The following is a 55,060-nucleotide window of genomic DNA, read 5'->3' on the forward strand; positions in this document are numbered from 1 at the left end:
GGCCCGTCGCACCCAAAGTCACGAACCCACGCCAGCTGATGGACCATCAGCCGAGCACACTCCAAAACAGAGCTCTGACCAGCAGCGATAGCGAACTGCGGCTGGAGTACTAAGCCCTACCGTGCTGGCTCGGAACTGCGAGGTGTAGCTGCTGGAGGCCGTACAGAGCAGCGTGGAACGCAGCAGCGAGCTCCCGCGCCTTCTCCTCGCTCTCGATCTTCCACAGGGAGATGTAGTCATCCTCAACGTTTGCCTGCGTCACCGTGCCAGCAATCACCAACGCTTCAGCCGCAGACCGCAGGGCCGTCATCGCCTGCTCTGGGACAAAGGGCTTGCTGCTGGCCATGGCGTCGAGTTCCACCTTCCAATGCCGCCCCTGACGAGCGATGCACACAAAGATCGCGTCGTTGGTCTGGGCACTTCTATAGGCCGCATGGTGGGCTTCCGGCTTGGTGCAGTCGGGGATGAGGGCGGCTTGGAGAGGCATTCCAGGTGTCGGCATGCCCCCATGGTTGCAGGCGCTCACTCCGTTATTCAGGCGAACGCCCGTCTCGTCACTGCCAACCCCGCATCGCCTGCCAGAGCAGGTCCCCGAAATGAGGCTCGAGCAGGATCGGGGCCGACGTGAATGGTGCCCACACAGGTCAAGGTGGTCGGGGTGGGGCTGTGTTGGTCTGGTTGAGCGAGGTCATGGGGCCGCGCTGTCGCGTTTCGCGGGCTCCGCCGCGGCGAGGCGTGCGGGCAGAAGTGGACCGACACCAATCTGGACGCCGGTCTCCTCACCGTCGCCAAGCAACTCGTCGTGGATGGCTGGGAGGTCTACGAGGACGACCCCAAAACCGACGCCGGCGCGCGCACCATCGCGCTCGACGCCGACACGGTCCAGGCCCTCAAGCGGCACCGTGCCCAGCAGGACAAGGGCCGTGAGGAGTGGGGGAGCGCCTGGGTGGAGACCGGCCGCGTCTTCACCCGCGAGAGCGGCGAGATGCTCCACCCGGCCAACGCCGGTTCATCGAGCTGTACGAGGAGATCGGCCTGCCGCCTGTCCGGCTCCACGACCTCCGCCATGACGCCGCCACACTGGCCCACGCCGCCGGTGCCGACCTGAAGGACATCCAGGAGATGCTCGGCCACTCATCGATCACCATCACGGCCGACACGTACACGAGCCTGCTCCCCGAGGCGGATCTGGCGATCGCCGAGGCCGCCGCTCGGCTCGTGCCACGGGCCCGTGCCGTCTCCGAAGTCGCGGCTTCCGCAGCGGCGCCCGAGCCCGACAAGGCGCGGGATGCCGTGCCGGTTGATGCTGATCCGTCGGGCGATGTTCGGGAGGCCAGCTCCCCGTCCGCTCACGCATCGCTCACGCAAGCGGCCCCGGACGAGAAGTCCGAGGCCGAGTAGGGCCCCTTCCTGGGGGAGAAGCCCCAGGTCAGGGCGGTAATGCCTGGTGCCCCCGGCAGGATTCGAACCTGCGACACCCGCTTTAGGAGAGCGGTGCTCTATCCCCTGAGCTACGGAGGCGGGGGCCTGTAGGAATACTTGAAGAAAACCCGGAGAGTGGATCTTCCGCTAGGAGTACAAGCCCGCTGGTCGGACGAGGTGTGGCACCTTCCGTGTTCTTGCCTGGACGGGTGGTGCGGCGTACCAGTGGCCAACCAGGGACAGCCTAGCGGATACGGGTTGAGGGGGAGGTCCTGTATCGGGTTGGTTGGGCGGGGCGCTCCCGGCAGGCTTCTGACCTGCTGATTCTTTGGTGTGCGGGTGGCCGGAGGGGAAAGGATGCGTGATCGGCGCCGGCGATTTATCCGTTCCGGGTGTTCTGTCGGTTGCCGGCGAGGGGCGGTGAGTGCGGTGCGCGACCGTGTCCCGCCATGAGTCGAACGGGAGTATGGGCGCGAACGGGATGCCGCGACGGCTCGCTTGCTGCTTCCTGGGGCCCATGGGCCAGGTTTCGCCAAGGGGCGCCCGGATTGCCCGGGTGTCCCTCAGGTGCGGAGGCACGGAGCATTTGTCAGTAGGAGTTGCCGGTGGAGACCGCCTTCGCCATTACTCCTTCTTGTCCTCGGCCCCGGCCTCTTCGTCAGGTTCGGTCGGGGGCGAGGGCACTTCGGGTTCGTCAGCCGGTGTGCTGCCATCGGGCGTGACGCGGTTGGCGAGGGTGATGGTCATTGGCCGGCCTGCCGCGGACAGTCCGGTCAGGCTTTCCTTGACGTGGTCGTGGAGAACGGTGGCCAGGTGTCCTGGTCGCCGTCTCCCTCGGATGCGGTTTCCTTGACCGGTGCAGGGTGATCAGGAGCGCGATCGAGGAACGTCCGGACAGCGCAGCGCGGACCCGCTTTTCGCCCTGGCCGAGGACCTGGGCCGGTACCCGGAAGTGCGGCTGCCGCCCGGCGTGGGCCGTGCTGAACTCCCAGGCGTCCCGGTGGCACAGCACCGTCGAGGATGAGGCCCAGGCCGCTTCCCGCAGCATCGCGCCGTGCCCCTCGCTCACCTCCACCGCGGTCTTCGCGGCGGCGGCCTGTTCCGTCCCGGCCCGCAAGGAGGCGGTCTCCTTGCGCAGGGCGGTCAGCTTGGCGTGCAGTTCCTCCCTTGCGTTGTCCGCCTGCTCGCGTAATCCGCCGAGCACCTAGGCCATGCGCGCCAGCCGGCATCGCGGGCGCTTCTTGCCCAGCCACCCATGGTCGGCCCTGAAGCCGACGAGAACATGCAGGGGTTCAACGAACACCCTGTCCTCGTCCTGGGGAGATACCCAGACGCCGTCGTCGCGGCGGCCGGCGATGTCGAACTTGCTGTCGTCGGTGGTGTTGGCGAAGAAACGCGGATGGTTGTCGGCAGGCCATTTGCCGGCCTGCTTTCCGTGTCTGAACGCTTGGAGCAGCCGTTGTCGTTCCGATCTTGAGGGGCGTGTCTCGAAGGGGAGTCTCGATGGGGTGGTTGTCGCCGGCTGCGGGCATGAAGGCAGGGTCTCTTGGCGGCTCGGAGGTGCGAAGCCGACCGAGATCCAGGAGGCCCTGTTGCCGCGGTTGTCCGTGCTCGTGCCGGTGGAGTTCAACTCGGCTGCTCCGGCGTGTGATTGTGTCGCTCACCGGTTCGGGAATGCGGTCGATCGCCCGGAGCGTGTCCGGCGGTATCCCCAGGACATGACGGGCGCGGAGTGAGCCGTGGTCCGGTCGCTGCTGCCGGGGCCTGGGATCCGGGCGCGGACAGAGCGGCGCGGCTCGGTCGCCCGGGGCTCCCGGCCAGGTCCGAGGGAGGCGTACATCTGGCGTGCCGGTGTCCGCCCTGCGTGCTGGTCAGCACCTGAACATTTCCACGGGACGGGGCCGGGGCCGCCGGTACGCGTCGGCGACCCCGCGGGCCGTCTTCCCGCCTGTCTCTGCCTGGATCAGCGGCACAGCGCCGTGTCGACGGCGGCCTCCACCCGCCGGGAGGCCGCACCCGTCGGGGTGGTGGTTACCGTGATGGCGGCGGCGCGCCCGTCCTCCGTGACGCCTCCTCGTGTCCGGTATCCCAGGGCGGTTCCGCCGTGGCCCCAGTAGACGCCGCCGCATGACAGTGGCGTGCTGGTCAGGCCCAGTCCGTAGCGGACGCCGGGGCCGCGCTCCTCCGCGGGGACGGTGGTGCGCATCTGGGCGAGCTGGGCCGGGGGCAGGAGCCTGCCGCCGAGGAGGGCGGCGTAGAAGCGGTTGAGGTCGCCGTTGGTGGAAACCACCTCACCCGCGGCCCACGCCATGGACATGTCCATGGTGGTGTAGTCGATCAGAGGTCCGTCGTCCGTTTCCCGTTCGTAGCCCTTGGGGTGGGGCTCGTGGAGCGTCGTCTCTCCGGGGGTGGGGAAGTAGGTGTGGCGCAGTCCGATGCGGTCGATGATGCGCCGGTTGATCTCCTCGCCCAGCGGGCGGCCGGTGACCTTCTGGATGATCAGGCCGGCGACCAGGTAGTTCGTGTTGCTGTACTCCCACTTCGCGCCCGGGGCGAAATGGGCCTTCTGCGCGAGTGCGCCGTCGAGGAGCTCGCGCGGCTCGTAGTACCGCTGCGGATCCTTGAGGATCGCGCGCTTGTCCAGGTAATCGGGCAGGCCGCTGGTGTGCTGGAGGAGTTGGCGGACGGTGATGTGGTGTCCGTCGATTCCCTCACCGCGCAGCAGGCCGGGCAGGTAGGTGTCGACGGGGGAGTCCAGGGCGAGTTTCTTCTCGGCGACCAGTTGCAGTGCGACCACGGCTGTGAATGCCTTGGTGTTGCTGCCCGCGCGCACCTGTCCGTCCTTGGGTACCTTCGCCCCGGTCTTGAGGTCGCCGACACCCGCGGTGTAGTTGTGCGTCCGGCCCTGACGGTCCGTGACGCTTGCCAGTGCTGCGGGCATCCGGTCGTCGGTCACCAAGGCGTTCAGGCTGCTTTGAACGGTGTCCGGCCTAGCGGCGGAGGCCGTGGACGGGAACAGCGCACCGGTGGTCATGACGGCCCCGGTGAGCACGGTCACGGCCAGCAATGCCTTACGCCGGCCACCTCGCGAAAGAGCGGGACGAAACCTCGGCGATACACGTGCGTGCATGGAACAACTCCTGTCGGTAGGGAAACAACATCAGTGGGTCAGGGAGAGGTGGTCGTGGTGCGACGGGCCTGCCGGTGGCTCGGCCTGTGATGGTCGCGGCGCATGAAGGAACGGCCCTCCCCTCGTGCCCCCGCCCGAGGACGGGGAGTTGGGTGAGGCGGGACCTGGTTCCGCTACGTGATGCGAGGAGACCTGCGGCGGCGCAGCAGCCGGCGGGCGGGCAGCATGACGGCCGCCGTGCCCGACAGGAACACCGTGCCGAGTACGGCCGCGCAGACCGAGGGCGACACCGACAGCGCGGACAGACCGGTCACCGCGCCGCCGAAGGTCAGCAGCGTCACCGCCGCGACCAGGGAGCCGACGGCGGCCCCCGTGCCGAGTACGAGGCAGGTCTCCAGCCGCAGCATCGCCAGAACCTGGCCGCGGGTCGCGCCGATGAGCCGGAGCAGCGCCAGTTCACGACGGCGGGACGCGGTGGCGACGGCCAGCGTGGTCACCACGCCGATCAGGGTGAACAGGGAGATCGCCGCGACTGCGAGCAGTCCGGGCAGGCCCTCCTGGCGTGCCTTCTCGGTGAGGGCGGCGCTGTACTGTCCGGCGGACGTGGCACGGGTCCCGGGGAAACGGTCGAGCACCGGCCGCAGGTCGGCCGCTCCCTTCACCAGGAGGTAGTCGTCGTGGCCCGCGTCGGTGACGTGGGCGGCGACCACGTCGTGAGGCAGCAGGACATCCCCGAAGCCCTGTCCCCGGTCGTAGACGGCCACCACCTCGGGGCGGATCACGGTGCCGTCCCCGAGCCAGAGAGACGCGGTCGAACCGACCTCGGCCGCGCTGGCCACGTTCGAACTGAGCGCGACCGTGTTCTTGCCGCGCAGACCCTTCAGCGAGCCTGCCCTCACGCCCGGGTCCAGATTGGACAGTGCGCCCTTCACACCTTGGGTGGGCAGGGACTGGAGCTGGGCCGCGACCGACATCACCACGGTGGTGCGTTTCACCGCGGTCACGGTCCCCGGCCCGGCCGTCCTTTCCGCCGTCCGGTACATGGCCCGGGGCACGCCCGGCCCGTTCGAGACGAGGACCTGGTCCGCGTGCAGCCCCGCGGCTGCCTGCGTCCGGGTGGCGTTGACCGCGGTGGTCTGCACGAACAGCTGGCTGGCGCCGAAGGAGAGCGCGAGCGCGATCGGCGTGATCACCGATGCGAGTCGCACGGCCGCGGCGGTGGCCGTGTCGGTGGCGAGCCGGCCCGGGACCGGGAACAGGAGGCGTATGACGGGGCTGAGGACGACGATTCCCCCTCGGGCGATCGAGGGACCCAGGAGGGCCGCCGCCCAGATGAGGGAGAGCACGAGTCCGCCCATGGCCGCGGTCGCCACCTGCCCGCCGAACGCGAACGCGGTGGCGGCCGAAGCGAGACCGACGACCAGGAGCACCAGGCCGGTGATCACGCGCCAGCGCGGTAGCCGAGTCGGTTCGGCGGAGGTCTCGCTCACGGCCTGGGCCGGCCGGATCCGGGATACGCGTCGTGCCGCGAGCCAGGCGGAACCGACCGTGGTGAGCACCGTGAGCGCCAGGGCACCGACGACGGGAAACGGTCCCAGAGCGAGCCCCAGCCCCTGTGGCAGGACCCCCTGCTCGGCCATGAAGCGGTGCAGCAGGGTGCCGAGCCCGAGCGACAGCAGACCGCCCAGGAGCGACGCCGGGACCGCGACCTTGAGCGTCTCGCGGACGATCACCCTGCGGACCTGCCGGGGGGTGGCACCGATGGCGCGCAGGACGGCGAGCTCGCGGGTCCGGTCCCGCACGGACGTGTCCAGGAGACCGGTCACGATCAGCAGCACCACCAGGAGGGCGACACCGCCGATCGACGCACAGACGCCGATCAGGTCGAGTCGTGCCGCCGCCACCTCCGGGTTCTCGACGTCGCCACGGCCCGCGCCGGTCGCGACGACGAGACCGGGGGCGGCTGCCCGCAGCGACTGGGCGGACGTCTCCTTCGTGCCGAGCACGACCAGCGCGTCCGCGCGCTCGGGACGGCCGCTGAGGACCTGTGCCGTGTGCTGGCCGAACCAGACATCGCGGCCTGCGCCGGACCCGTCGGCCACCAGACCGGTGACGCGGTAGGTTTCCGGCGCCTTGCCGCCGACCTGGAGACGGACGGTGTCCCCGACGGCCCGGCCGCTGCCGGAGTCCACCGCGACTTCGTGTTCCGCCTGCGGGGCCCGGCCGGCACGCAGTTCGACCTCGGTGAGCGCGGTCGCGTCCCAGCCGCGGCCGGTCCGCACGGCCCCGTCCGCGGTGACCACCGGCAGGGAGACGTCCGCGACCACCTCGGTGACCCCCGGTGCCGTGCGTACCCGGTCCGCCACCGATACCGGTACCCGGGCCCGTTCCACCAGCGGCCGGACATCGGTCTGGTCGTCCTTGACGACCTCGACGCGCTGGCTCGCGGCGACGACGGCCACGGCGTGCTCATAGCGGTCGGCCGATCCGTGCGCCCGTAGTGCGGACTCCAGCAGGACCCCGAACGCGCCCGTCAACATGGCCGCGCACACCAGTGCCACCGCCACTCCGGCGGCGATACCGCGCCTCACAGCGTCCCCCAGTGGGCCAGGACGGTTGCGGCGGAGGGAGCCGTCAGCTCGTCGACGATCCTGCCCTCGCTCAGGAAGACGACACTGTCGGCCCAGGCCGCGGCCACCGGGTCGTGGGTGACCAGCACGACCGTCTGCCCCATCTCGTCGACCGCGTCACGCAGCAGCTTCAGGACGTGCTCGGCCGACCTCGGATCCAGCGCGGCCGTCGGCTCGTCGGCGAAGACGATCTCCGGGCGGGTGACGAGCGCTCGGGCGACCGCCACACGCTGCTGCTGGCCGCCGGACAGACGTGCCGGGAGCCGGTCCAGGTGGCCGGCCATCCCCACGCGGTGGACGACTTCGTCCAGCCAGCGCCTGTCCGCCCGGCGGCCGCCGAGGGACAGCGGGAGGGTGATGTTGCGCTCGACGTCCATCGAGGGCATGAGGTTGTAGCCCTGGAAGACGAACCCGATCCGTTCGCGGCGCAGCCGGGTCAGCTCCGTCTCGCTGAGCCCTCCCATGTCCAGATCACCGAGCCGTACCGTTCCGCCGCTGGGCCGGTCGAGACCGGAGGCGCAGTGCAGGAAGGTGCTCTTGCCCGATCCGGACGGACCCATGATCGCGGTGAGACTGCCCTTGCGGAACTCCCGGCTGACCCCGTCCAACGCGGTCACCTCGCCATAGGACTGGGAGACCTCCTCCAGGGACACGGCGAACGGCGTGGCCCGGGTCGTCATCGGTTGCATGATGGGTCCTTCGGTTCCTCGATCGGTCAGAACGGGTACCGAACGTAATCGCGCAAGCCGAGCGGACGGCAGCGGTCCCTCTCCCGAACCGGGGGTGTAGCGGGCTCCACCTGCCAGGTGTAGCGCGCACTTATGACAGAGGAACACCCGTGACGTACCGTCCTTATCCATGGACCTGAAGGCAAGGGCACTCCACAGCCTGCGATCCGCGAGGTATCTGCTGGGTGGGCTCACCACCGCTCTGCCTTCGCTGGCCGGTTACGTTCTGTTGCCGCTTGTCTGCTTCTCGTTGATCTTCGCCCCGGTCCTGCCGTGGGCGGTGCGGCCGTTGCGCGCCTTGACCGATGCCGAACGCCGCCGCGCCGAACGCGTTCTCGGCCGCCCCGTGCGCCGGCCCTACCCGACGCCCGAAGGCAACGCCTACCAGCGGACGCTGCAACTGCTGCGGTTTCCGGGTACCCGCAAGGACGTGGCATGGATGCTGGTTCACGGCACCGTGGGGCTCGTCCTTCCCGTCCTCGTCCTGGGAGTGCTGCTCAGTCTGCTGCTGACACTCTCCATCCCGCTGTGGTGGTGGACCGTTCCCGGCGGAACCCTCACCCTCCTCGCGGCCCCCCTCACCACCTGGATGCAGGCGATCGTCCTGTCCGCGGTGTGTGTCTGGCTCTTCGCCGCCCTCTTCTTGTGGCTGGCCCCCGCCGCGGTGAAGCTGGAGACGCGGATCGCCGAGATCATGCTCGGCACGTGGACCGGCGCCGGCCGGCGGATCGAGGAACTGACCGCCTCGCGCGCGGGAGCCCTCCAGGCCCACGAGGCGGAACTCCGACGGATCGAACGCGACCTCCACGACGGCACCCAGGCGCAACTGGTGGCGGTGGCCATGCGCCTGGCCCTGGCCGAGCGCCGGTTCGACAAGGACCCGCAGAGTTCCAGGAGAATGGTGCTCGACGCCAGGACCACCGTGGACGAAGCACTTGTCCAGCTGCGCACCGTCATCCGAGGTATCCACCCGCCGATCCTTTCCGACCGGGGACTGAACGGAGCCATCCGCTCCCTGGCCGCAGGCCGGCCGATCCCCACCACCCTGGATCTGCCCGAGACCGACCACCGCCCCCCGGCCGCCGTCGAGGCAGCCGCCTACTTCGTGGTCGCCGAGGCGCTGACCAACATCGCCCGGCACAGCGACGCGAGCCGTGCCCAGGTGTCGCTCCGGTACGACGGGCCCACGCTGCGCGTCGTCGTGCGGGACGACGGGTGCGGCGGGGCCGCACCCGGCTCCGCCTCCGGCAGCGGACTCGCCGGGGTACGCCGACGGGTCGCCGCCCTGGACGGTACGACGAGGATCGACAGCCCCGTCGGTTCCGGAACGACGATTGAGGTGGTGCTGCCGTGCGGATCGTGATCGCGGAGGACAACGTCCTTCTCCGCGAGGGCCTGATTCTGCTCCTGGAGGATGTCGGGCACGAGATCGTGGCCGTCGTGGGAAGCGGGCCCGAGATTGTCCCCACCCTGCTCGAACACCGGCCGGACGTGGCCGTCCTGGACGTCCGGCTGCCACCCGGCTTCCGCGACGAGGGGCTGCGAGCCGCCATCGAGGCCCGGAAAATCATTCCTGGCCAGCCGCTCCTGGTGCTCTCCCAGTACGTCGAGGAGAGCTACGCCGCCGAACTGCTCGGACAGGGCGCCTCGGGGATCGGCTACCTGCTCAAGGACCGTGTGGGGCACATCGAGGAATTCCAGGACGCGCTGGAACGCGTCGCTGCGGGCGGAACGGCACTGGACCCCGAGGTCGTCTCCCAGCTGATGAGCCGCCGGGACCCGCTCGACGCACTGTCCCCCCGGGAACGTGAGGTTCTCGGGCTGATGGCGCAGGGCCTGGACAATCCCACGATCGCCACGACCCTGTTCATCACCGAACGTTCCGTCAGCAAGCACATCGGCAGCATCCTCGCCAAGCTGAACCTGCCGCCGAGCGACAGCGGCCACCGCCGGGTCCTCGCGGTGCTCGCCTACCTGAACGCCTGACCTGCGTACCGCACGGGTGTAGCGGGCTACACCTCCGGTTCGGGGGAACGGTCCGATGTGCCGACCGGGGGCACGGGGAGAAGGTGGACGATGTAAGAGATCCCGCCCCTGCCGCCCACCGGGCCGCCGGGGGCGCACAACAGGAGGAACCCCTGATGAAGCCCGTGCTCTGGCTGCTGCTCTTCGTCTCCACGGTGGCGGCGGTCTACGTCAGCACCTTCGCCCACTACACCGGCACCATGAGGGTCCTGGCCGGAGTCGGCACCGGCGTCGTCTTCGTCGGATCGGCGCTGGGACTGTGGCTGACCAGCGGCAAGAAGTGACCCTTAGCGGCGAGAGCACCTGAGGAGGGGGTGTCCGGCAGCGAGCCGGACACCCCCTCTTCCTGCGTGCTGCGGAAACCGGACACCACCTCAGGAGGTGTGGTCCGCACCCCTCCCGAACGGGGAGCCATCCCTGTCGTTCGGAAAAGACGCCGTTCATCGGCTCTTTTGTGCGGACGCGGGGGCTTCCTTCCCGCGCCGCTATGGAGTGCCACTGGCGGCCAGATCCGTAACCCTTACGTACTCGACCGGAGCCCCTGCGGATCGTCCAGCGGCTGCGCAGTCGCCGCCGCAGCCGTCCTGGCCGCTGCGACCATCGGCTCCGAGACCGACGGCTCGTCGCAGATGAGGGTGAGGGAGCCGGTGAAGCCCTCCTCCCGCAGCGTCCCGGCGGCCCGCGGGCCGGCCAGGGACGCGCCCACCGCCTCGTCCGCTCCCGTACAGGACAGGCCCCCGCTCCCGCCTCAGGACAGGAGTTTGTCCTTGGCCTTCTGGTACTCCTCCTCGCTGATCGCGCCGCCGGCCTTGAGGTCGGCGAGTTTGGCCAGTTCGTCGGCGTGGGAGACCGGGCCGCCCGCGGACGGTGCGACGGCCTCGCGGATGTACTGCTTGACGGCCGCGTCGGCTTGCCGTGCCTGTTCCCGCTCGCGTGCGGCCATCGACTTCCCGCGGAAGATCACGTAGAGCAGGACGCCCACGAGGGGCAGCACGATGACCAGGATGATCCACCCGGCTTTGGCCCACCCGTTCATGTCGTGGCTGCGGAAGAGATCGCTGAGGACCTTGAAGAGGAGGAAGAACCAGAGGATCAGCAGGAAGAACTCCAGCAGGGTCCAGGTCAGGCTGAGCAAGGGGTAGTCGTGCACCGTCGCCTCCCGTGCGGGGAATCACTCGACAGAAGCGGACAAGCCAGACCTATCAGGTGTGCGGTGCGTCGGCGAGCGCTTGCCGATGGTATGTCCGCCATTGGAGGCGGGGGCGGTATGTCCGCTATCGGAGTCGGGTCGGCGTGCGGGCCGCGGGTGCCGGGGGCACGATGGAGGTATGGCAGGCAAGAGTGGTCGGTCGGCCAGGAGTGACCGGTCGGCGAGTCCGTGGGTCAGTGTGAAGGGCGTGGCGATCACCAGCAGGGCCGTGGGGCTGGTGGTGCTGGCGGTGGCCGGGGTGTGGTTCATCGCGGGCAATACCCAGTCGGTGCGGATCCGGCTGTGGGTGCCGACGGTGTGGGCGCCGCTGTGGCTGGTGCTCGCGATCACCGCGGTGGTGGCGCTGGCGTTCGGCTGGTTCCTGCACCGACGCCGCTCCAGGTAGCGGCCTCGCGCCGAGGGGAACCGGGCGGCCCGGCGCTTCAGCGTCTCGCCGCTCACCGGCACGCCGCTAGCCGGAATGCCGCCCGCGCCTTCGCCTCCGCCGTACGGGCAACTCCCGCTCCGCCGTACGGTCAACTACCGCTGCCACACCGTCCGTTCGGCGATGAAGGCCCGGAAGTTGCGGACGGCGGGGGTGGTGGGGCGGGTGCGGTGCCAGGCGGTGCCGATGGTGCGGTGGGCGTCGGCGTCCGTCAGGGGGACGAGGGTGAGGCCCTCGGGTTCGGCGGTGCCGGGGTCGCGGGGGAGGACGGACACGCCCAGGCCGGAGGCGACCAGGCCCCTGATGGTGGCGATCTCGGTGGCCTCCATGGTGATGGCGGGGGTGTGGCCGGCCCGGGAGAACAGCAGGTCGGTGGTCTGGCGGAGGCCGAACTCCGGCCTGAGCGTGATGAATTGCTCGGCCGCGGCGTCGGCTATGGACACCTCCTCGCGTCCGGCCAGGGGGTGCGCCGCCGGGACCGCGAGCCAGAGGCGCTCCTCGCACAGCGGGTGCCAGGCGAGGTCCGGATCGGCCGGCTCCGGGCTGGTGATGATCAGGTCCGATCCGCCGTCGCGCAGGCTTTGGACCACCGCGTCGGCCGCGTCGGAGTGCAGCAGGAACTGCGCGGTCGGCGCCTGCTGCCGGTAGGCGCTGATGAGTTCGGGGATCAGCCAGCGGCCGAAGGAGTGCGGGAAGGCCAGCGAGATGGTGCCCTGCTGGGGATCGAGCATGGTCGCGATCCGGTCCTCGGCGGTGGAGATCTCCTGGAGGGCGCGCCGGACGTGCTGCTGGAAGACCTCGCCGCGCGGGTTGAGGTGGAGCCGGTGGCGGTCGCGGTCGAAGAGCGGCGTACCCAGTTCCTTTTCCAGGCGGTGCAGAGCGCGGGAGAGCGTGGGCTGTGTGATGTGCAGCATCGCGGCCGCGTCGGTGACGTGCTCCGTATCGGCCAGGACGAGAAACCAGCGCAGCTCAGCGACGTTCATCGGCCAATTATGCGTCATGTGAATGAACTCGGTACGCGGGAGTCATTTTTCAAACGGGCAGGTGCGTAAGAGTCTTTATGGCACAGGCGCCGGGAGCCACCCGGGGCCGGTTCAGGAGGCTGACCACAGTGTCCGACCAGCAAGAACGTGAAGTTTGTGAGAGTGCAGTCAGTGACGTGCAGGAGGGGGGAGTTGACGAAAGGGGAGTTCCCGGCGGTGCTCAGCGGGGGCGTACCGGGACGCCTGCCGAACCGGCGGGCGCCGAGCCGGTGCTCTCCTGGCAGGGGCGTTATTTCGAGGATTTCACCGTCGGTGATGTCTATCGGCATCCGCTCGGCCGTACGGTCACCACGACCGACAACATTTGGCTGACGCTGCTCACCCAGAACACCGCGCCGCTGCATTTCGACGCGTATTACGCGGCGCAGACCGAATTCGGGAAACCGCTCGTCGACTCCACCTTCACCCTCGCGCTGGTGACGGGCCAGAGCGTCACCGATATCTCCCAGCATGTGATGGCCAACCTCGGCTGGGACAAGGTGCGGCTGCCGCATCCGGTCTTCGAGGGCGACACCCTCTATTCGCAGTCCGAGGTGCTGCTGGCGCGCCGCTCGACGTCCCGCCCCGAGGTGGGTGTCGTGACGGTGCGGACCGTGGGGTTCAACCAGCGCGGTGAGATTGTGATCGTCTTCGAGCGCACCCTGCTCGTCTACCGGCGCGGCCACGGCCCCCGCTTCGCCGACGTCCGCCCGGTGTGGGACGAGCGCTCCCGTAAGGCGCTGTCATGAGCGCCGCGGGGCGGGAGCGTTCCTGGCTCTTCGTGCCCGGCGACCGGCCCGAACGGTTCGCCAAGGCGGCCGCCTGCGGTGCCGACGAGGTGATCTGCGACCTGGAGGACGCGGTGGCCCCGGAACACAAGGACGCCGCCCGCCGCGAGGTCGCCCGCCGGCTCGCCCCGGGGCCGCGGCAAGGGCAGCCGCAAGGGCAAGGACCGGGCCGGGGAGGCGGTTTCGCCTACGTACGGATCAACGGGGCGGACACCGCGCAGTACGCCGCCGATGTGGCGGCGGTCGCCGAGGCACCCGGACTGCGCGGGGTGGTGCTGCCCAAGAGCGAGCAGGTCGACCAGCTCCACGCGCTGATCGCGGCGCTGCCCCGGCACGCCCGGGTGATCGCCCTGGTCGAGACGGCGCTCGGGGTGCACCAGGCCACCGCCTTGGCCAGGGTGCCCGGTGTGCACCGGCTGGCGTTCGGTTCGGTGGACTTCGCGCTGGACGTGGGCGCGCGGGACGAACCGGAGCCCCTGCGGTACGCGCGTTCCCGGCTGGTGCTGGCCTCGCGGGTGGCCGGTATCGCGGCGCCCCTGGACGGTGTGACCACCCGGCTGGACGCCCCCGACGTGCTCGCCGCCGACGCGCGGGCCGCGCGCGGGATGGGCTTCGGCGGCAAGCTCGCCATCCATCCGGCGCAGATCGACGGCATCAACGCGGCGTTCGGGCCCACAGCACAGGAACGGGACTGGGCCGAGCGCGTGCTGACCGCGGTGCGCGAAGCGGGCGGCTCCGCGATCCGCGTGGACGGCCAGATGATCGACCGGCCGCGCGTCGAACTCGCCCGGCGGCTGCTGGGGAGCGGGGCATGAGCGGACCGGCGGGCGCGGGCACCCCTACGGTGGGCACCCCCACGGTGGGCAATTCCATGGCCGACGCCTCCATGGCGGGCACCTCCACGGCGGACCTCGGCACGGCGGACCTCGGCGAACGGACGGCAGGCATGACCACCACGGACGGACCGGGCCGCCCGGAAGACCTCCTCGCCCACCTGCGGCCCGGGGCCGACCTGATCGTCCCCATCCAGCTCGGTGAGCCGGTGACCCTCCTGGACACCCTGGAGGCCCATGCCGGCGAACTCTCCGGCGTACGGGTGCACCGGATGGACCCGGTGGCCGAACGCGCCTACATACGCGGCGAGTACGGCGACCGCCTGCGGCATGTGGACTACTTCCTCGGCCCCGGCTCCCGCGCGGCGTACTGGCGGGGCACCTGTGAGCTGGTGCCCAATCACTTCAGCGAGATGCCGCGGGTGCTGCGGCTGACCACCGAGCGGCCCATCGTCCTGGCGGGCGCGAGCCTGCCCGACGAACACGGCTACTTCAGCCTCGGTACGAACGCCGACTACACCGCGGCGTTCATCGGCGAGGCCCCGTTCTTCCTGGAGGCCAACGCGCACATGCCGCGTACCTTCGGGCAGAACCAGGTGCACATCAGCCAGGTGCTGGGCTGGTGCCGTGCCGACCGAGAACTGCCCGAGACCGCGCCGCCGGAGCCGGACGCGCGCGACCGCACCATCGCGGGCCTGATCGCCGAGCGCATCGGCGACGGTTCCTGCCTCCAGGTCGGGGTCGGCCGCATCCCCGACGCGCTGCTGGCGTCCCTGACCGGACACCGCGATCTGGGGGTGCACACCGAGGCGCTCTCCGACGGGATCATGAACCTGGTCGACCGGGGCGTGATCACCGGGGCGCGCAAGGTGCACCACCGCAATCAGCATGTGGCCACGTTCTGCGTCGGCTCCCGGCGGCTGCTGCGCTGGCTGGACGACAACAGCGCGGTCTGCCTGCTGCCGGTGGACCGGGTCAACGACCCGCGCCGGGTGGCCCGCGAGCCCCGCTTCGTGTCGATCAACGCGACGAGCGAGGTCGATCTCCTGGGGCAGGCCGCCAGCGAGACCATCGCCGGACGGTACTGGTCCTCCTCCGGCGGCCAGGCCGACTTCGCCAGGGGTGCGATGTACTCGGCCGGCGGCCAGGGCTTCCTGGTGCTGCACGCGGCCACCGGCAAGGGGGTGAGCCGGATCAATGCCTCGCTCACCCCGGGCAGCGTGGTCACCACCCTCAAGAACACCGTCGACAACATCGTCACCGAGTACGGCGTCGCCGCACTGCGCGGCAAGAGCCTCGGCGAGCGCGCACGGGCGCTGATCGCCATCGCCCACCCGGACCACCGCGACCGGCTGCGCCACGACGCGCGCAAGGCCGGCCTGCTGCACTGAGCGCCGTCGCACGCGGCCCCGCTCGCACCCAGCCCCGTTCCACCCAGCGCCGCTCCACCGAGCCCCGCTGCGCCGGACCGGCTCCACCGAGCCGGTCCGGGCCACCGCGGAAGGACAGGAAGACATGAACCGGACCGTCGCCGAACACCTGGTGACCACCCTGCGCGAGGCGGGCGTCCGCCACATCTACGGACTCGTCGGGGACAGCCTCAACCCCGTCGTCGACGCCGTACGCCGCACCGAGGGCATCGAGTGGGTGCACGTCCACAACGAGGAGGCCGCGGCCTTCGCGGCGGGCGCCGAATCCCAGCTGACCGGGCGGCTGGCGGTCTGCGCCGCCAGCTGCGGCCCCGGCAACACCCACCTCGTCCAGGGCCTGTACGACGCTCACCGCAACGGTGCGAAGGTGCTGGCCATCGCCTCGCACATCCCCTCGCGCCAGATAGGCACCGGCTACTTCCAGGAGACCCACCCGGAGCAGCTGTTCGCGGAGTGCAGCCACTACTGCGAGCTGGCCAACAGCCCGGAGCACGCCGGGCGGCTGCTGCACATCGCGATGCAGCACGCGATCGGCCGGTCCGGCGTCGCCGTGCTGATCCTGCCCGGTGACATCGCGGGCGCCGCCGCGGCCGGCCCGCGCTCGTACGGTCGGCCCGTTTACGAGCGGGCGGCGTCGGTGCCCCCGCAGGCGCAGCTCACCGCGCTCGCCGAGGCCGTCAACCAGGCCCGTACCGTCACGCTCTTCGCGGGCAGCGGGCAGCGGGCAGCGGGGCGCGCACGACGAGGTGATGCGGCTCGCCGGGCAGCTCCAGGCCCCGGTCGGCCATGCGCTGGGCGGCAAGGAGTGGATCCAGTACGACAACCCGTACGACGTGGGCATGAGCGGACTGCTCGGCTACGGCGCGTGCTACGAGGCGACGCACGAGGCGGATCTGCTGATCCTGCTGGGGACCGACTTCCCGTACGACGACTTCCTGCCCGGCGGGAAGACCGCGCAGATCGACCACGACCCGATGAAGTTCGGGCACCGCACGCCCGTCGATCTCGCCGTGCACGGTGACGTACGCGAGACGATCCGCGCGCTGCTGCTCCTCCTGGAGCGCCGGACGGACCGCCGGTTCCTCGACAGGATGCTGCACCGCCACACCAGGGCCCTGGAGCACGCGGTCGCCGCCTACACCCACGACATCGAGCGCCACACCCCCGTCCACCCCGAGTACGCCGCCTCGCTGCTCGACGAACTCGCCGCCGACGACGCGGTGTTCACCGTGGACACCGGGATGTGCAACGTCTGGGCGGCGCGCTATCTCACCCCCAACGGGCGGCGCCGGGTGCTCGGTTCGTGGCGCCACGGCACCATGGCCAACGCGCTGCCGCAGGCGATCGGGGCGGCCCGCTCGCAGCCCGGACGGCAGGTGGTCTCGATGTCGGGCGACGGCGGCCTCGCCATGCTGATGGGCGAGCTGCTGACCGTGCGGCTGCATCAACTCCCGGTGAAGATCGTGCTGTTCAACAACGCCTCGCTGGGCATGGTGAAGCTGGAGATGCTGGTCGACGGCATCCCCGACTTCGAGACCGATCACCTGCCGGTGGACTTCTCGGCGGTCGCCGCGGCGCTGGGGATCGCCTCGGTACGCGTCACCGATCCGGCGGAGCTGCGGGGCGCGCTGACGCGGAGCCTGGGCGCGCCGGGCCCGGCCCTGGTCGAGGTGGTCACCGATCCGAACGCGCTCTCCGTGCCCCCGAAGATCACCGCCGCGCAGCTCAAGGGCTTCGCCCTGGCCACCGGCAAGATCGCCCTGGGCGGCGGGGTGGGCCGGATGCTCGATCTCGCGCGCAGCAACCTGCGGAACATCCCGCGCCCGTAGTCCGTAGCCCGTTGGTACGCAGCTGCACCCCGGCCCGCCTCAGCCGCGCGCCGGGGTCACCCGTATTCGGTAGGTGCCGTCGCGGTTCTCGGCGAGGACGGTGACGGCGGCGCCGCTGCGGCGGTCGGCGTAGGTGGCGCCGGGCCGGAAGGTGGCGTCGGTCAGCTCGCGGTCGACGTATTTGTCCCCGGTGAAGCAGCCGCCGCTGTGCGGGGTGGCGTCCACGATGCGGAGCGGGCCGTGGCCCGAGGGGACGTCGGTGGCGACGCGGTAGAGCAGGATGCCGGGGCGGCAGACCGTTGGGTCGAGCGGGCCGCGGACCCGGGCCTCCGCGACGAGGGCGGTGTGGGCGCCGGTCGGGATCACGACGATCTTGGTGCCGCCGGGGGTGGAGATCGGGGTGAGGGTGTGCTCCGCGGGTGTCCCGCGCGGCGGCGCGCAGTGCACCTGGCCGGCGGCCAGCCAGCCGAGCTTCCACTTGTGCCAGCCGAGGAAGTCGTTGCTCGGCCCCCAGTCCTCGTCCATCGGGTCCCAGTGGCCGACCAGGGGCGCGGCGTTGCGGCCGTCCGTGTGGTAGAGGTCGGGGAGGCCGAAGGAGTGGGCGTTCTCGTGGTTGAGGACCCGGAAGGCGTTCTTCCCGGCCTGCCGGCTCCAGATGAACGTCGCGTTCCGGAAGGGCGCGCCGGCGGCCGTCCGCAGGCCCATGTCGCCGCCGCTGAAGGTGACCGACAGGACCGTACGGTCCGCGGGCGGGCCCGCGTTGGGCGTGGCCAGGATGTTGACGACGTCGTACGCGCGCAGGTCGACCGAGCCCTCCACGGCGCGCACGATCTCCCGGGAGAGGGCGTGGTAGCCGGTGTCCGACGCCGGGTCGAAGTCGGCGCCGCGCCCTATGCCGTACGCCGCGAACGGCCGGGACATGCGGATCCACTTCAGGAGGGGCGTGGCGCGGTAGACGAGCCGGTGGTACGAGCTGGCGTGGAAGAAGTCCGCCGCGGCCGGGAAGAACTCGGCGAAGCGGGCGCTCGGGGTGAGCGTGGCGGGGGCGTCCGGGAAGTCTATGAAGAGGGTGAGCGCCCGTACCGTGCCGTGCGAGGGGGCGTAGCCGGCGGGGGTGGCCGCGGACTCGGCGACGTTGTCCTGGATGCCGCGCAGGGCGCACGGTCCGCTCGGCGGGGCGGTGTCCGCCGGGGGTATCGCCTCGGCGCTGGGCGGTGCGCCCAGCGCCAGGGCGGCGGCCGCGGCGGACGCCGCACCGGCGGCCAGCGCCGCGGATATCTTGTGCTTCATATCGATCACCCTGTGTCGGCGGATGATCGCCCGCGCGCGGAATTAGGTCATCTGGAGGCATGCCCCCCCTGGCGGGCGCCCCGGCCGTCAGGCGTGCCGGACCGGTGGCCGGGTGTGCAGCGGGGCTATCGGGCTCCACTCGTCCGGGCGGTCGTGGACGAACGGGTAGCAGGCGAGCCCGATCAGTACGGAGGCGAAGTGGCCGACGTCGGTGAAGGTGCGGCCGCTGAGCAGCGGGGCGGCGTAGAAGGCCAGGACGCCCAGCAGGTAGAGATAGCGCCAGGGGCTGGCGATGCGGTAGGTGAGGACGGCGACGATCCCGGCGAGGGCGTAACTGACGCCCACGTCAAGGGTGTTGACCGCGGAGCGGGATGCGGCGCCGGTGTGGATGGCGAGCGCCAGGACGCCTTCGCTGAGGTAGGTCGCGCCGATGTGCGCGGTGAGCAGGACGGCCAGCCAGCGCCTGGTGCCCAGCCAGCGTTCCGCGGGGACGTGGAAGACGTTGTAGAGCAGGGCGTAGTAGGGCCAGCCGCCGCCGTCGAGCCACAGGGCGCTGGTCAGCAGCACCCGGCCGGGGGAGCGCACCAGGTTGTGGATGTTGGTCGAGCGGCGTTGCAGGAAGCGGTCGACGACATCGGGCGGCAGATGGCGCACGACCATCGACGTCAGGAGCAGCAGCGCCAGCCAGATGTAGGTGCCGGGAGCGCGGCGGACGTAGGCCCGGATGCGGGTCCAGGTGGCGGCCCCGGCGGTGCGGAGGGCGGCGGGCCAGGACCTTCGGGGCATGTGCGACAAAGTACCAAGGTGGTGGTGGGGCGGGGTGGGGCGGTGGGCGTGCCGGAGGGGGTGGCGCGTGGTGTGGGAGTGGTGCAGGTCACGTCCTGGTGTGAAATATCCGGGGACCGCCTCCCCGTTTAACCAGACGTTCGCGTGAAACGGGGAAGGTCTCCCCCTTTGGCGCGGACCCGGGACCGACAGGTGTCCCCGAAGCGATGAGAGGAGAGTGTGCCGCCGTGACCGCCACCGAGCGCCGTGCGAAGACCGAGCAGCCCAGGCTGCGGGCCGATGCCCTGCGCAACCGGGAACGGATCATCGCGGCCGCCCGCGAGACGATGGTCGAGTTCGGGGCCGAGGTCCCGCTCGACGAGATCGCCCGACGCGCGGGTGTCGGCAACGCGACGCTCTACCGTCACTTCGCGGATCGCCTGGAGTTGATCCACCACGTCACGCTCTCCGTCATGTCCCGTACCGCGGTCTGCGCGGAGAGTGCCCTCGCCGAGGAGCCCGATGCCTTCCGAGCGCTGACGCGCTTCGTCCACGCCGCCGTGGAAGAGCGGATCGGTGCCCTGTGCCCGCTGCTCTCGGAGAGCATCGACCCGGCCCATCCCGATCTGCTCGCGGCGCGCGAACGGCTGGAGGCGGCCGTCGAGGCCGTCATGGCCGCCGCGCGCGACAGCGGCCAACTGCGCACCGACATCGCCGTCGGTGACCTGATGGTCGCGCTCACCCAGCTCACCCGGCCGCTGCCGGGCGGGGGCTGTCTGGACTTCGACAAGTTCGTGCACCGGCACCTTCAGCTGTTCCTGGACGGACTGCTGGCGCCCGCGCGCTCCGAGCTCCCCGGCACCGCCGCCACCCTGGGCGACCTGAGGCGCCGCCGGTAACCCGGGAACCCGTTCCCGCGCGCGGCCGGCGACGCCCGGCCGCCCGTCTCCTGTCACCCGTCCCGTACCGCCCGTCCTGCCTCCCGCACGTATCGCACACCTCCACACGCACGCACCTCACCCGTCCCGTACTCCGCTCATCGCTCCTCATACGCACCACTAGGTGGATCCCGCCATGCCTGAAACAGCCACGACTGTCGATCCCCGGCGCTGGAAAGCGCTGATATTCATCGCCCTCGCGCAGCTGATGGTCGTCCTCGACGCGACGATCGTGAACATCGCGCTGCCCTCCGCCCAGGCCGATCTCGGCATCACCGACGCCAACCGCCAGTGGGTCATCACCGCCTACGCGCTGGCCTTCGGCGGGCTGCTGCTCTTCGGCGGCCGGCTCGCCGACCTGTGGGGCCGCAAGCGCACCTTCACCATCGGCCTCGTCGGCTTCGCGATCGCCTCCGCGCTGGGCGGGGCCGCGGCCAACCAGGGGATGCTGCTCGGCGCGCGGGCGCTGCAGGGCGTCTTCGGCGCGCTGCTGGCCCCGGCCGCGCTGTCGCTGCTGGCGGTGACCTTCACCGAGGCCAGGGAGCGGGCCAAGGCGTTCGGCATCTTCGGCGCGATCGCCGGTGGCGGCGGCGCCGTGGGGCTGATCCTCGGCGGGGTGCTGACCGAGTACCTGAACTGGCGCTGGACGTTCTTCGTCAACATCCCGTTCGCCGTGGTCGCCGCGACCGGCGCCGTCCTGGTCATCCGCGAGCCCGCGGGCAGCCGCAACCCCGCCAAGCTGGACGTCCCCGGTGTCATCCTGGCCACGCTCGGCCTGGTCTCGCTCGTCTACGGGTTCACCCGCGCCGAGTCCGACGGCTGGGTGGCGGGCCCCACGCTCGGCCTGTTCGCCGCGGCGGCCGTGCTGCTGCTGGCGTTCGTGCTGGTCGAGTCCAAGGTGAAGGCCCCGCTGCTGCCGCTGCGGGTGGTCGCCGAGCGCAACCGCGCGGGTGTCTACGCCTCGCTGGGGCTGGCCGTGATCGGCATGTTCGGTCTCTTCCTGTTCCTGACCTACTACCTCCAGATCGTGAAGGGCTACACCCCGGTCGTGACCGGGCTCGCCTTCCTCCCGATGATCGTGGGCATGATCACCGGCTCCACGCAGATCGGCGCCCGGCTGATGACCCGCGTCCGGCCGCGGCTGCTGATGGCGCCCGGCTTCCTGGTCGCCGCGCTCGGCATGCTGCTGCTCACCGGGATCGACCTGGACACGTCCTACCCGGCGCTGATCCTGCCCGGCTTCCTGCTGCTGGGGCTCGGTATGGGTACCGCGTTCATGCCGGCCATGTCGCTGGCCACGCACGGTGTCCAGCCGCGTGACGCGGGAGTCGCCTCCGCGATGGTCAACACCTCGCAGCAGGTGGGCGGCGCGATCGGTACGGCCCTGCTGAACACCATCGCGGCCAGCGCCACCACCGCGTACGCCGCCTCGCACGCGGCCGGCGCCCGCTCGGCCGACCTGCTCAAGCTCCAGTCGATGGTGCACGGCTACGCCAGCGCCATCTGGTGGGCGGTCGGCATCCTCGTCCTCGCGGCGGTGATCGCCTTCACCCTCATCAACACCGGTCACCAGGGCGGCGGTTCACCGGCGGCCTCGTCCGGCGACGGCAAGGACGCGGGCGCGGACGGGAACGCCGACGCGCAGATCCCGGTCATGGTGCACTGACCGGTACGGGCGGAGCGCCCGTACCGCACGAGGCGCCGGCCTCCCCGTCCCTCCGCCCGATCAGCGGAGCCAGGGGAGGTCGGCGCCTTTCGGCTGGAGTCCCTCGGCCATCACCTGGCAGATCTCGGCGAGCTGGCCGACCTGCTCGGGGGTGAGCCGGTCGAATATGGCGGCCCGGACGGCGGCGACATGGCCGGGGGCGGACTTCTCCAGCATGCGCATCCCGTCGTCCGTGAGGACGGCGTTCTGGCCCCGCTTGTCGGAGGGGCAGTTCTCGCGGCGCACCCAGCCGTTCTTCTCCAGGCGGGCGACGGCGTGCGAGAGCCGGGAGCGGGTGATCTTGGCGTTCTGGGCCAGGTCCGTCATTCGCATCCGGCGCCGGGGGGCGCGGGAGAGCTCGACGAGGAGGCCGTAGTAGACGTGCGGCATCCCGGCGTCGCGCTGGAGCTGGCGGTCGAGGTGGTCCTCCAGGAGCGTGGTGGCGTGCAGATAGGACTGCCAGGCGTTCTGCTCCTCGTCGCTGAGCCAGCGCGGCTCGGCTGCGGCTTCGTTGCTCATACCATCCAGTCTCTCACCGTTCCAGTGTTTCTTGAAGTTTTAACAATGCAGGGTTATTGTGAAATGGCAAGAGCTTGAACTTTAAAGTTCATCGACCATGTCACGCAAGAGGCTGTGGAGTTGTGATGTCCGTGATGCCGGCCCTCTATCTCAGCCACGGCGCGCCGCCGCTCGCCGACGACCCGGTATGGCCCGGCCAACTGGCCGACTGGTCCGCCGGGCTGCCGCGCCCCCGGGCCGTGCTGATCGTCTCCGCCCACTGGGAGGAGGCCCCGCTCGCCCTCGGTGCCACCGAGACGGTGCCGCTCGTTCACGACTTCTGGGGCTTCCCCGAGCGCTACTCCCAGGTGCGCTACGCGGCCCCGGGCGCGCCGTTGCTCGCCGAGCGGATCCGCAAGACGCTGCGTACGGCCGGCACGCCCGTCCAGGACATCCCGGACCGCGGGCTCGACCACGGTGCGTACGTACCGCTCGTCGAGATGTTCCCGGCCGCCGACATCCCCGTACTCCAGGTCTCGCTGCCGACCCTCGACCCGCGCCGGCTCTTCGAGATCGGCCGCAAGCTCGCCCCGCTGCGCGAGGAGGGCGTACTGATCGTCGGCAGCGGCTTCTTCACGCACAACCTGGCGGCGCTGCGGCAGCTCGCGGACGGTCCGCCGTCCTGGTCGGCGGAGTTCGACGACTGGGGGCGGCGGGCGCTGGAGGCGCAGGACCTCGACGCCCTCTTCGACTTCGCACACCGCGCCCCGGCCGGCCTGCTGGCGCATCCGCGCACCGAGCACTTCGCGCCGCTGTTCGTGACCCTGGGGGCCGCGGACGCCCAGGGGCAACTGGACAGCGGGCGCAGCGTGATCGACGGATTCTGGATGGGGCTGGCCAAGCGGTCGGTGCAGTTCGGCTGAGGGGCCCGCGCGGCCGAGGGGCGGGGGCCGCGTACGGCTGGAGACCGGGTACGGCCGGGGGCGATCGGCCCCCGGCCTTCGCCGTTCCTGGTGACCGCGACCGCGAGTGACCACCGCCGTGCCTGCCGCGGGGCGCGGCATCGGCGAACCGGGCTCCGTACCGAACGTCGCCGCCGTCAGCCTGGCCCGGAAATGCGGGGAGCGGGTGAGCGGTATCGCCCCGTTCCGGTCGCACGGGTCCTGCCCGTCTCGCGGGTCCTTCCGGTCGTACGGGTCCTTCCGGCGACGGCCCTCCGGCGCATCCGCCGGGGCCCCGGAGCCGACGACCGTACGCCGGCCCCTGGAGGAATGCGGGCACCTGGCCGTACAACTGCTGTTGACCGGACTCGCCCACGCTCCGACGGCGCGGGAGACCGTACTCCGCGCCGAACCGGTCGGGCGCCGGACGACCTGACCGCTGCCGCCGCCGTCCGCCGATCGCCTCCGCTCCGGAAGGACCCCGCCATGGATCCCGCACTCGAAGCCCTCGCCGAACAGGTCGCCCGGCTCGTGCCCCGCGCCGATCTCGGATGGCCGGAGCCGTGGCTGGAGCCCGCCGCCGACCGGACCGGCTGGGCGGCCCGGGTCGCGGAGCTGCGCGCGGTGCACAACCGGCGCGTCCTGGACGGCGCCGACGCCCTGGCGAAGGCCGCGCCGCCCGTCGCCGACCCGGCGGACGGCGCGGAGGCCGCGGCCGCGGACGTCAGGGAGGTCACCATCGAGGTGGCCGGCGGCACCATCTCCGCGCAGCTCCACCTCCCGCGCGGGAATGGCCCGTTCCCGGCGGTGGTGCACTTCCACGGCGGTGGCTTCTGGACGGGCGACGGCGCGGTGCTCCGGCGGCTCGACGGTGCGCTGTGCGCCCGGCTCTCGGCGCGGCTCACCGCCGTCGTCGTCAACGTGGACTACCGGCTCGCGCCCGAGCACAAGTTCCCGCAGCCGGTGGAGGACGGTTACGCCGCCGTGCGCTGGCTGGCCGGGCACGCGGCCGAGTTCGGCGTCGACCCCGGCCGGATCGCGGTGTCCGGTGTCAGCGCCGGCGGCACCATCGCGGCGGCGGTCTGCCTGCTGGCCCGCGACCGGGCCGCCCCGTCGATCCGCTTCCAGGCGCTGCTGGCACCCGCCCTCGACCTCAGCGTGCACCTGCAGTCCGAACCCGGCGGGTTCCGGGACGAGTTCCGCCGCTGCATCGACCTGTACCTCGCGCTCTGGCAGGACCGCCGCGATCCGCTGGTCTCGCCGGTCCACGCCGAGGATCTGTCGGGCCTGCCCGATGCCTTCATCGGCACCGGAAGCCACGATCCGCTCCGCGACCCCGCCGAGCTGTACGGGCTGCGCCTGGCGCGGGCCGGGGTGGCCGCGACCGTGCGGCGCTACCCGGCGACGCACACGGTGGCGCTCCCGGAGACCCGGGCGGCGCGCACCGCCGACCTCTTCGCGGCCCTGGACGCGGCCTTGCGCACCACCGGCTGACCGCCCGTCCCGCCGCCGATACCGCGTCTCGTCGGAATCACCGTTACCACCGATATCTCTGACAACACTGCCCCGCAGCCTCGCCGATGCCCCCGCCCCGCCGACCCAAGGAGACCCGGATGCCGCTGCTCCCCGCCCTGGAGTGCTACCTCAGCCAGCTGCCGCCCCACGACCCGGATCTGACGGTCGAACAGTTGCGCGCGTGGGGCGCCGCCATGGGCTTCGACGGTGTCGTCGAGCCAGGTCCGGAGCTGTCCTCGGTGACCGACCGGGAGATTCCCGTCGCGGGCGGCACGGTCACCGTCCGCGTCTACACACCCGAGGGCGAGGGGCCCAAGCCGCTGCATCTGTATCTGCACGGCGGCGGGTTCTGCCTGGGCACGCTGGCCATGGTGGACGACGAACTGCGGTTCCGGGCGCGGGACTCCGGCTGCGTGATCGTGTCGGTGGCCTACCGGCTGGCGCCGGAGTGCCCTTACCCCACGGCGGTCGAGGACAGTTACGCCGCGTTGCTCTGGTGCCGGGACCACGCCGCCGAACTCGGCGCCGACGCCGGCCGGCTGACGGTCGGCGGGGCGAGCGCCGGCGGCAACCTCGCCGCCGTCCTCTGCCTGGTCAGCCGGGACCGCGGCGGTCCGGCCATCCGGTTCCAGCTCCTGGAGATCCCGCTGACCGACGCGCGCGGCACCCTGCCCTCCCGGACCGAACTGGGCCAGGGGTACGGCATGGGCAAGGCCGACCTGGACCGGATGGGCGACTGGTACCTGGGCACGGACCCGCGACGCAGGGTCGACCCGTACGCCTCGCCGCTGCTCGCCGAGGACCTGACCGGACTGCCGCCCGCCTTCATCGTGACCTCCGAGTACGACCCGCTCCGCGACGAGGGTGAGGCGTACGCGCGCCGCCTCGTCGAGGCCGGTGTGCGGACCACACTCAAGCGGTGGCCCGGCATGCTGCACGGCACGCACTCCCTGACCGCCATGCTGCCCGAGGCCGCACAGTGGCGCGACACCTGCAGCCGGGCGCTCGCCGAAGCGGTACGGCGCCTCCGCGCCGGCTGATCCGTGGGGAGTCCGGGTGCGGAACCGGTGTAGGGAACCGGTGTAGGGAACCGGTGTACGGAACCCGGGTGCGGAGCCCGCAGCTGCGACGGGCGGCGAGGGCTCGCCGCGTTGGCCGGCGGTGCCGCGCAGCCGGCTGGCGGGCTCGGTATCCCGGCCGGTGGCTCCGTACCCCGGCAGGCGGGCTCGGTATTCCGGCCGGCGGCCCCGTACCCCGGCAGGCGGGCTTCGTATCCCGGCCTGCGGCCCCGTACCCCGGCCGACCCACCTCCGGATCCCGTTCGCGGGCCTCATTCACGGGCCTCATCCGCGGGCCTCAGTGGAAGGGCGGGATCAGCTCCAGGGAACGCAGGGCGGCGGACAGGGCGCGGTCGTCGCCCGCGGGCGCCCAGGAGGCCACGTCCAGCGCCGTATCGGTCAGCTTGATCGCATGCTCGTCACCGTGCGCGGCGGCCCGTTCGAAGACCTCGTCCGGGGTGAGCGTGCCGGCCCGCAGCCGCGGCAGCGCCGCCTCGGGGGAGTAGACGGAGGTGATCGCGGCGCTGGCCGCCCAGGCCGCGCCGAGCGAGGGCGCCCACAGCTCGCGGGGGAGCACGGGCAGGGTGCGCAGGACGGCGTTCGGGGCGGTCGCGGCGTGGACGAGCATCACCCCTTCGCCGTGGCCGTAGTCGAGATAGCGGTGGACGGCGGCCTGGACGAGGGCGGTCAGCTGGGCGCGGGCGGCGTCCGGGTCCTGCGGGGTGGCCACGGACTCGGCCGCCGCCAGCCAGCCCTCGGTGCCCGGGAGTTGGGCCAGGCCATGGAGCAAGCCGCCCTGCTGGTCGGCGATGGCCGGGAGGGCGGCGAGCGCATCGGCGGGGGAGGCCGCGCCGGTGGGTCGCACGGTCAGCGGCAGCGCGGTGTGGCGGGCCGCCCAGTAGCCGAGGGCGTGCGCGAACTCCGCTATGCGCGGCGCCTCTTCACCGTCGTCCAGAAGGATGCGGACGGCGTGCCCGACACGGATGACGGGATGCGTCGCGGCACCCGCGATACCGGGCAGCAGCCGCGGCCACCACTCGGCCAGCACCGCCCGCCACGGACGCTCGGCGACCTGCCGTCCCATGTACGTGGTCCAGTCGGTGACCCGGCGGGGATCGCCCAGCGCCTCCTGCCAGTTGGCGTCCGTGATGCGGGTTTGGGCGTCCGGCAGGTCCTCCAGCTTGGTGGCGTAGTGGTCCACCCAGCGGTGGACGGTGCGCGCCTGACCGTGCCGGACCAGTGCCTCGACGGCCATCGGACCGTGATTGGAGAGATAGCCGTTGATCTCGGGGCCGGTGGTGTGCAGGCGCTCCAGAGCTTCGTCGAGGGTGCCGCTCGTCGTATCCATGCCCCGAGGCTAGGTCGGCGCCCGGCCGGGCGTAACGGGCTGTGGCCCTACACCGCGGGTCGTACGGCCGGGGGCGGGGGTGGGGGGTCCGCCTCGGGGCGTAGGCCCGGTCCGACGGGGCGCGTGACTCACGCGCGGGCGGCGCGTCCCGGCCGGTGCGGGGCGGGGTGGTCTTCCGGACGACGAGTGAGCGCGGCCGGAGCCACCCCCGCCGGAGGTGGCTCCACCGCGCAACTGGACGGGTATTCACTCGTGGGCGCTGATGATGCCGCCGTTGCTGAGCACGATGTATACGCCGTTGGCGTCGACCCCGACGTCGTGCTGGTTCGTCTCCAGCGTGGCGTACACCGCGCCCTCGTGGCCGAGGATCTGCGCGCGGTACCGCAGCTCGCCGAGCTTCGTGACCTTGGCCGTCCAGCCGCCGGCGAGCTTGAAGGTGCCCGGTCCGGTCTGTCCGCCACCCATCCAGGAGTGGACCTCGCCGCCCAGCGTGAGCACCACGAACATGTCGTTGGCGTCGAGCCCGTCGTCGTGCTGGTTCGTCTCCAGCGTGGCCAGAACCGAACCGCGGCTGACGATCTTGGCGCGGTAGTGCTGCTCACCGAGCTTGTAGATCTCGGCCTTGCTGCCGTCCACCAGGGGCTGGGTGCGGACCGGGGACGCCGCCCTGCCTCCGCCGGCGGTGTGCCCGGTACCCGACTGCTTGCCCGCGCTGCCCGCAGTGCCCGCCTTGGCGTCGACCTTGCTGTCGGCCTTGCTGTCGGCCTTGGCGCCGGGGCCCGCCTGGGCGTCGGAGCCCTGCGCTCCGGCGGGGGAGCCCGTACCGCTGGACTCGGCGGCGACCGTGCTCATGTCCGCGTTGCCCGCGGCCTTCGTGCCGGCGGCGTCCGAGCCGGAGCAGGCGGTCAGGGTGAGACCGGCGGCCGCGGTCAGGGCCGCGACGGCGAGACGCAGGGTGCGGCGACGAGCGGTGCGGGCAGTGGTGTTGGAGCTCATTTCGGGTTCCCCCTGGGGCGGTCGGTGTCGTGCTCTCCTCGGTACGACAACCACTCTGCCCGGGGCCACTATCGCGGGGCTGCCACTCCGCTAACACCCGGCTAACACGGGTGCGAGGGGCGGAAGGATGCCGGGGAACCCGAAGGGCCAGGGCGCGGCCGGGTGGCGCGCCGTCGTGAACTGCCCGATGCGGAAAGGGAGTTCGTCCGCGCTGGGCGGCACCTTCCGGCGGTTGCTCCGGGCGACCCGAGTCGGCGATTTATCTTGATGTCGAGATAACTTGATGTCGAGATGCTTTGGTGTCGGGACATCTTGCGAAGGAGGTTCCGATGCCCATCGACTTCCACAGTGCGGCCAACCGTCTCACCTACGCGGGCGCACGGCGGGCGGCGCGATCTCCTTGCGCGTACCGGCGGGCCGATCCCGCACGAACTGGACGACGGCCAACTCGCGGACCTGGCCCGCCATATCGAGGCCCGGCTCCCGGACGGCGCCCCCATTCGGGAGAGCGGCCACTGGACGCTGCGGACCGGTTGCCGCTGAGCGGAGGACGTCGGTCTCCGCCGGGCCGATCGCTCATCGCTCCACGGTTCCGGCACCGGAAAGGTGGCCATGCCGGGCGGGCTGGACGTTTCTCGGCCTGTTCGGCAATCGCCCCCTCGCCTGCCTGCCGGAGGCAATGGGCGCCGGAAATCCGTACCGGCCGGAGATAACCGGACAGCAGGTGTCGGGTATTGCGGTGAAGGTGGCGTCATGACGAGTGACAGCACGGGTGCAGGCGGGCACGGGTACGGCGGGGAGCGTGGGGGCGACGGAGACAGCGGGGACGTGAGTGCCGGACGGGCGGGCAGTGGTGCCGTGGGCCGGTCGGTCGGCTGGGCGGGGGTCCTGGCGGCGGAGCCGGACTTCGCGCGGCGGGTGGCGGACCGCTTCGGCACGTTCAAGCACCACATCCTGGGCACCCTCCGCAAGGACGGTTCGCCGCGGCTGTCCGGCCTGGAGGCGGACTTCCGGTACGGGGAACTGTGGCTGGGCATGATGTCGGGCTCGCGCAAGGCGCTGGACCTGCGGCGCGACCCTCGCTTCTCGCTGCACGCCAATCCCGGCGCCGGTACGGATCTGGCCGGCGGCGATGTCCGGGTGTCCGGGCGGGCGGTCGAGGTGACCGACCTCGGGGTGATCGCGCGCTATGCGGCGGAGGTACGGCCGCCGGAGCCGTTCCATCTGTTCCGGGCGGAGCTGACGGAGGTGGTGCGGACGTCGGTCGAGGACCCGTATCTGGTGCTGGAGAGCTGGCGGCCGGGCCGGCCGCTGCGCACGGTCCGACGCGGGTCGGAGGATGCGACGCTGCGGGTGGACTGAGAGGGGCGGGGTGGGGTGGAGCGGGCGGGGGCCGGGCCGGGCTCGGGGGTGCCGGGCCTCGGCCTCGGTTCCGGTCCAGGTGCCATCCGGTGAGCCCGGCTGACGGGGCTCGGTGGTCGGTCCTCGGTCGCCGGCCTTCGGTGTGCGCCGGCCGTCGATACGAGCCGACTGTCAGCGCGAGAAGGCGCAAGAAGGCGCGAGTGGGCACGAGAAAATGCGTGAAATTGCGTGAAGTTGGGTGAAAGGCGGGTGAACACCGATGCAGGCGCAGGGAGTTCAGTGAGCAGCCTGGTGGGGTCCGTGCGGATGGCGCGGCTGGTGCGGTCGGCGTGGCCGGTGCAGGCCGTGCGGTTCGCGGATGCGGTGGGAGCGGAAGAGGTACAGCGAGACGAGGAACATCGCGGCGCCCATGATCAGGCCCCAGGTACTCGACTTGAGCACCGTCTGCCCGCCGAGGCTGTAGAGCCAGCCCATCGCGGAGCCGAAGAGCGCGCCGTACGCCAGCGCCCGCACCTCGGTGATCAGGGTTGACTGCTGACGTACCAGGAAGACTCCCAGCGTTCCGGAGACCACGGCCGCGATCAGCCCGAGCAGTGCGGCCTGGCCGCCCGTGGCGCCGCTCGCATGGTCGATGAAGATCGTGTAGCAGCCAAAGGCGACCGCCGCGATGACCGGCAGTGCCACGGAGAGCGGGACGCGATGCCCGGCCCTCGCCTCGGTTCCCGTCCCGGGCCCGGCCCGGTGGTGCGGCTGCCCGGCCTTCCCGTCCGCCGTGCGCGACTGCGGCTCGACGGCCGTCGCACCGTGTTCCACCTCGACGGCGCCGTGTGAACGCGCGGCCCGCGCACCACGCCGGTGAGCATGCAGATCCATGACGGGCTCCTCTCGCCTGCCCCTCCTGTCCAGGCGACACCCGGGCGCGGCCCCCGTCAACTGGATCAGCCCATCGCACCGGCCGGGACGGGCGGGCCGACGGGCGGCCGCAAGCCCGGATCCGGGCCCGGCGCCGCTCCTGCCGTCACCCCAGGCGCTTCTCGTACCAGGCGACGTCCCAGTAGCGGCCGAACTTGTGGCCCACCTCCCCGTAGGTACCGAGGTGCCGGAAGCCGAAGCGGGCGTGCAGCCGGGCGGACGCCTCGTTCGGCTGGGTGATCCCCGCGTACGCGCGGTGCACGGCCTCGTCGGCGAGTGCGTCGAACAGCGCCTGGTAGAGCAGTGTGCCGATACCGCGGCCGACGGCGCGCGGGGCGCAGTAGACGCTCACCTCGACGGAGGTCGCGTAGGCCGCCTTCGGGCGGAGCGGGCCGCTGGTCGCGTATCCGAGCAGCGCCGTCCCCGCCGTCCCCGCTGTCCCGGCTGTCTCCGCGGTGGCCGTCCGGGCGTGGGCGGCGTGGGAGGCAATGGCCCCTTCTTGGGAGGTAATGACCCCTTCTGTCGTCTCCTGGGCAACCAGAAGGCGGTGCGGGCCGTCTTGGGGGTGGGAGAGCAACCACGGACGGCGCCGTTCGGGGGAGAAGGGCTCCGTGTCGAATGTGACGGGCGTCTCGCGGACGTAGTGGTTGTACAGCTCCGTGAGGGCCGGGAGATCCGCCTCCGTGCCCGCCCTGACCTGCACTTCCCTGCATCTGGGCAGCATGTGGCCTCCCGGGGTGGGCCCGCAGGGTACTGCATGATCAGAAAAATAGGGACGCGGGATGGGAATTCTGTCCGGATTCCAGCCGTTGTTTCCTTCGGACGGGTACTTGGTCACCCACCGGGTTTCCCGCTCCAATGTCCCGCGACCGACTCATCGCAAAGGGAGCACACGCATGGCAACCCGTGCCGTCGCCCGTCGTCAGACCAGCAGCCGCGGTTCTGGCGGGGCCCACAGTGTTCGCGCCGTAGGCGGGGAGATCGCCGACCGCGACCTGGTCGGCATGTACCTCGACGAGATCGCGCGTACGCCCCTGCTCGACGCCGCCAAGGAGGTCGAGCTGTCCCAGACCATCGAGGCGGGTGTGTACGCCCAGCAGATCCTGGACGGCGTGGTCACCGACGGCAATGCCGCGGGGGCCGACCGTGCGGAGCTTGAGGCACTCGCCGCGGAGAGCGCCAAGGCCAAGGACGTCTTCATCCGGTCCAACCTGCGCCTGGTCGTGGCGGTCGCCCGCCGCTACCCGCGCGCGGGCCTGCCGCTGCTCGACCTGATCCAGGAGGGCAACGCCGGCCTGGTGCGTGCCGTGGAGAAGTTCGACTACGCCAAGGGCTTCAAGTTCTCGACGTACGCGACGTGGTGGATACGCCAGGCCATCACCCGGTCCATCGCCGACCAGTCGCGCACCATCCGGCTGCCCGTGCACCTCGTCGAGGAGCTGGGCCGGATCCGCCGGGTGCAGCGGGAGTTCAACCGCGAGAACGGCCGCGACCCGGAGCCGGCGGAGGTCGCCGACGAGCTGGGCTCCACGCCCGCCCGCGTCACCGACGTCCTGGACTGGGCGCGCGACCCGGTCAGCCTCAACATGTCGGTGGACGACGACGGCGACACCCAGTTCGGCGACCTGCTGGAGGACACTTCCGCGGCCTCGCCCGAGCAGTCCGTGCTCACGCTGCTGCGCAGCGAGGAGCTGGAGGATCTCATCGACCGCCTCGACCACCGCACGGCCTCGATCATCAAGGCCCGTTACGGCATCGAGGACGGCCGCGAGCGCACGCTGACCGAGGTCGGCAAGCAGCACGGCCTCACCCGTGAGCGGATCCGGCAGATTGAGAAGCACGCCCTGCTGGAGCTGAAGCGGATGGCGCGCGATACGGGCTTCGACGCGGCGGCGTAACCGCCCCGCGCATGCGCCGGACCGGCCGTCCGTGAGGCACGCGCCGTACCGGCTGTCTGTGACGCGCGCCGTACGGGCTGTGTGACGCATGTGCCGCACCGGCGGTCCGTGAAGCGCGCGCCGCACCCGCCATCCGTGACGCATGTGCCGCACCGGCGGTCCGTGAAGCGCGCGCCGCACTAGCCCCGTACTTCGCGGGTCGTCGATTCGGCTGGGGTCGGGGCTCGGGTGGTGTCCGATGTGGGCCCGGCGGCGTTGGTCTGGGTGTGTCGATGACTTCCCGTTCACCGCGACCGCGGACCGAGCGGCCTCGTATGGAGGTCGTGATCGAGTCCGTGGTGACCAAGCGTCTGGCGCTCTGCCTGTCGCTGCCGAGTTTCTGCGCCGGCTGGATGTCGCGGGGATCGTCGATGGCCTGTGCCCGCCTGATCCGCGGGCACAGCTGACGCATGGGCAGGTGGTCGAGGTGCTGGTGGCCAACCGGCTGACCTGCCCCGCGCCGCTGTTCCGCGTCGGGGACTGGGCGGCCGGGTGGGCGGTGGAGGAGGTCTTCGGCGTCGAGGCGGGCCTGCTCAACGACGATCGTCTGGCCCGTGCGCTGGACGCGATCGCCCCGCACCTGGACAAGCTCGCGGGCGGCGTCGCAGCAGGTGCGATCAGTGCCTTCGGCCTGGACGTGGCCCGGATCCGCTGGGACATAACCAGCATGTCCGTGCACGGGTCTTACCCCGAGGCCGGGCAGGACGGGGACTACCCGCAGATCCGTTACGGGCATCCCAAGGACCGGCGGGTGGACTTGAAGCAGGTCCAGGCCGGTCTTGGGGTGTGTGCCGACGGCGCCGTCCCCGTCCACGCCAAGGTCTTCGACGGCGGTGCCGGGGAGGTCGCCCAGGTCGTCGCTGCCATACAGACGCTGAAGGAACTCGCGGGCGAGAAGCGCCTGCTGATGGTCGCGGACTCCAAGCTGTACTGCTATACCAACATCGGCGCGCTGCTGGATGCCGGGGTGGACTTCATCGCCCCGGTGCCGGCCTCGGAGATCAGCGACGAGTTCTGGGCGGGCCTGGATGTCTCGCAGGCCGCCGAAGTGGACTGCACCGCCGAGCGGGAGGAGCGCCTGCCGCCCGAGCAGCGCGGACGCTACCGCGTGCTGGAGGATGTGCAGCCGGTTCCCGGGCCGCGCAAGCGCGATCCGGTCCTTCAGGTACGCCGGATCCTGGTGCACTCCTCCGGCAACGCCGCAGGCCAGCGCCAGGCGCGGGACAAACGTCTGGCCAAGGCCGCGGCCGAGCTGGAGAAGGTGCGGCGCGGGGCGGGCGGCCGCTATTACGGTACGGCCGAGAAGATCGCCGAACGCGTCGGGGTGATCGCCAAAACCCGCCGGGTCGCGTCCTGCCTGCGCACCGAGATCAGCACCGACGACAGTGGCCGGCCGATACTGGCCTGGCACTTCGACGAGCAGGTCCTGGCGGCGGAGGCGGCGGCCGACGGCTGGTACGCGCTCATCACCAGCTGCCCTGCCAAGCGGTGCGATGCGGCCCGCGTCCTGCTGGAGTACAAGGGGCAGGGCGACGTCGAGCGCCGCTACGGCGACTTCAAGGGGCCGCTCGCGGTAACCCCTGTCTTCGTCCAGCACAACCGGCGCGTCGCCGCGCTCATCCAGGTGATCTGCCTGGCCCTGCTACTGCTCTGCCTGATCGAGCGTCAGGTGCGACGGGCCCTGGAACGCGACGGCGACGGCAGGATGCACGGCCTGTATCCCAACGGCCAGCGGGTGCGGCCGACCGGCCGGATGATCCTGTATCACCTAGTACTCCAGCTCCGCCTCGGCGGTGCCACCGACCCGCCCACCGTGCTCATGGCCTGAGGAGTCCACCTCCACCTGCTGGACCTCCTCGGGCTTGAGGCGACACGGCCGCGCTGGCTGTAAACCTGATCCAGCGACCCGCGAAGTACGGGTCTAGCCACCGGCTCACACCTGCCCGATCGCCCCAGGCACACCACAACGTCAGCCGACACCACGCTTATCGGCCCGACGTGGAATAGCCCTGCCCCAACCTGGCTCAATTCAGCGAGCATTGGCAGAGAATCGCCTTGAGGAATGCGGATTCCTGGAAAGTCGTCATCGGCCTGCCCGCCGCGCACGTCCAAGACGCGCCCCTGGTCGCGCGGCTGTGCGGTCGGCCACCGGTATGCGCAGCGCGGCGAGAGCGTCGGGAGCGCAGGAGCGGACGGACCCGGTGGCCGCCCGCACAAGTCCCTGAGCGGCGGACTCACCGCCGCCGGCCGACCGGAGATCTTCTTACGGATCCGTGACATGCGGCCCGTCCGGCGCCTCGCCGGGGTCAGGGCGGCATAGCTTCGGGGGCATGCGCGTACTTGTGACTGGAGGAGCGGGCTTCATCGGCTCGCACATCGTCGCCGAGCTGGTCGAGGGCGGGCACGACCCGGTGGTCTTCGACCTGGCCGGCGACGGCCGGGACGTACGGGACCCGGCGGCGGTGCGGGAGGCCCTGGCCGGGGTCGGCGCGGTCTGCCACCAGGCGGCCAAGGTGGGCCTGGGCAAGGACTTCGAAGACGCACCCGGCTATGTGGCGGCCAATGATCTCGGTACGGCGGTCCTGCTGGCCGAGATGGCGAAGGCGGGGGTGTCGCGGCTGCTGCTCGCCGGGTCGATGGTCGTCTACGGCGAGGGGCGCTACGAGTGCGCCGCACACGGCGTGATCCGGCCCGGCCCGCGCGCCGAGACCGATCTGGAGGCCGGCCGGTTCGAACCGCACTGCCCGGCCTGCGGCGCCGACCTGGCACCCGGTCTGGTCGCGGAGGACGCTCCGATGGACCCCCGGAACGTCTACGCCACCACCAAGCTCGCTCAAGAGCACCTGGCGGCCTCATGGGCCCGCGCGACCGGCGGACGCGCGGTCTCGCTGCGCTACCACAACGTCTACGGGCCGGGGATGCCGCGCGACACGCCGTACGCGGGCGTGGCCGCCCTGTTCCGGTCCGCGCTCGCCCGGGGCGACGCGCCGCGCGTCTTCGAGGACGGGGGTCAGCGGCGGGACTTCGTCCACGTACGGGACGTGGCGTCGGCCAACGCGGTGGCGCTGGACGCCTTGGCGGACGGGCCGGGCTTCGCGGCGTACAACGTCGGCAGCGGCGATCCGCGGACCGTCGGTGACATGGCCGAGGCGCTCGCCGCCGCGTGCGCGGGCCCGGCCCCGGTCGTCACCGGCGAATACCGGCTGGGCGACGTCCGGCACATCACCGCCGACTCGGCGCGGCTCCGCCGCGAGCTGGGCTGGCGTCCGACGGTGCCGTTCGCCACCGGGATGGCCGAACTCGCGGCCGGTGCCGCAGGCCCGGCTTCGCGGGCGGCCGGGCTCGTCCCGCATCCGTAGAACTCCGCCTGGCGGGGGACCTGTCCCCGGGCCTCTCGTCCGGATCACGCCGAACTCGCGGGGCCCGGCACCGCGCCCCGATCCGGCCCGGCCCGGACGACAGGCCCTGGGGCCCTAGCCCGCCGGTGCCGGCAGGGTCAGTTCGAAGCGACAGCCGCCGGAGACATTGCGGACGTCGGCTCGGCCCGCGTGGGCCTCGACGATGCCCCGGACGATCGCCAGGCCGAGGCCGGCCCCCGAAGGCGGAGTGCGGGCCGCGGTGCCACGCCAGCCGGTGTCGAAGACGCGCGGGAGGTCTTCCTCGGGGATGCCCCCGCAGGCGTCGGTGACCGAGAGCACCACCGAGTCCGCGCGGCGTTCGGCGGCGATCGCGACCGTACCGTCGGCAGGGGTGTGCCGGATGGCGTTCACGAGGAGGTTGGAGAGCACGCGGGTCATCTCCTTGCCGTCCACCTCCACCGGGAGCGGTACGACGTCCTCGCCCGCCAGGCGCACACCGTGCTCCCGGGCGAGGGCGTCGGCGCCGGCCAGGGCGTCTCCCACCAGGTCGTGGAGGGACATCCGGGCGGGGCTGAGGGACAGCGCGCCCGCGTGGATGCGGGAGAGCTCGAAGAGGTCGCCGACCATGGAGTTGAGGCGGTCGACCTCGGTGCACATCTGGCGGTGGTAGCGGGCGGGGTCGGCCACCACGCCGTCCTCCAACGCCTCCGCCATGGCACGCAGCCCGGCCAGGGGGGTACGCAGATCGTGCGAGATCCAGGCCACGAGCTCGCGCCGGGAGGTCTCCAGGGCCCGCTCGCGTCCGCGGGAGGCGGCCAGCCGTTCGCTGGTGCGGGACAGCTCATCGCTCAGGGCCGCGAGTTCGGCGGGAGCGGGCACGAGCGGCGCCGTGAAGGTGCCCCGCTCTCCGAAGCTGCGGGCCGCACCCAGGAGTTCCCGGCACCGCCGTACGACCTGGCGGCCCAGGAGCAGCGCGGTGGCAAGCGACACGGCGGCCGCCATCGCGACGACCATGGTCACGACAGCCAGGTCGTGGGAGGACAGGAACATCGCCCATGCCACCGCGAGCGTCCCGGCGAGCATCGCGGACACGGCGACGGCAGCGACGACGGCGAGGGACACCGCGACGCTCCGGCGCCGCAGGATCCGCAGCGCCAGGGCTCCCAGCAGGCCGACGGCGCCCGCGCCGAGGAAGGCGTACAGGGCGATCAGCAGCAGGTCACGCACGGCCGGCCGCCGTCCCGGCGGCCGGTGGGGCCGCCGTGGCCGGGCCCGCCTCGAAGCGGTAGCCGGCACCCCAGACGGTCCGGACCAGCCGCGGGCTCGCCGGATCGTCCTCGACCTTGCTGCGGAGCCGGCGGACGTGGACGGTCACGGTGGACAGGTCTCCGAAGTCCCAGCCCCAGACCTCGCGCATCAGCCGCTCCCGGTCGCAGACCTGCCCCGGGTGCCGCAGGAAGTAGGCGAGCAGATCGAACTCCCGCAGGGTGAGGGCGAGCTCCCTGCCGTTCTTGCTGGCCCGGCGGGCCGCCGGGTCCAACGACAGACCCGCCGCGGCGAGGCGCTGCCCGCCGGCCGGCGCGGCGGCCGTCGCGCGGCGCAGGACCGACCGCACACGCAGGACGAGCTCCCGCGGGCTGAAGGGCTTGGTCACGTAGTCGTCCGCGCCCACCTCAAGGCCCAGGATCCGGTCGTCCTCGTCACCGCGCGCGGTGAGCATGATGACCGGGACCGGCCGGGTGCCGCTCTCCCGTTCGCGCACCCGGCGGCAGACCTCCAGCCCGTCCATGCCCGGCAGCATCAGGTCGAGCACCATGAGGTCGGGCGGGAGCTCCTCGGCGGCGCGCAGCGCGGCGGGGCCGTCGGCCGCCAGGCGCACCGTGAATCCGGCCCGCTCCAGGTACCCGGCCACGACCTCCGAGACGGTCGGATCGTCGTCCACGACCAGAACGCTGCCCAGGACACCGGCCTCATCGGTGCCGCCGGCGCGGTGCCCCTCGTACGCACTCTCCGCATAGCTCACTGCCATGGCCCCAGGTTGCCACCCGTCCGGCCCCGGCCGCGGCGGACGTACCCCTCGTCCAGGACGGTGTCCGCGTTTCGTAAGGTCTGGAAGCGCCCTTTCCTGGTTCATGATTCCTACGGTGTGGAGGGTGACTTCATCTGCTTGCGCACCGCCCCGCGCGGACCTCGTACTGCCCTGCCTCGACGAGGCCGAAGCGCTCCCCTGGGTGCTGGCGCGGGTGCCCTCCGGGTGGCGGGCCGTCGTCGTCGACAACGGGTCGACCGACGGCTCCGCCGACATCGCCCGCGGCCTCGGCGCGACCGTCGTGCACGAGAGCCGGCGTGGCTTCGGTGCGGCCTGCCACGCCGGGCTGCTCGCGGCACGCGCCGACCTGGTCTGCTTCTGTGACTGCGACGCCTCCATGGACCCCGGGCTGCTCGCCCCCATGGCCGCGCGGGTGGCATCGGGCGAGGCCGATCTGCTGCTGGGGCGGCGGCGCCCGCAGGGACGGGGTGCCTGGCCCGCGCACGCCCGCGCCGGAAACCTCGCCCTCGCCCGGATGCTGCGCCACCGCACCGGGCTGCGGCTGCACGACCTCGGACCGATGCGGGTGGCGCGCCGAGAGGCCCTGCTCGGCCTGGGACTGACCGACCGGCGCAGCGGCTACCCGCTCCAGATGGTCGTCAGAGCGGCCGACGCGGGCTGGCACATCGCCGAGACGGACGTCCCGTACCTGCCCCGCTCGGGGAAGTCCAAGGTCACCGGGACCTGGCGGGGCACCTGGCACGCCGTACGCGATATGCGCCGGGTACTGGCGGAGCCGCCGGGCACCCGGTCCGTCGCGGAGGGGGAGGTCTCCGGCCCGGAGCACTCGCCCCCGGCCCGCGCGGCACGGGCCGCCGCGGACGGGGAGGGCTCGGTATGAGCACCCTCCTCGTCATCGCCAAGGCGCCCGTCGCGGGCCGGGTCAAGACGCGTCTCACCCCGTACTTCACCCCGGAGCAGGCCGCCGATCTGGCCCGCGCCGCGCTTGCGGACACGCTCACGGCCGTGCTCGCCGCCCCGGCCGGGCGTCGTGTACTGGTCCTCGACGGGCGGCCGGGGCCCTGGGTGCCCGAGGGCATCGAGGTCGTGGCGCAGTGCGCGGGCGGGCTCGACGCCCGGCTGTCCGCGGCCTTCTCCCTCGCCGACGGACCGGCCCTGCTCATCGGCATGGACACTCCGCAGGTCACCCCCGGTCTCCTCGCCCAGGGCCTCGACTTCGACGGGACCGACGCCTGGTTCGGCCCGGCCGACGACGGCGGGTTCTGGGCGCTCGGCCTGGCCGAGCCCGATCCGGCGCTGCTCCTCGGCGTCCCCATGTCCGTTCCGCACACGGGGCGGGAGCAGCGCCGGCGGCTGACCGAATCCGGGCGCGCGGTACGGGACCTGCCCGAACTGTGCGACGTGGACACCCCTGCCGATGCGGCACGGGTCGCGGCCGCTGTCCCCGGCACTCGCTTCTCCGCCCTCCACGGCGGACTGCGCGCGGTGACGCGATGACCACCCAGCTGACCGAGCCCGCCGTCGCCTGGCGGGCCGACCCGTACGCCGAGGCGCTCCGCGCCGGCCGGGGCCCGCTCTACCTGCGCCGCGGCGACGGCTGGCTGCTGCCCTTGGAGGTCGAGCGGTGGTGCGCCGAAGCCGACGCGGCCGACGCCACCGTCCTCGACCGCTGTACGGGTCCGGTCCTGGACGTCGGCTGCGGACCGGGCCGCCTCGTCGCGGCCCTCGCCGCACGCGGGCACCGGGCCCTGGGGGTGGACGTCACGCCCGAGGCGGTGGCCCGCACGGTCCGTGCCGGCGGCAGCGCGCTGTGCCGGTCGGTCTTCGATCCGTTGCCCCGTGAGGGCCGCTGGGGCACCGTGCTGCTCATCGACGGCAACATCGGTATCGGTGGCGACCCGGCCGCCCTGCTGCGCCGCGCCGCCCGGCTGGCCTCACCGGTCGGCTCCCTGCTGGTCGAGGTGGCCACCGCGGACGTCGACGAACGCGTCGAGGTCCGCGTCGACGACGGCCGCGGTGGCCGTGGAGCGCCCTTCCGGTGGGCCCGGCTCGGCACCCGGGCGCTGTGCGCCGAGGCCGCGGCGGCCGGCTGGACCCCCTCCCTCACCTGGCAGGCCGCGGGTCGCGGCTTCGTGGACCTGCGACGCTGACCGGACCACGCGGACCGCACGGCGAGGGCTGATGCCGGACAGGCGTCAGCCCCCTCGTGCGTCACCTCCGGTCCGGCCGCCTCCGGGCCGCCCGCCGCACGCACGCGCGCACTCCGGCGTACCCGGCCCAGATCACGGTGACGGCCGCCATCGCCACCAGCCAGTTCCGCGGGTAGTCCAGCGGCAGCACCGTCGCGTTGGCCACGCCCCCGGGGCGCAGCAGCGGCGGCAGAGCGATCACCGTCAGCGAGCCCGCGACGATCAGCGCGGCGCGCGCAACGCCGCGCAGGCGCACACCCGCCGCCGCGGCGAGTGCGGCGATCGCGATCACGAGCGGTGCGAGCAGCCCGTCGTGTACGAGGACCCCACTCGCGAGCCACAGGACGACCCGCCACGGCTCGGGTTGCGCCACCAGCAGGGAGCCCCCGAAGGCCATCAGGGCGATCCCGCAGCCGCCCACCACGTACCGGTGTGTCATCACGAGACCTCCAGTCGGCCGACCCATTTGGTCTGGAGCACTCCGGGCCGGTTCGGGGCGATGATCCGCGCCGGGTAGCCGTGGTCCAGGGACAGCACCTCGCCGTTCAGGCCCAACGCCAGGAGGGTGAGCGGGTCCTGGGCGTAGAGGCGGCCCATGTCCATCACCCGGTACGCGCCCGCCGCCTCCAGTGACACCACCCGGCACCGTGCGTCCGGGCCGCCGCCCGCCCGGTCGAGCAGGTCGCGCACCCGCACCCCCGTCCACCGGGCGGACTTGCTCCAGCCCTCCACACACGCGAGCGGCAGGGTCACCTCGTACTGCGGCATCGCGCGCAGTTCGTCCAGCGTGAGGCTGTAGGGGCGGGGCCCGGCGACGGTCAGGCGCCAGCCGGTCAGCGACGCCTCGGTGACGCGTGCCGCGGCGGCCGTGCGGTTGACCGGCAGCCCCTGCGGTCCGTGGTCCGGGCTGCGCGGACCGAACAGGTCCAGCGGACCGAGTGCGGTAACGGACTGGCCGACGGTCGTCAGCGTGGCGGCGCCCGCCCCCGCCACGACGGCCGCCAGCAGTCGGCGGCGGTCCGGCCCGTCGGCTGCGGGAAGGGCGAGGGTGCCGGGTGAGCGGCGGGTGAAGTGGTCGCGGATCCGGGGCCATTGAACGGCGATGTGGAGCAGCAGCGCTCCCAGCAGGAGCCAGGCGACGGCGTAGTGCACGGGCACGAACGAGAACGGCCAGGGGTACCACTGGAAGGTGTTCAGCAGCCCGGTGAACAGCTCGAAGATCCCGGCGGCGACGAGTACCGCCACCGAGAGGCGTTCCAGGGCGTGCCGCACCGACCGGACCGGCGGCCACGTGAAGAGCCGTGGGTAGACCGCCCACAGCTTGGCCGGCAGCAGCGGGATCGCGGCGATGCCCGAGGCCACGTGCAGTCCCTGGGTGAGCCGGTAGCCCCAGTACGGGCGGCTCGGCAGCCGGTCGGCGAGCCAGGCGGGCGGGTGCTGGAGGCAGTGGCTGAGTACGCCGGTCGCGAAGCAGACGGCGATGGCGAGCCCGAGCAGGCGGCCGAGCACGGTCGCGGTACGGGCATCGTGCAGACGCCCCGTGAAGGTGATCGGCGGTCCGGAAGGCGGAGTGATGCGCATGAAGCCCATGACACCCCCGGCGAGGCCCGCACGGGTGGCCGGAACACCTTACGAAACAGGGACGTGCCGGGGCGGCCGGCCTCACTTCCACCACCGTTCCTGGAACGCTGCACACGTGAACCCGCGCACCGCCCTCACCGCCACGGTCCTCGCCGCCCTCACCGCCGTCCTCGTGCTCACCGTCCGGTACGACGGCTACTTCACCGATCCCGCCGGGCTGTTCTGCTGGTACGCGGTGTGCTGGGTGCTGTTCGCCTGCGCTCTGCTCGCGCTGCGCCGGGTCCCGGCCGCCCATGTCGTGCCCCTGCTCGTGGCGGGGGCCGTCGCCGTGACGGTGACCGGGCTGGTCGCGCCGCCCCGGACCAGCACGGACTCGTACCGGTACGCCTGGGACGGCCGCGTGCAGTCGGCCGGCGTCTCCCCGTACGACCATGCTCCGCAGGACCCGGAACTGGTCCGGCTGCGCGACCCGTGGCTCTTTCCGACGGGCGCGGCCTGCACCGGTCCGGACCGTGCCCGCGTTCCCCATGCCGGGCCGGCACCGCACTGCACGCGCCTCAACCGGCCTTCCGTGCACACCATCTACCCGCCCGTCGCCGAGGCGTACTTCCTCACCGTCGACAAGCTCTCCCCGGAGGGAGCGCGGCACAAGCCGCTCCAGGTCGGCGCCGCCCTGATCTCTCTGGGTGCGACCGGTGCGGTGCTGCTGATCCTGCGCCGCCGGGGCACGGACCTGCGCCGGGCCGCGTACTGGGCGTGGTGCCCCGCCGTACCGATCGAGGCGGTGAACAACGCGCATGTGGACGTCCTCGGTGCGCTGCTGACCGTGGTCGGCCTCGGACTCGTCGCCGCCCTTCCGGACCGCCGGACGGCCGGCGGACTGGTCCTCGGCGCCGCCATCGCCACCAAACTCATGCCCGCCGTCGTCATGCCGGGTGCGCTGTCCGGAGTCCGCCGCGTCCGCGACGGGGCCGCCGTGCTGCTGCCCGCCGCCGCGTTCACCGCGTTCGCCTACCTGCCGTACGTCCTCCTCTCGCACGGCTCCGTCTTCGGCTACCTCGGTGGATACGTGGAGGAGGAAGGCTATGAGGACCCCTCCGCCGGACCCCGGTACGCGCTGCTCCGGCTGGTCCTCCCCGACAGCTGGGCACCACCGGTGCTCCTCGTCGTCATGGCGGGCGTGTCTCTGTACGTGATGCGGCGCGGCAGCCCGCACCGCCCGTGGAGCGGCGCCCTCCTGGTCACCGGCTGGGCGTTCGCCCTCCTCACGCCCGGCTACTCCTGGTACGCCCTTCTCCTGGTGGCCCTCGTGGCACTGGACGGACGCTGGGAATGGCTGGGCTTCGCCCTCGCGGGCCCGGCCGTCTACGTCCTCGGCCGGGCGTTCGACAACCGGGGGGTGACGGCCGCGATCGCGTACGGTCTCGCGGCTCTCCTCGTCCTCGCGGCCGCCGCGGAGCGCCGGCGTCGCGGAACCGGTACGCGTCGGCCCGAGGACTTCTCGGTCGGGGCATCAGGGCCCGGGACGCCCCCCTCGGCCCCGGTTGCGGGCCGCCCGGCGTAGTGCCGTGTGGGAGAGGACACCGGCCGGCGCTCACCCGATCGCCGTGGTGCGGGCGTCTTCGGCACCGTGGGCCAGGGCGCCGTCGAGTTCGCCGCTGCGGCGTGCGGCGAGTTGGGGCCCGCCGTGCGGGAGCGCGGGTAACGGCCCTCTCCTCGCAGGGGCACCGGCATCGTCGGCGCCCTTTCCACGGAGGGCGGACCATCGGCGAGCGCCGTCATTTCGTGGCGCCACGTGCCCGCCGCCGGCCTCGTGCCGCACGCCGTCGAGGCCCCGATTCATGCCATCTGCGGGCGAGCAGGATCGCTGCCGACGCGACGAAGAGGGCCGCCGTGATCAGCAGCCAGTGCCCCAGGAAGCGGTCGGCCGGGAGCCCCGTGGCCGCGGTGTAGTGGCCCACCTGGCGCAGGACCAGCGGCCACCAGACCAGCAGCAGAAGCCCCGAGACGAACAGCGGAACACGGACGTGGTTGACGCCCGGCCTCGGCGGCGCCTGCCCCACACCGCCTTCTCGCCGCCCGAACAGGCGCTGTGCGGCCCTGTCGGTCACCGCGTACAAGGGGAGCAGCACGAGGTCGTGGAGGAGTGCCGCGCCGACGAACCACAGGGCCACGCCCAGGGTGTCTCCGTCGAGCAGTCGCACGCCGGCGTAGGCGGCGAGGGCGAAGGAGGCGAGTACCAGGAGCAGGTGGAGCGGGGAGGCTCCGTAGCGGCGGCGGAAGCCGGTCGTCTTGCTCATACCGGCTCTCCGAAGGTGACGCGGGTGACCCATTTGGTGTTGTGGACGCCGGGAGCTCCGGGGACGATCACGCGGGCGGGGTAGCCGTGGTCGTACGAGAGGACCGCCCCGTTGACGCGCAGGGCCAGGAGTGAGCGATGGTCGCGTACCTGGTTGTCCCTCAGGACGGCGGAGCTGAACGCCCCTCCCCGCTGTACCGATTCCACCAGGGCGTGCGGGATGTCCGCGCCCAGTCCGACCAGTGCGGCCAAGTCGGTGAGCCGTACGCCGCTCCACAGCTGGTCGGGGGTCGACCAGCCTTCCACGCACGCGATGGGCAGGGCCGCCTCGCGCTGCCGCATGGCGAGCAGCTGATCCCTGGTGAGGACTACGCGGCGGCCCGCGCCCCGTACGGTCAGCCGCCAGGCGGGGCCGATGTCGCCGGGCCGGATCCCGACGGATGCCGCGGTCTTGTTGATCTGGAAGCCGTTGGGTCCTGAGCCGGGTTCCCGGCCGTGCGGGGCGAGCAGCGCGGTCCGGCGCCACCAGCCGCCCACGCTCTGTCCGGCCGTCACCGCGAAGAGCGCGAAGGCCCCCAGTCCGACCATGCCCAGGGCGCCCCGGCGTGAGATGGTCGGGGGCGCCGGCCGCGGCGAGACCAGTCCGGCCGCCTCCTCCGTACCGGCCTCCGGCTGCGCGCTTCCGTACCTCACCGCACGGAGGGCCCGCGGCAGCCGGAAAACCACGTGCACGACGAAGGCGCCGATGAACACCCATGCCCCGTAGAAGTGCAGGACGTAGAAGGAGCCGGGGAAGATGTAGTGCAATTGCACGTTGAGGATGCCGGTGGCGAACTCGAACCCGGCGCCGCCCACCAGCAGGAGCAGGGACAGGCGCTCGATGCCGTGGCCGGCCGACCGCACGGGCGGCCACGCGAACAGCTTGGGGATGACCGACCACAGCTTCGCCAACAGCACCGGCACGAGGACGACTCCCAGGACCACATGCACGCCCTGGTTCACCCGGTAGAGCCAGTACGGCGAGGTCGGCCAGGAGAACAGATAGAAGCCGAGCCACCCCTTGTCGGGCGTCTGGTCGTTGACCGGCGCCAGGTTTGGGTTGTACGCCGCGTACGACAGCAGACCCGTCACGAACAACAGCGTGACCCCGGCCAGCAGCACGAACCCGAGCACGGCCGTCAGCCACGGCCCCCGCAGCGGGCTGCGCCAGAACTCCGGACGCGCCGGTCCCCGCGGGGGCCCCGACGCCACGGCGGAATCCATGGCAGCCACCAAGCGCGTCAGAAAACCTGGCCGCTTCAAAGGCTCCGAGGGCGGCCGGGATGTGCGCCCGGACTGCTCCCGCTCGCCGTCGCCCGCCTCCATCGGGACACCTCCGCCCACTCGCCGACCGTCGGGGAAAACATCCCGCACCGGAGACCGGCCCGGGTCCGTGACACGCCCACCCGAGACCATCCGGCGGCCGGCACGCACGGCGCCGGACCACCGGACCCGCCATCACCGTTGCTCGGCTCACCGCCCCGGCGAGGCCGCGGAGAGCGAAACGCCCACCTGCACCGGGGATGCTTCGCCGCCGGGCTCTCCGGGGTGGTTCGGGTACCCAGTCGACAGCCTGGGCCCGCTGGGGATCCAGGGCCGTGTAGACCTCGTCCTTGATCTGTGCGGCCGGGACGGGCGCGATGAACTCCACTCCGGCCTGAAGTAGGGCGCTGATGTTGGAGTAGGACACCAGCTTGGATTCGGCGACCAGCAGAAGCGTGTTGGTGCCGGCCGTTGCGCCCCCCATGGCCGGTACGACCGCCGCCATGCCCGCCACGCCCGCTCGGCCCGGCGCGCTTGCCCCCGTGCCGTACGCCTCGCGGCTCCCCCCGCACATACCCGTCGCAGCACCCCACTGTGGCCCCCACCCATGGCCTTCGATGTCCGTTTGAGTCCGCCCATCGCCCATTTGTGTTTACTTTCCGGAAATCTGGGCGTAGCTTGGTCGTGAAACCACAGGTTCGGGCATGGAACGGACACAAACGCTGATGTACGCACCGGAGCGCCAACAGGAGATCCTGCGGCTCGCCCGTGAAAGCGGGCGGGTGGACGTGCTGTCCCTCGCGGAGGAGTTCCAGGTCACCGCCGAGACCGTACGGCGCGATCTGAAGGCCCTGGACCGCGCCGGTCTGGTGCGCCGGGTGCACGGCGGCGCCATCCCGGCCGGCCGCCTCGACTTCGAGCCGGACCTCGCCGAGCGGGACGCCGTCGCCGCCGACGAGAAGCAGCGCATCGCGCGCGCCGCGCTCGCCGAGCTGCCCGGCGGCGGCAGCGGCCCCGGCAGCGTGATCCTGGACGCCGGTACGACCGCCGCCCGGCTCGCCGCCGAGCTCCCGCTGGAGGCCGAGCTGACCGTCGTCACGCACGCTCTGCCGGTCGCCGCGCGGCTGGCCGACCACCCCGGGCTCACCCTGCACCTCGTCGGCGGCCGGATCCGGCACCGTACCCGCGCCGCCGTCGACGACTGGGCGCTGCGCGCCTACCGCGAGATCAACGCCGATGTGCTGTTCCTCGCCACCAACGGCTTCTCCCTCGAAGGCGGCCTGACCACCCCCGACCTCGCGGAGGCCGCGGTCAAGCGGGCGCTGATCGCCGCCGCCCGCCGGGTCGTCCTCCTCGCCGACTCCGCCAAGTTCGGGCAGCAGCACTTCGCCCGCTTCGGCGGACTGCCGGACGTGGACCTGCTCATCACCGACACCGGGCTGAGCCCCGACGACGCCCTCGCCATCGAGCGCGCGGGCACGGAAGTAGTGCGCGCATGATCCTCACCGTCACCCCCAACCCCAGCCTGGACCGTACGTACGAGATCCCGGCGCTGGACCGCGGGGCCGTACTCCGGGCCACCGCCGACCGGATCGACCCGGGCGGCAAGGGCGTCAACGTCTCGCGGGCCCTCGCCGCGGCCGGTCACCGCACCCTCGCGGTGCTGCCGCTGGGCGGCCCCGCGGGCGCCGCGCTGGCCGAGCTGCTGGGCGCCGCGGACATCGAGGTGGCGGGCGTGCCGGTGGCCGGCCAGACCCGCTCCAACATCGCGGTCGCCGAACCCGACGGCACCCTCACGAAGATCAACGCGACCGGGCCCGAACTGACCCCCGCCGAGTCGGAGGCGCTGCTGACGGCGGTCGGCGAGCGCTCGGTCGGTGCCGACTGGGTCGCCTGCTGCGGCAGCCTGCCGCGCGGACTGCCGCCCGAGTGGTACGCCGAGCTGGTCGCGCGGGCCCACCGGGCAGGCGCCCGGATCGCTCTGGACACCTCCGGCCCGTCGCTGACCGCGGCGCTGCGCGAACGCCCCGACGTCGTCAAGCCGAACGCCGAGGAGCTGGCGCAGGCCGTCGGCCGCCCGCTCGCCACCCTCGGCGACGCGGTCAAGGCCGCCGAGGAACTGCGCGCGGCGGGCGCCCGCGCCGTACTGGCCTCACTGGGCGCCGACGGGCAGCTGCTGGTCGACGACGACGGCGCGCACTTCGGCGGCGCCCCCGTCGCCGTCGTCCGCAGCAACGTCGGTGCGGGCGACGCCTCGCTGGCCGGTTTCCTCGCGGCCGGCGGCACGGGCGTACGGGCGCTGGCCGCCGCGGTCGCCCATGGCGCGGCCGCCGTCCAGCTGCCGGGCAGCCTGATGCCGACGCCGTCGGACCTGGTCCCGGCGGCGGTCACCACGACGGACAACGTCCCCCTCGGCCGTCCGCTGACGGAGCCGGTCCCATGATGCGGCCGGGCGGCGACGGTACGGGGATCGTCCCCTTCACTTCTGCCGTACGGCAGTTGGTCACCCACGTCATCCCCGCCACCCCGGCCCGACCGACGGCCACCCCGTCCGCGGCCGGGCACACCGTCCCGCACCCCTGGACCGACCCGCACCACCGGATCCACCGGGTCCACCCGACCCACCGGATCCACCCGAACCCCTGCCACCCCCTGTCCCATCCTCACCGCCCCCACGGCGGTACCGCGCGCAAGGGAGCCCGCGATGAGTGAGCTGATCACCGCGGAACTGGTCGACCTCGGCCTGTCCGCAGAAACCAAGGAAGCCGCCGCCCGGTCGTTGGCCGAGCGGATGGTGGCGGCCGGTCGCGTCACCGACCTGGAGGGCTTCCTCGCGGATGTGGCCGCGCGCGAGGCCCAGATGCCGACCGGCCTGGACGGGGGCATCGGCATCCCGCACTGCCGCAGCGCGCATGTCACGGAGCCGACGCTGGCCTTCGGGCGCAGCGCGTCCGGTATCGACTTCGGCGCGCCGGACGGCCCGGCCGACCTGATCTTCCTGATCGCGGCCCCCACGGGCGGCGACGCCGACCATCTGACGATCCTCGCGTCGCTCGCCCGCCACCTGATGGACGAGACGTTCACCGGCGCACTGCGCTCGGCGACCGAACCGGCGCGGGCCGCGGCCCTGATCCGCGGCGACGAGCCGGCGGCGGAGGCGGCAGCGGACGAGGGCGCGAAGCCGGAAGCGGACGGGACGCCGGAGGCCGAGGCCGAGGCGAAGCCCGAGACCCCGGCTCCTACTCCGTCCCCGGAGTCGTCCGCCCCGTCCACCGAGCCGACGACCGCCGAACGCCCCTTCCGTATCGTCGCCGTCACCTCCTGCCCCACCGGCATCGCGCACACCTACATGGCCGCCGAGTCGCTGGAGAAGGCGGGCAAGGCCGCGGGCATCGAGCTGCACGTCGAGACGCAGGGCTCGGCCGGGTTCAAGCGGCTGGACCCGCAGCTCGTCGCGGACGCGGACGGCGTGATCTTCGCGCATGACGTCGAGGTGCGGGACAAGGACCGGTTCGCCGGCAAGCCGACCGTCGACGTCGGGGTGAAGGCGGGTATCAACCGCGCCGCCGAACTGATCACCGAGGTACGGGCGAAGGCCGCACGCGGTGACGCGAGCGCCCCGGCGCGCACCGCTGCGCCGATGGACAAGGGCAGCGACGAGGCCGACGGATTCGGCACCCGGCTGCGCAAGTGGCTGATGACCGGCGTCAGTTACATGGTGCCGTTCGTCGCGGCCGGCGGTCTGCTCATCGCCCTGGCCTTCGCGATCGGCGGCTACACGATCGACAAGGCGCCGTCCGTCGCCGAACACTTCGTCTGGACCGACTCGACGAGCTGGGCGGCCCTGCTCTTCCAGGTCGGCGGTGTCGCCTTCGGCTTCCTCGTCCCGATCCTGGCCGGCTTCATCGCGTACGGCATGGCCGACCGGCCCGGTCTGGTCCCGGGCTTCGTCGGCGGCGCCATCGCGCTCACCATCAACGCGGGCTTCCTCGGCGGCCTGATCGCCGGTCTGCTGGCGGGCGCGGTGGTGATGGCGATCCAACGGGTCACCATCCCGCCGGTGCTGCGCGGCATCATGCCGGTGGTGGTGATCCCGCTGATCTCCTCGGCGATCGTCGGCTTCCTGATGTTCCTGGTGATCGGCAAGCCGGTCGCCGCGCTCCAGAAGGCCCTGACCGACTGGCTCTCCGGCCTCTCCGGCGCCAACGCGATCATCCTCGGCGTGATCCTCGGCCTGATGATGTGCTTCGACCTCGGCGGCCCGCTCAACAAGGTCGCGTACGCCTTCGCGGTCGGCGGCCTCGCCAACCCCAACGAGGGCAGCCTGAAGGTGATGGCCGCGGTGATGGCGGCCGGTATGGTCCCGCCGCTGGCGATGGCGCTGGCCACGACCGTGCGCGGCAAGCTGTTCACCAAGACCGAGCGGGAGAACGGCAAGGCGGCCTGGGTCCTCGGCGCCTCCTTCATCACCGAGGGCGCGATCCCCTTCGCGGCCGCCGATCCGCTGCGGGTCATCCCGTCCGCGATGGCGGGCGGCGCGGTCACCGGCGCCCTCTCGATGGCCTTCGGCTGCACCCTGCGGGCCCCGCACGGCGGCATCTTCGTGGTCCCGCTGATCGGCCAGCCGCTGCTCTACCTGGTGGCCATCGCCGCCGGTACGTGCGTCACGACGGCCCTGGTGATCCTCCTCAAGGGCCTCCGCAAGTCTCCCGGCGCCCCGTCCACGGGCCCGGCCGAGACCCCGCCCGGCGAAACGAAGGTGACCGTCGCCGCCTGACGGCCGCCGGGACACCGGGCCGGCGACGGCAGACGGGGCGGGGCCGCCATCCGATACGGGTGGCGGCCCCGCCGCCGTGCGGACGCCGGAAGCGGCAGAAGCCCGGGTCCTCCCCAGGCCGCGCCCTCGCCGTCAGCCCGTGCCCGCGCCATCAGCCCGCGCCCTCGCCGCCAGTCCGCGCTCCCGCCGTCAGCCCATGGTCTCGGTACGCAGCCACGACAGATACGCGTCGCTGCCGGCCGTGATCGGCGTGGCGATGATCTCGGGGGTGTCGTAGGGGTGGACCGCCTCGATATGGCGGGCGAGTTCGGGGTACCGGGCGGCGGTGGTCTTGTAGAGGACGCGCCACTCGGCGTCGTTCTCGATCTTCCCCTGCCATCGGTACACGCTCCGGACCGGCCCATCGATCTGCGCGCAGGCCGCGAGCCGCTGCGCGACGGCGGTCGTGGCGAGGTGCTGAGCCGCTTCTTCGCTGCCGGCGGTGGTGAGTACGGTGAGGAATTCGGCGTCGGCCACGGTGCCCCTCTGGTCGGCTCGGTCGTGCGGCCGACCGTACCGCAGGGCGAAGGGCGCGCCCCCTGGCGTCCGGCAGGGCGAAGGGCGTGCCCCTGGCGTCCCGAGCGTGGCAGGGACGGGACAGGGGGAGGCCGTCGCGGCTCCCGCTACGCCCCCGGGGGCGCCGCCGCCTGCCGGCACATGGGGCACCGGTCCGTACCGTCCCATCCGTCCCACCCGAAGGCCGCGGGTGACAGGGACCGTCCCTCAAGCTCTTCGCGTACGGCGACCCGGTACGCCCAGACCGCGCCGATGTAGGGGTGGTAGGCGTCATGGAAGGCCGGGGACCTCAGGGAGGCGCCGGCCGCGACGGCGCGTTGCAGGGCGCGGAGCTGCTCGAACATCGCCTGCCCGGCGCCGGCGACATCGGCGGCCGCGTCGATGAACAGCCTTTCGCGCGCCTCGTATATCCCGGCGTCGCTCAGTGCCGCGCGGGTGACCGTCTCCAGGTCGGGTTCGGCGGCCGGGTCCTGGGCGATATGGCGTAACCGCGCGTGGCACGTTCCGGCGGCGGTGATGAACTCGATGTACGCCGCGCGTCTGCGGGTTCCGACACTGAGGTCGTCATCGTGGCGACGGCGCAGGAAGTCGGCCAGCATCGTGCCGGCGATGGCGATGGAACCACCGCTGACCGTCGCGACGAGTGTGCCCCAGTCCACGGTCTGCCCCCAGCGATCCCGACGTCGGAGCCTGGAATCTACGCGCAGCCGGTCGCGGAGAACAAGAGCTGGTCAGGGAGGTGCCCGAGGCATACGGCCGGGATCGGGAGGAGCGGCGGTGAGCTCCGCGGCGCGCCCGTGGCCGACCCACTCACCTTGAGGTAAGTACGCACAAAATAGTGGGTACTTGTCCGCATTCGCTCGCCCGTCAAGACTGGTGAGGCGACCGCGGCACAAGGGCCGTGAACCGAGAGCCGTGAACTGTGCTCCGAGGGCTGCGCGCTGGAGCGGTGGTCGCTTTCCCCTCACCCCTCCCTCTCTCTATGGAGTTTCTGTTCATGAAGAACGATGTGGCGGTCCTCGGGCTCGGCAGCATGGGCGCAGCGCTCGCGGACGCGCTGCTCGCGGCGGGGCACCGGGTGACGGTGTGGAACCGTACGGCCGCCAGGGCCGACGGGCTCGTCGAGCGGGGTGCGCACCGGGCGGACTCCGTGTCCGAGGCGGTGGCCGCCGCCGAACTGGTCATCGTCTGCATCCTGGACTACGCCGATGTCGGCACGCTGCTGGAGCAGCAGGCGGGCGAGGCGCTGGCGGGGCGCGTCGTCGTCAACGTCACCAATGGTTCGCCCGAGGACGGCCGTGCCATGGCGGCGCGGGTGGCGGCGCTCGGGGCCGAATACCTCGACGGCGGCATCATGGCGGTCCCGGCGCTCATCGGGCGGCCCGAGGCTTTCGTCCTCTACAGCGGCTCGACCAAGGCGTTCGAGGCGCACCGCGGCACGCTGGACTCCTTCGCCCGCAGCCACTACCTGGGGGAGGACCCCGGTCTGGCGCCGCTGAACGACCTCGCCCTGCTCAGCGGCATGTACGGCATGTTCGGCGGCTTCCTGCACGCGGCGGCGCTGGTGCGGTCGGCGGGCGGTTCCGTCGCGGAGTTCACCACGACGCTGCTGGTGCCGTGGCTGCACGCGATGTCCGGCGCCCTGCCCGCGATGGCGGCGCAGACCGACTCCGGCGAGTACGCCACCACCGGGTCCAACCTCGCCATGCAGGTCTCGCACGACGCCCTCGGCGAGGTGAGCCGGGACCAGGGCGTCAGCCCGGAACTGTGGGAGCCGATCCACTCCCTGATGACGCGCCGGGTGGCCGACGGCCACGGGGACGAGGACGTGGCGAGCGTGGTGGAACTGCTGCACCGACGCTGAGGCCGGTGCGGTGCGGTGCCGCGTCGCTGAGGCCGGTGCGCACCGTCGGTCGGGCGGGGGCCTTCAGATGCCCATGCGGGCGGCGATACCGTCCAGCACGCTGTCCAGACCGGTCTCGAAGCGCCACAGCGGGTCGTCCTTGTGGATTCCGTCGTGGAGGTAGCGGTGGTAGGTCGGGTAGCGGCCGGTGTCCATCAGGTAGCGCATCTGCGGGGCGAAGGCGGTCCGCAGGTCGTCGTTGGTGGTCCAGCCTTCTTCCTGCATCAGCAGGTAATGGGCGCACTCGGCCGAAACCGCCCCGTGTACATAGCAGTTGACGGTGCCCACGACGGCCATCATCGCGTCGATGTCCAGGCCGAGGCCGTCCAGGGACGACAGCGCACGCTCGGCCGCGGCGATCCGGTTGGGGGTCAGCGCGCGCAGCACCTGGGGTGAGGAGATCTGGATGAGCCAGGGGTGGCGCAGCACGATCTCGCGGTTTCGGAGGGCGCCGGTGCGCAGGACGTCGCGCCAGTTGTCGATGTCGTCGGCGGGCTTCAGGTCTGCGTAGACCGCGTCGGTCATCAGGTCCAGGAGGTCGCTCTTGCCGGAGACGTAGCGGTAGGCGGCCATCGGTGCGACGCCCAGCTCGGTGGCGAGCCGCCGCATGGTCACGGCGTCGATGCCCTCGGTGTCGGCGATCCGGATGCCGGCCGCGGCGATCTTCTGCGGGGTCAGCGTCGTACGCGGGGCCGGTGCGGGGCGCTCCAGCCGCTCCCAGAGGGAGACCGGTGCCGGGTCCGGGCCGGGGGCGGATGGCTGCGCTTTCTGCCTGGCCATGGGTCTCGATTCCTTCCCGCAGGGTGTGCGTACAACGTATCAGTGGTAGACGACGTACACGGCGGTGTGTACGTTGTATCCATTCGATACGGCGTACACACGGGCGGTGGGCGCACGCGGCCTCGCGGCATCCGATGACGTCCGACGACGCGCAATGGCGTGCGGTGACGTCGGACGACGCGCGATGACACGAGATGACGCGACGCCCGGACCGGGGAGAGGGAGGGCGCGGTGACGGCGCGGGACGGTACGGCGGCGAAGGCGACGGCCGACGGGGCGGGGGGGAGCGGGGCCGACGGGAGGGGTCCGGCCGGGGCGACCGGGGGAGCCCCGGCCGGGGCGGGGGCGCGGTACCTCGGGGTGTTCGGGCTGCTGCTCGGCATGTTCCTGGCGATGCTGGACGGCACGGTCGTGGGCACGGCACTGCCCACGATCGTGGGGGATCTCGGCGGGCTCGACCAGTTGTCGTGGGTGGTGACGGCCTATCTGCTCACCACCGCCGCGGCGACCCCGGTCTGGGGGAAGCTGGGAGATCTGTACGGCCGCAAGGGCGTCTTCATGACGTCGATCGCGATCTTCCTGGCCGGGTCGATGCTGTGCGGACTCGCGCAGGACATGGGGCAGTTGATCGGCTTCCGCGCCCTCCAGGGGCTGGGTGCGGGAGGGCTGATGGTCGGCGCGCTGTCGATCATCGGGGTGCTGGTGCCGCCGCGCGAGAGCGGCCGGATGCAGTCGATGATCGGGGCTCTGATGCCGGTCGCGTTCGTCGGCGGGCCGCTGCTGGGCGGTTTCCTGACGGACCAGCTGAGCTGGCGCTGGACCTTCTATGTGAACGTGCCCGTCGGCGTGGTCGCGCTGCTGATCGTCGCGATGGCGATCCGGCTGGACCGCACCGAGCGGAGCCCGGCACGGATCGACTACCTCGGCGCGCTGCTGCTCACCGCCGCCATCCTGGCGCTGACCCTGCTGGCCAGTTGGGGCGGCGGCCGGTACGGCTGGACCTCGCCGCAGATCCTCGGCCTGGCGGCGGTGAGCGCCGTCGCGCTGGCCTGGTTCGTACGGGTCGAACGGCGGGCCGCCGAACCGGTCATCCCGCCCCGGCTGTTCCGCAGCCGCAACTTCACCGTCGCGCAGATCCTGAGCTTCCTGGTCGGTGCGGTGATGGTGGGGGCGACCAGCTACCTGCCGCAGTACCTCCAGTTCGTGCGCGGCCGGTCGTCGACGGAGAGCGGAATGCTGCTGTTGCCGCTGATGTTCGGGATGCTCGTGGTGCAGCTCGCCACCGGCCGGCTGATCAGCCGCAACGGCCGCTACCGCGTCTATCCGATCCTCGGCGGCGCGGTGCTGACCGTCGGGGCGCTCCTCCTGCTGCCGCTCGGGACGGACACCGGTACGGCCGTCGCCTCCGCGCTCACCGTGGTGGCCGGGGCGGGCATCGGCCTCGTCCTCCAGAGCACCATGATCATCACGATGAACGGCGCCGAGCCGCGCGATATGGGCGCCGCCAGCGGCACCGTCACTCTGCTGCG

Annotated in this window: 54 protein-coding genes, 1 tRNA gene and 2 pseudogenes (1 of these 57 cut by a window edge); 32 read left to right on the top strand and 25 right to left on the bottom strand. The window is 72.2% G+C overall.

Annotation, left to right across the window (positions count from 1 at the left end; all coding sequences use genetic code 11):
• Window positions 1-109: 109 nt before the first annotated feature.
• Window positions 110-502, bottom strand: coding sequence for a hypothetical protein (locus tag IH09_RS23530; protein WP_190233383.1), 393 nt, complete (start codon window positions 500-502; stop codon window positions 110-112).
• 300 nt (window positions 503-802) lie between these two features.
• Here IH09_RS23530 and IH09_RS40145 point away from each other — a divergent pair, with 300 nt between their 5' ends.
• Window positions 803-1,108: a site-specific integrase gene (locus IH09_RS40145; RefSeq protein WP_318279531.1), complete on the top strand. Its 306-nt coding sequence runs from the start codon at window positions 803-805 to the stop codon at window positions 1,106-1,108.
• Entirely contained in the window at window positions 1,036-1,401 is a 366-nt protein-coding gene (locus IH09_RS23535) for a tyrosine-type recombinase/integrase (protein WP_318279528.1), read from the top strand. Before IH09_RS40145 ends, IH09_RS23535 begins: the two co-directional genes overlap by 73 nt.
• A 44-nt stretch (window positions 1,402-1,445) precedes the next feature.
• Here the strand turns inward: IH09_RS23535 and IH09_RS23540 are convergent.
• The 6 genes from IH09_RS23540 to IH09_RS23565 form a co-directional block, all read right to left on the bottom strand.
• Window positions 1,446-1,521, bottom strand: a tRNA-Arg gene (locus tag IH09_RS23540).
• Window positions 1,522-2,116: 595 nt separating this feature from the next.
• The gene (locus IH09_RS39260) at window positions 2,117-2,626 is read right to left on the bottom strand and encodes a hypothetical protein (protein ID WP_190233384.1); all 510 of its coding nucleotides are present in this window, start codon (window positions 2,624-2,626) and stop codon (window positions 2,117-2,119) included.
• A complete protein-coding gene (locus IH09_RS39265; RefSeq protein WP_052859461.1) occupies window positions 2,627-3,052 on the bottom strand; it encodes a hypothetical protein in 426 nt (141 codons plus the stop codon).
• A gap of 333 nt (window positions 3,053-3,385) precedes the next feature.
• The gene (locus IH09_RS23555) at window positions 3,386-4,489 is read right to left on the bottom strand and encodes a serine hydrolase domain-containing protein (RefSeq protein WP_404827277.1); all 1,104 of its coding nucleotides are present in this window, start codon (window positions 4,487-4,489) and stop codon (window positions 3,386-3,388) included.
• Window positions 4,490-4,725: 236 nt separating this feature from the next.
• A complete protein-coding gene (locus IH09_RS23560) occupies window positions 4,726-7,143 on the bottom strand; it encodes an FtsX-like permease family protein (RefSeq protein ID WP_190233385.1) in 2,418 nt (805 codons plus the stop codon).
• Entirely contained in the window at window positions 7,140-7,862 is a 723-nt protein-coding gene (locus IH09_RS23565; RefSeq protein ID WP_052859463.1) for an ABC transporter ATP-binding protein, read from the bottom strand. Before IH09_RS23565 ends, IH09_RS23560 begins: the two co-directional genes overlap by 4 nt.
• Window positions 7,863-8,040: 178 nt before the next feature.
• Here IH09_RS23565 and IH09_RS23570 point away from each other — a divergent pair, with 178 nt between their 5' ends.
• The 4 genes and pseudogenes from IH09_RS23570 to IH09_RS37795 all read left to right on the top strand — a co-directional run.
• Window positions 8,041-9,273: a sensor histidine kinase gene (locus IH09_RS23570; RefSeq protein WP_052859464.1), complete on the top strand. Its 1,233-nt coding sequence runs from the start codon at window positions 8,041-8,043 to the stop codon at window positions 9,271-9,273.
• Window positions 9,261-9,896, top strand: coding sequence for a response regulator transcription factor (locus IH09_RS23575; RefSeq protein WP_052859465.1), 636 nt, complete (start codon window positions 9,261-9,263; stop codon window positions 9,894-9,896). The genes IH09_RS23570 and IH09_RS23575 overlap by 13 nt, the downstream gene beginning before the upstream one ends.
• A 155-nt stretch (window positions 9,897-10,051) precedes the next feature.
• Complete coding sequence (locus IH09_RS39270) at window positions 10,052-10,219, top strand: hypothetical protein (RefSeq protein ID WP_165484671.1); 168 nt, start codon at window positions 10,052-10,054, stop codon at window positions 10,217-10,219.
• Window positions 10,220-10,318: 99 nt separating this feature from the next.
• Window positions 10,319-10,558 (top strand): annotated as a pseudogene (locus IH09_RS37795) (amidase family protein); the annotation flags it as partial.
• A gap of 125 nt (window positions 10,559-10,683) precedes the next feature.
• Here the strand turns inward: IH09_RS37795 and IH09_RS23585 are convergent.
• Window positions 10,684-11,085, bottom strand: a complete 402-nt coding sequence (locus tag IH09_RS23585) for an SHOCT domain-containing protein (protein WP_052859467.1) — start codon at window positions 11,083-11,085, stop codon at window positions 10,684-10,686.
• Between the two features lie 247 nt (window positions 11,086-11,332).
• On the opposite strand from IH09_RS23585, the gene IH09_RS23590 reads away from it, so the two are divergent.
• A complete protein-coding gene (locus IH09_RS23590; RefSeq protein ID WP_242640641.1) occupies window positions 11,333-11,530 on the top strand; it encodes a DUF1049 domain-containing protein in 198 nt (65 codons plus the stop codon).
• A gap of 134 nt (window positions 11,531-11,664) precedes the next feature.
• Here the strand turns inward: IH09_RS23590 and IH09_RS23595 are convergent, their stop codons facing one another.
• On the bottom strand, window positions 11,665-12,552 hold the full coding sequence (locus tag IH09_RS23595; RefSeq protein ID WP_052859469.1) for a LysR family transcriptional regulator: 888 nt from the start codon (window positions 12,550-12,552) through the stop codon (window positions 11,665-11,667).
• Window positions 12,553-12,821: 269 nt separating this feature from the next.
• Here IH09_RS23595 and IH09_RS23600 point away from each other — a divergent pair, with 269 nt between their 5' ends.
• From IH09_RS23600 to IH09_RS23615, 4 genes and pseudogenes are all read left to right on the top strand, one after another.
• Window positions 12,822-13,340 (top strand): MaoC family dehydratase, encoded by a 519-nt coding sequence (locus tag IH09_RS23600; RefSeq protein ID WP_052859470.1) that lies wholly within the window; start codon window positions 12,822-12,824, stop codon window positions 13,338-13,340.
• Complete coding sequence (locus tag IH09_RS23605) at window positions 13,337-14,194, top strand: HpcH/HpaI aldolase/citrate lyase family protein (RefSeq protein ID WP_052859471.1); 858 nt, start codon at window positions 13,337-13,339, stop codon at window positions 14,192-14,194. The genes IH09_RS23600 and IH09_RS23605 overlap by 4 nt, the downstream gene beginning before the upstream one ends.
• Window positions 14,191-15,603 carry an acetyl-CoA hydrolase/transferase family protein gene (locus IH09_RS23610; RefSeq protein WP_205379307.1) on the top strand — a complete coding sequence of 471 codons (1,413 nt, stop codon included), beginning with the start codon at window positions 14,191-14,193 and terminating at the stop codon, window positions 15,601-15,603. The genes IH09_RS23605 and IH09_RS23610 overlap by 4 nt, the downstream gene beginning before the upstream one ends.
• A 124-nt stretch (window positions 15,604-15,727) precedes the next feature.
• Window positions 15,728-17,471 (top strand): annotated as a pseudogene (locus IH09_RS23615) (pyruvate dehydrogenase).
• A gap of 39 nt (window positions 17,472-17,510) precedes the next feature.
• Here IH09_RS23615 and IH09_RS23620 read toward each other — a convergent pair.
• On the bottom strand, window positions 17,511-18,761 hold the full coding sequence (locus IH09_RS23620; protein ID WP_052859472.1) for a M6 family metalloprotease domain-containing protein: 1,251 nt from the start codon (window positions 18,759-18,761) through the stop codon (window positions 17,511-17,513).
• An 87-nt stretch (window positions 18,762-18,848) separates the two neighbouring features.
• Entirely contained in the window at window positions 18,849-19,547 is a 699-nt protein-coding gene (locus tag IH09_RS23625; protein WP_052859473.1) for a rhomboid-like protein, read from the bottom strand.
• Between the two features lie 206 nt (window positions 19,548-19,753).
• Between IH09_RS23625 and IH09_RS23630 the strand changes: the two genes are divergently transcribed.
• Both IH09_RS23630 and IH09_RS23635 read left to right on the top strand, forming a co-directional pair.
• Window positions 19,754-20,425 carry a TetR/AcrR family transcriptional regulator gene (locus tag IH09_RS23630; RefSeq protein WP_052859474.1) on the top strand — a complete coding sequence of 224 codons (672 nt, stop codon included), beginning with the start codon at window positions 19,754-19,756 and terminating at the stop codon, window positions 20,423-20,425.
• A 175-nt stretch (window positions 20,426-20,600) separates the two neighbouring features.
• Window positions 20,601-22,130, top strand: a complete 1,530-nt coding sequence (locus tag IH09_RS23635; protein WP_052859475.1) for an MFS transporter — start codon at window positions 20,601-20,603, stop codon at window positions 22,128-22,130.
• A gap of 60 nt (window positions 22,131-22,190) precedes the next feature.
• On the opposite strand, the gene IH09_RS23640 is transcribed toward IH09_RS23635, so the two are convergent.
• Window positions 22,191-22,688, bottom strand: coding sequence for a MarR family winged helix-turn-helix transcriptional regulator (locus IH09_RS23640; protein WP_052859476.1), 498 nt, complete (start codon window positions 22,686-22,688; stop codon window positions 22,191-22,193).
• Window positions 22,689-22,822: 134 nt separating this feature from the next.
• Between IH09_RS23640 and IH09_RS23645 the strand changes: the two genes are divergently transcribed.
• The 3 genes from IH09_RS23645 to IH09_RS23660 all read left to right on the top strand — a co-directional run bounded on the left by IH09_RS23645 (window position 22,823) and on the right by IH09_RS23660 (window position 26,163).
• The gene (locus IH09_RS23645) at window positions 22,823-23,590 is read left to right on the top strand and encodes a dioxygenase family protein (protein WP_094794432.1); all 768 of its coding nucleotides are present in this window, start codon (window positions 22,823-22,825) and stop codon (window positions 23,588-23,590) included.
• Window positions 23,591-24,094: 504 nt separating this feature from the next.
• Entirely contained in the window at window positions 24,095-25,102 is a 1,008-nt protein-coding gene (locus IH09_RS23655) for an alpha/beta hydrolase (RefSeq protein ID WP_052859479.1), read from the top strand.
• Window positions 25,103-25,221: 119 nt separating this feature from the next.
• On the top strand, window positions 25,222-26,163 hold the full coding sequence (locus tag IH09_RS23660; RefSeq protein WP_052859480.1) for an alpha/beta hydrolase: 942 nt from the start codon (window positions 25,222-25,224) through the stop codon (window positions 26,161-26,163).
• A gap of 316 nt (window positions 26,164-26,479) precedes the next feature.
• On the opposite strand, the gene IH09_RS23665 is transcribed toward IH09_RS23660, so the two are convergent.
• Window positions 26,480-27,529: a questin oxidase family protein gene (locus IH09_RS23665; RefSeq protein ID WP_052859481.1), complete on the bottom strand. Its 1,050-nt coding sequence runs from the start codon at window positions 27,527-27,529 to the stop codon at window positions 26,480-26,482.
• 246 nt (window positions 27,530-27,775) lie between these two features.
• On the bottom strand, window positions 27,776-28,525 hold the full coding sequence (locus IH09_RS23670) for a hypothetical protein (protein WP_052859482.1): 750 nt from the start codon (window positions 28,523-28,525) through the stop codon (window positions 27,776-27,778).
• A gap of 348 nt (window positions 28,526-28,873) precedes the next feature.
• On the opposite strand from IH09_RS23670, the gene IH09_RS39275 reads away from it, so the two are divergent.
• Together IH09_RS39275 and IH09_RS23675 are read left to right on the top strand one after the other, a co-directional pair.
• Entirely contained in the window at window positions 28,874-29,068 is a 195-nt protein-coding gene (locus IH09_RS39275; protein ID WP_190233386.1) for a hypothetical protein, read from the top strand.
• Between the two features lie 210 nt (window positions 29,069-29,278).
• Entirely contained in the window at window positions 29,279-29,887 is a 609-nt protein-coding gene (locus tag IH09_RS23675; RefSeq protein ID WP_110952535.1) for a pyridoxamine 5'-phosphate oxidase family protein, read from the top strand.
• A 276-nt stretch (window positions 29,888-30,163) separates the two neighbouring features.
• Here the strand turns inward: IH09_RS23675 and IH09_RS23680 are convergent, their stop codons facing one another.
• Together IH09_RS23680 and IH09_RS23685 are read right to left on the bottom strand one after the other, a co-directional pair.
• Window positions 30,164-30,760, bottom strand: coding sequence for an ABC transporter permease family protein (locus IH09_RS23680; protein WP_052859484.1), 597 nt, complete (start codon window positions 30,758-30,760; stop codon window positions 30,164-30,166).
• Between the two features lie 145 nt (window positions 30,761-30,905).
• The gene (locus IH09_RS23685; RefSeq protein ID WP_052859485.1) at window positions 30,906-31,523 is read right to left on the bottom strand and encodes a GNAT family N-acetyltransferase; all 618 of its coding nucleotides are present in this window, start codon (window positions 31,521-31,523) and stop codon (window positions 30,906-30,908) included.
• Between the two features lie 172 nt (window positions 31,524-31,695).
• On the opposite strand from IH09_RS23685, the gene IH09_RS23690 reads away from it, so the two are divergent.
• The 4 genes from IH09_RS23690 to IH09_RS23700 all read left to right on the top strand — a co-directional run bounded on the left by IH09_RS23690 (window position 31,696) and on the right by IH09_RS23700 (window position 36,095).
• Entirely contained in the window at window positions 31,696-32,697 is a 1,002-nt protein-coding gene (locus IH09_RS23690) for a sigma-70 family RNA polymerase sigma factor (protein ID WP_052859486.1), read from the top strand.
• A 272-nt stretch (window positions 32,698-32,969) separates the two neighbouring features.
• Entirely contained in the window at window positions 32,970-33,143 is a 174-nt protein-coding gene (locus IH09_RS40150) for a hypothetical protein (protein ID WP_318279532.1), read from the top strand.
• On the top strand, window positions 33,101-34,564 hold the full coding sequence (locus IH09_RS23695) for an IS1634 family transposase (protein ID WP_446750510.1): 1,464 nt from the start codon (window positions 33,101-33,103) through the stop codon (window positions 34,562-34,564). The genes IH09_RS40150 and IH09_RS23695 overlap by 43 nt, the downstream gene beginning before the upstream one ends.
• 502 nt (window positions 34,565-35,066) lie before the next feature.
• Window positions 35,067-36,095, top strand: a complete 1,029-nt coding sequence (locus IH09_RS23700) for an NAD-dependent epimerase/dehydratase family protein (RefSeq protein WP_052859487.1) — start codon at window positions 35,067-35,069, stop codon at window positions 36,093-36,095.
• Window positions 36,096-36,209: 114 nt separating this feature from the next.
• Here the strand turns inward: IH09_RS23700 and IH09_RS23705 are convergent, their stop codons facing one another.
• Together IH09_RS23705 and IH09_RS23710 are read right to left on the bottom strand one after the other, a co-directional pair.
• Window positions 36,210-37,322, bottom strand: coding sequence for an ATP-binding protein (locus tag IH09_RS23705; protein ID WP_052859488.1), 1,113 nt, complete (start codon window positions 37,320-37,322; stop codon window positions 36,210-36,212).
• On the bottom strand, window positions 37,315-38,124 hold the full coding sequence (locus IH09_RS23710) for a response regulator transcription factor (RefSeq protein ID WP_094794092.1): 810 nt from the start codon (window positions 38,122-38,124) through the stop codon (window positions 37,315-37,317). Before IH09_RS23710 ends, IH09_RS23705 begins: the two co-directional genes overlap by 8 nt.
• 103 nt (window positions 38,125-38,227) lie before the next feature.
• On the opposite strand from IH09_RS23710, the gene IH09_RS23715 reads away from it, so the two are divergent.
• The 3 genes from IH09_RS23715 to IH09_RS23725 are packed head-to-tail and all read left to right on the top strand — an operon-like array spanning window position 38,228 to window position 40,295.
• Window positions 38,228-39,025: a glycosyltransferase family 2 protein gene (locus IH09_RS23715; protein ID WP_052859489.1), complete on the top strand. Its 798-nt coding sequence runs from the start codon at window positions 38,228-38,230 to the stop codon at window positions 39,023-39,025.
• The gene (locus IH09_RS23720; protein WP_052859490.1) at window positions 39,022-39,642 is read left to right on the top strand and encodes a TIGR04282 family arsenosugar biosynthesis glycosyltransferase; all 621 of its coding nucleotides are present in this window, start codon (window positions 39,022-39,024) and stop codon (window positions 39,640-39,642) included. The genes IH09_RS23715 and IH09_RS23720 overlap by 4 nt, the downstream gene beginning before the upstream one ends.
• Complete coding sequence (locus IH09_RS23725) at window positions 39,639-40,295, top strand: class I SAM-dependent methyltransferase (RefSeq protein ID WP_052859491.1); 657 nt, start codon at window positions 39,639-39,641, stop codon at window positions 40,293-40,295. Before IH09_RS23720 ends, IH09_RS23725 begins: the two co-directional genes overlap by 4 nt.
• Before the next feature lie 61 nt (window positions 40,296-40,356).
• Here the strand turns inward: IH09_RS23725 and IH09_RS23730 are convergent, their stop codons facing one another.
• Both IH09_RS23730 and IH09_RS23735 read right to left on the bottom strand, forming a co-directional pair.
• Window positions 40,357-40,773 (bottom strand): hypothetical protein, encoded by a 417-nt coding sequence (locus tag IH09_RS23730; protein ID WP_094794094.1) that lies wholly within the window; start codon window positions 40,771-40,773, stop codon window positions 40,357-40,359.
• Window positions 40,773-41,915 carry a molybdopterin-dependent oxidoreductase gene (locus tag IH09_RS23735; protein ID WP_397844775.1) on the bottom strand — a complete coding sequence of 381 codons (1,143 nt, stop codon included), beginning with the start codon at window positions 41,913-41,915 and terminating at the stop codon, window positions 40,773-40,775. Before IH09_RS23735 ends, IH09_RS23730 begins: the two co-directional genes overlap by 1 nt.
• A 115-nt stretch (window positions 41,916-42,030) precedes the next feature.
• On the opposite strand from IH09_RS23735, the gene IH09_RS23740 reads away from it, so the two are divergent.
• On the top strand, window positions 42,031-43,479 hold the full coding sequence (locus IH09_RS23740; protein WP_052859494.1) for a glycosyltransferase 87 family protein: 1,449 nt from the start codon (window positions 42,031-42,033) through the stop codon (window positions 43,477-43,479).
• A 214-nt stretch (window positions 43,480-43,693) separates the two neighbouring features.
• Here IH09_RS23740 and IH09_RS23745 read toward each other — a convergent pair whose 3' ends face one another.
• A complete protein-coding gene (locus tag IH09_RS23745; RefSeq protein ID WP_052859495.1) occupies window positions 43,694-44,215 on the bottom strand; it encodes a hypothetical protein in 522 nt (173 codons plus the stop codon).
• Window positions 44,212-45,477, bottom strand: coding sequence for a molybdopterin-dependent oxidoreductase (locus IH09_RS23750; protein WP_052859496.1), 1,266 nt, complete (start codon window positions 45,475-45,477; stop codon window positions 44,212-44,214). Before IH09_RS23750 ends, IH09_RS23745 begins: the two co-directional genes overlap by 4 nt.
• A gap of 764 nt (window positions 45,478-46,241) precedes the next feature.
• Here IH09_RS23750 and IH09_RS23755 point away from each other — a divergent pair.
• The 4 genes from IH09_RS23755 to IH09_RS23770 are packed head-to-tail and all read left to right on the top strand — an operon-like array spanning window position 46,242 to window position 50,293.
• Window positions 46,242-47,015, top strand: coding sequence for a DeoR/GlpR family DNA-binding transcription regulator (locus IH09_RS23755; RefSeq protein WP_052859497.1), 774 nt, complete (start codon window positions 46,242-46,244; stop codon window positions 47,013-47,015).
• Window positions 47,012-47,959 (top strand): 1-phosphofructokinase, encoded by a 948-nt coding sequence (gene pfkB / locus IH09_RS23760; RefSeq protein WP_052859498.1) that lies wholly within the window; start codon window positions 47,012-47,014, stop codon window positions 47,957-47,959. Before IH09_RS23755 ends, pfkB begins: the two co-directional genes overlap by 4 nt.
• Entirely contained in the window at window positions 47,956-48,228 is a 273-nt protein-coding gene (locus IH09_RS23765; protein ID WP_052859499.1) for a hypothetical protein, read from the top strand. Before pfkB ends, IH09_RS23765 begins: the two co-directional genes overlap by 4 nt.
• Window positions 48,221-50,293 (top strand): PTS fructose transporter subunit IIABC, encoded by a 2,073-nt coding sequence (locus IH09_RS23770; RefSeq protein WP_052859500.1) that lies wholly within the window; start codon window positions 48,221-48,223, stop codon window positions 50,291-50,293. The genes IH09_RS23765 and IH09_RS23770 overlap by 8 nt, the downstream gene beginning before the upstream one ends.
• A gap of 189 nt (window positions 50,294-50,482) precedes the next feature.
• Here the strand turns inward: IH09_RS23770 and cutA are convergent, their stop codons facing one another.
• Both cutA and IH09_RS23780 read right to left on the bottom strand, forming a co-directional pair.
• Window positions 50,483-50,809 carry a divalent-cation tolerance protein CutA gene (gene cutA / locus IH09_RS23775; protein WP_052859501.1) on the bottom strand — a complete coding sequence of 109 codons (327 nt, stop codon included), beginning with the start codon at window positions 50,807-50,809 and terminating at the stop codon, window positions 50,483-50,485.
• A 146-nt stretch (window positions 50,810-50,955) separates the two neighbouring features.
• Complete coding sequence (locus IH09_RS23780; RefSeq protein ID WP_052859502.1) at window positions 50,956-51,507, bottom strand: hypothetical protein; 552 nt, start codon at window positions 51,505-51,507, stop codon at window positions 50,956-50,958.
• Between the two features lie 338 nt (window positions 51,508-51,845).
• Here IH09_RS23780 and IH09_RS23785 point away from each other — a divergent pair, with 338 nt between their 5' ends.
• Window positions 51,846-52,712, top strand: a complete 867-nt coding sequence (locus tag IH09_RS23785) for an NAD(P)-dependent oxidoreductase (protein ID WP_052859503.1) — start codon at window positions 51,846-51,848, stop codon at window positions 52,710-52,712.
• 63 nt (window positions 52,713-52,775) lie between these two features.
• Here the strand turns inward: IH09_RS23785 and IH09_RS23790 are convergent, their stop codons facing one another.
• A complete protein-coding gene (locus IH09_RS23790; RefSeq protein WP_052859504.1) occupies window positions 52,776-53,531 on the bottom strand; it encodes a TetR/AcrR family transcriptional regulator in 756 nt (251 codons plus the stop codon).
• 231 nt (window positions 53,532-53,762) lie between these two features.
• Here IH09_RS23790 and IH09_RS23795 point away from each other — a divergent pair, with 231 nt between their 5' ends.
• A protein-coding gene (locus tag IH09_RS23795; RefSeq protein WP_110952537.1) for a DHA2 family efflux MFS transporter permease subunit crosses the window boundary here: on the top strand, window positions 53,763-55,060 show its 5' portion. The gene runs 301 nt beyond the window's last position; the window shows 1,298 of its 1,599 coding nt (coding positions 1-1,298); the start codon lies at window positions 53,763-53,765; the stop codon falls past the right edge of the window.

This window comes from Streptomyces celluloflavus (genome assembly GCA_000720995.1).
Classification (GTDB): domain Bacteria; phylum Actinomycetota; class Actinomycetes; order Streptomycetales; family Streptomycetaceae; genus Streptomyces; species Streptomyces celluloflavus.

Bases quoted from the DNA above. Each gene is read 5' to 3' on its own strand.
- IH09_RS23530 (WP_190233383.1), bottom strand. From the start codon at position 502: ATGCCGACACCTGGAATGCCTCTCCAAGCCGCCCTCATCCCCGACTGC.
- IH09_RS23565 (WP_052859463.1), bottom strand. From the start codon at position 7,862: ATGACGACCCGGGCCACGCCGTTCGCCGTGTCCCTGGAGGAGGTCTCC.
- IH09_RS23570 (WP_052859464.1), top strand. From the start codon at position 8,041: ATGGACCTGAAGGCAAGGGCACTCCACAGCCTGCGATCCGCGAGGTAT.
- IH09_RS39270 (WP_165484671.1), top strand. From the start codon at position 10,052: ATGAAGCCCGTGCTCTGGCTGCTGCTCTTCGTCTCCACGGTGGCGGCG.
- IH09_RS23595 (WP_052859469.1), bottom strand. From the start codon at position 12,552: ATGAACGTCGCTGAGCTGCGCTGGTTTCTCGTCCTGGCCGATACGGAG.
- IH09_RS23605 (WP_052859471.1), top strand. From the start codon at position 13,337: ATGAGCGCCGCGGGGCGGGAGCGTTCCTGGCTCTTCGTGCCCGGCGAC.
- IH09_RS23610 (WP_205379307.1), top strand. From the start codon at position 14,191: ATGAGCGGACCGGCGGGCGCGGGCACCCCTACGGTGGGCACCCCCACG.
- IH09_RS23620 (WP_052859472.1), bottom strand. From the start codon at position 18,761: ATGAAGCACAAGATATCCGCGGCGCTGGCCGCCGGTGCGGCGTCCGCC.
- IH09_RS23625 (WP_052859473.1), bottom strand. From the start codon at position 19,547: ATGCCCCGAAGGTCCTGGCCCGCCGCCCTCCGCACCGCCGGGGCCGCC.
- IH09_RS23630 (WP_052859474.1), top strand. From the start codon at position 19,754: ATGAGAGGAGAGTGTGCCGCCGTGACCGCCACCGAGCGCCGTGCGAAG.
- IH09_RS23635 (WP_052859475.1), top strand. From the start codon at position 20,601: ATGCCTGAAACAGCCACGACTGTCGATCCCCGGCGCTGGAAAGCGCTG.
- IH09_RS23640 (WP_052859476.1), bottom strand. From the start codon at position 22,688: ATGAGCAACGAAGCCGCAGCCGAGCCGCGCTGGCTCAGCGACGAGGAG.
- IH09_RS23645 (WP_094794432.1), top strand. From the start codon at position 22,823: ATGCCGGCCCTCTATCTCAGCCACGGCGCGCCGCCGCTCGCCGACGAC.
- IH09_RS23655 (WP_052859479.1), top strand. From the start codon at position 24,095: ATGGATCCCGCACTCGAAGCCCTCGCCGAACAGGTCGCCCGGCTCGTG.
- IH09_RS23660 (WP_052859480.1), top strand. From the start codon at position 25,222: ATGCCGCTGCTCCCCGCCCTGGAGTGCTACCTCAGCCAGCTGCCGCCC.
- IH09_RS23665 (WP_052859481.1), bottom strand. From the start codon at position 27,529: ATGGATACGACGAGCGGCACCCTCGACGAAGCTCTGGAGCGCCTGCAC.
- IH09_RS23670 (WP_052859482.1), bottom strand. From the start codon at position 28,525: ATGAGCTCCAACACCACTGCCCGCACCGCTCGTCGCCGCACCCTGCGT.
- IH09_RS23675 (WP_110952535.1), top strand. From the start codon at position 29,279: ATGACGAGTGACAGCACGGGTGCAGGCGGGCACGGGTACGGCGGGGAG.
- IH09_RS23680 (WP_052859484.1), bottom strand. From the start codon at position 30,760: ATGGATCTGCATGCTCACCGGCGTGGTGCGCGGGCCGCGCGTTCACAC.
- IH09_RS23685 (WP_052859485.1), bottom strand. From the start codon at position 31,523: ATGCTGCCCAGATGCAGGGAAGTGCAGGTCAGGGCGGGCACGGAGGCG.
- IH09_RS23690 (WP_052859486.1), top strand. From the start codon at position 31,696: ATGGCAACCCGTGCCGTCGCCCGTCGTCAGACCAGCAGCCGCGGTTCT.
- IH09_RS40150 (WP_318279532.1), top strand. From the start codon at position 32,970: ATGACTTCCCGTTCACCGCGACCGCGGACCGAGCGGCCTCGTATGGAG.
- IH09_RS23700 (WP_052859487.1), top strand. From the start codon at position 35,067: ATGCGCGTACTTGTGACTGGAGGAGCGGGCTTCATCGGCTCGCACATC.
- IH09_RS23710 (WP_094794092.1), bottom strand. From the start codon at position 38,124: ATGGCAGTGAGCTATGCGGAGAGTGCGTACGAGGGGCACCGCGCCGGC.
- IH09_RS23715 (WP_052859489.1), top strand. From the start codon at position 38,228: ATGATTCCTACGGTGTGGAGGGTGACTTCATCTGCTTGCGCACCGCCC.
- IH09_RS23720 (WP_052859490.1), top strand. From the start codon at position 39,022: ATGAGCACCCTCCTCGTCATCGCCAAGGCGCCCGTCGCGGGCCGGGTC.
- IH09_RS23725 (WP_052859491.1), top strand. From the start codon at position 39,639: ATGACCACCCAGCTGACCGAGCCCGCCGTCGCCTGGCGGGCCGACCCG.
- IH09_RS23730 (WP_094794094.1), bottom strand. From the start codon at position 40,773: ATGACACACCGGTACGTGGTGGGCGGCTGCGGGATCGCCCTGATGGCC.
- IH09_RS23735 (WP_397844775.1), bottom strand. From the start codon at position 41,915: ATGCGCATCACTCCGCCTTCCGGACCGCCGATCACCTTCACGGGGCGT.
- IH09_RS23745 (WP_052859495.1), bottom strand. From the start codon at position 44,215: ATGAGCAAGACGACCGGCTTCCGCCGCCGCTACGGAGCCTCCCCGCTC.
- IH09_RS23750 (WP_052859496.1), bottom strand. From the start codon at position 45,477: ATGGATTCCGCCGTGGCGTCGGGGCCCCCGCGGGGACCGGCGCGTCCG.
- IH09_RS23755 (WP_052859497.1), top strand. From the start codon at position 46,242: ATGTACGCACCGGAGCGCCAACAGGAGATCCTGCGGCTCGCCCGTGAA.
- pfkB (WP_052859498.1), top strand. From the start codon at position 47,012: ATGATCCTCACCGTCACCCCCAACCCCAGCCTGGACCGTACGTACGAG.
- IH09_RS23765 (WP_052859499.1), top strand. From the start codon at position 47,956: ATGATGCGGCCGGGCGGCGACGGTACGGGGATCGTCCCCTTCACTTCT.
- IH09_RS23770 (WP_052859500.1), top strand. From the start codon at position 48,221: ATGAGTGAGCTGATCACCGCGGAACTGGTCGACCTCGGCCTGTCCGCA.
- IH09_RS23785 (WP_052859503.1), top strand. From the start codon at position 51,846: ATGAAGAACGATGTGGCGGTCCTCGGGCTCGGCAGCATGGGCGCAGCG.
- IH09_RS23790 (WP_052859504.1), bottom strand. From the start codon at position 53,531: ATGGCCAGGCAGAAAGCGCAGCCATCCGCCCCCGGCCCGGACCCGGCA.